This is a genomic window from Marinobacter sp. OP 3.4 (assembly GCF_036224885.1).
In the GTDB taxonomy this organism is placed as follows: Bacteria; Pseudomonadota; Gammaproteobacteria; order Pseudomonadales; family Oleiphilaceae; genus Marinobacter.
Map to the genome: position 1 here is coordinate 1 of NZ_JAVVLT010000087.1, position 43,518 is coordinate 43,518.

Genomic DNA, 43,518 nt, shown 5'->3' on the forward strand with positions numbered 1-43,518 from the left:
AAGGTGGGTCAATTTTATTGGCCAAAGGTGGGTCAAAATAAATGGCCATTGACAATCGACATGGAAAATGCGCTGATCGCACACCCACGCATCCGCGATGCTGCAGTTGTTGGCATTGAACATCCCAAGTGGCAGGAGCGCCCTGTCGCCCTGTTGGTTACCGACGACGGCACCGAGTTGCCGCTGGACGAGATCCACGAAGTTCTAAAACCCAGTTTCGCCAAGTGGCAGCTGCCAGATACTGCCTTGTTTCTCGAAACGTTGCCCCGCACCAGCGTCGGCAAGCTCGACAAGAAGTCGATCCGCGCCACATATAAAGATATTTATAAGGACATCTGATGGCTATTTTAAATATCCGCCGCAACGAATCCATCGTTATCCTCGAACTCAATCGGCCAGAAGCCCGCAATGCACTTAACGAAGAAGTTTTAAGCGCACTGGGACAGGCGCTGGTGACTTTTCAGTACGACGACAGTGTGCGTGCCGTGGTGATCCACGGTGCCGCCGGGAACTTCTGCTCGGGGGCCGACATCACTGCCTTTGACCGTATTCGTGAAGATGCGCTGATCGGCCCACACAAAGCCCTTGGTGGTACGTTCTGGGATGACTTGGCAGGCTTTCCCAAGCCCGTTATCGCGGCTATAGAGGGACTGGCCTTGGGCGGGGGCTGTGAGCTTGCCCTTGCCTGTGACATCGTCATCGCAGCTGAAACCGCGAAATTTGGGGTGCCCGAGGTGAAACTCGGCGTCATCCCCGGCGGCGGCGCCACGCAGCGTTTGGTAAGTGCGGTAGGAAAAGCCAAGGCAATGACCATGCTGCTGACTGGCAATTTCATCAGTGCGGCTGACGCATGCGCCGACGGCATCGTCGCCCGCGTGGTCCCAGAGGGTGAGGCTCTTGACCAAGCTCTAACAATGGCTGGACATATTGCCGCCAATTCGCCGCTGGCCGTAGCGCTAGCAAAAGACGCGGCGTTGCAGGCCTTTGAGACATCACTCAGCCAAGGACTCAAGTATGAAAAGCAGAACTTTCATTTGGCAATCCACTCAGCCGACAGCCACGAGGGTCAGGCCGCCTTTCTGGCGAAGCGTGCACCTCACTACACAGGAAAATAAACACCATGAGCGAATTGTTTCCCGATTATAAGGCACCTTGGGAGGCCGAGGACCACACGTTGCTGCGCGACCAAGCGGCCAAGTTCTTCGCCCGCGAAGTCACGCCTAACCAGGAGCGATGGGCTGAGCAGCACCAGGTTGACCGTGAGTTATGGAACAAAAGCGGCGCTGCTGGTTTGTTGTGTACTAGCTTGCCCGATGAGTACGGTGGTGGTGGTGGCAACTTCGGCCACGAGGCCGTGGTCCAAGAGGAGCTGGCGTTGGCCCGAGACACTGCGTTCGGATTCAGCGTACACTCGACCATCGTCGCCCATTACGTAGCGGCTTATGCAACAGAGGCGCAGAAGCAACGCTGGATTCCGGCAATGGCGAATGGTGAGAAGGTGATTGGCATCGCTATGACCGAGCCCGGCACGGGATCGGATCTTCAGGCAGTGCGTACGACCGCGATCCGCGACGGTGATCACTACGTGATCAATGGGTCAAAGACGTTCATCTCGAACGCCACCCACGCTGACCTGATGATTGTGGTAGCCAAGACTGACAAGTTAGAAGGCGCCCGTGGTATTTCATTATTCGTGGTCGAGGTGGACAAGGTCGAGGGCTATGAGCGCGGACGGGTGCTGCAGAAGGTTGGGCAGCACGGCCAGGACACGCGCGAGCTTACCTTCATCGACATGCGCGTACCCGCGGAGAATTTGCTCGGTGGCGAAGAAGGCCAGGGCTTCTTCCAGCTGATGGAGCAGCTACCCCGTGAGCGCTTGATTATCGGGATTGCCGGTGTCGCGATGGCCGAAGCCGCAGTCTTGGAGGCGATCAAGTATGCCAAGGTACGGACGGCGTTTGGCAAGCCAATCCTGGATTTCCAGAATACGCGCTTCGTGCTTGCCGAGTGCAAGACCGAGGTGTTGGCCGCGAAAACCTTTATGGATCACTGCGTCCAGCGCTACATGGACGGTGAGCTCGACCCTGCCACCGCTTCAATGGCTAAGTTGCTCGGTACCGACAAGCAGGTCGCCATTATCGACCGCTGTCTGCAAGTGTTCGGCGGCTATGGCTATCTGATGGAGTACCCCATCGCGCAGATGTACGCCGCTGCGCGGGTGCAAAAAATCTACGGTGGCACCAACGAGATCATGAAGGAGCTGATCGGACGATCACTTTGACGGAACCTGTTATCATCCTATCGGTGCGATGCAGACCGGGACATTGATAGCAATGTCCCGTAATAAAGGTAGCCAATGAATGGAGATGGAGCATCCTCTGGGCCACCATTAACGCTGCGGGCAGCTGCCTAGTGTTCCGTGCTGTCAATGGCCATCTGTTTTGACCCACCGATGTCATAATGGATTCGGCGCTTTTGTGCCACCGAAATGACTTGGCCAGTTTCTCATTGTGAACCTTGATGTACTTCTTAATTGCAGACTTCAATTCGCTGACGCTGGTGAAAATACCCCGATAAAGCGCTCGGCGTTCCAGTTGGCCGAACCAACCCTCTACCGCATTCAGCTAAGGCGCGTGAAATGCAGCTTGAACCGATCGTGCTTGGCCAGCCAGGCTTTAACCTCCGGAGTTTTATGCGTAGAGCTGTTATCCAGAATCAAGTGAAGATCCAGAGCCTTAGGGGTTTCCCGGTCGATCTGTCGCAAGAAGTCCAAAAACTTCTTGGCGCGGTGAGGCTGGGTAATGCGGCCAATCACCTTGCCTGTCAAAATATTGAAGGCAGCGTACAGGCTGGTCGTGCCATGGCGCTTGTAATCGTGTGTGACGCTCAACTTGCCCAGGCCTGAGCTGTCAACGGGGCGAGCGAGCCCCTCCAAATCCCGGTCGATTGTTCAGGTGCGTGAGCGCTCATAAGCTGGGCATCCGCAGATATATCGACATCGTCAGAGCAAGTACCTGTCTGCGGCTCTGGTTAACTAACCCCCCCGTTAACACGACCTGTATGCGGCCTCGTTCAGATTGGCCCTGAACATCTTCGATGACAGTGAATCCCGTAAGAGTGTCGCCCGGACGTACCGGGTGGAGGAACTTCAAGTCACGGATACCAGCGCCGCCTATCACATCCCAGTGCCGAAAGAGACTACCGACGGTGAGTCGTTGGTATACCGCCAGGGTTTGTACACCACTGGCGATCAAGCCTCCGAAGTATCCTTTGTTCGCAGCGCGACGCTCGTCGAGGTGGAAGAACTGCGGATCCCACTGGCTTGCAAACGTTACGATTTCTTCTTTGCTGAGCGTGTAGCTACCTAGCTCGACCCGGTAGCCGGAGCGTAGGTCCTCTCTATCTGTGACAAAGGTTAGAGTAACCGATTTCATCATTATCACCTGTCGAACGCATCAATACTATACGATCGTATAGCAGAATATGCCAAAGGGACAACATCAACGTTTCTGGTAACCTTGCACGTCCCGATCGATCGTGGCTTCTCAGCGTACAACGCCAGCTTGATAGTCCGGTCATGTTCGAGGAACTACACAGACTCAGCTATGCACAGGAGTTAGATAGTGAAGAAAACGGTGGGGGTATCCCCTAAAGTGAATAGCGACTTGACTGCGAAGGCACGCATCCGCAATGCGGCATTCGCCCTGTATGCGAACTACGGAGAGGACGCGACCTCGATGCGCGCCATTGCCGAGGCGGCGGGTGTTACGGTTGGTTTGGTGGTGCACCACTTTAGAACCAAGGACGGACTGCGCGAGGCCATCGAGCAACATATTGTTGATTTATTCTTCGGTGCGATCGAGCAAGTCCCCCTCGAAGGAACCACGGCGGAGATTGCAGCTGCTCGTGACGAAGCAGTCGCGGACATGCTCTCTGATAACCCAGCGGTAGTCGGTTACCTCAGGCGGGCTTTGCTCGATCCCATGGGGCACCGCGGCCGTATTCTGGAGATGCTCACCGATCTCGCTGCCAAACAAGTGGCGACTTTGCGCAATGTCGGCGTTGCGTCCAAGGCACATCGTGACTCCAGTCAAGTAATCGGCGTCATGATTCGCCAGCTCGGGCAGCTCTTTCTTCAACCCATGGTCGATTCCATGTGGAATCAATTGGCCGGACCGAACGCGGCTGAAGATGACAAGCCGCTCCTGGTAGTAAAGGTGCAGGAGTCCTGATCCGAAGGGACGTCCTGATATAGATCTAGTCGCTCCTTAGCATCGATTTGCAACGTTTAAGATCTCACGTGATCCGAAGTTTGTCGAAAAGCTGGAGTACATCGTCGGCTTGTACATGAATCCACCTGAAAATGCGCTGGTATTGTCGTGTGACGAAAAGAGTCAGGTGCAAGCTTTGGACCGGACTCAGCCGGGTCTCCCACTGAAGAAGGGGCGGGCACAAACCATGATTCATGATTACAAGCGTCATGGCACAACCACTTTGTTTGCCGCACTCAATGTGCTGGATGGGACAGTGATCGGGCAATGTCAGCAAAGGCACCGCCACATCGAGTGGCTCAAGTTCCTGCGCCAAATTAGCGCCCATCCAGAAACTAATAATTAACTGATTCACAGGAAATATTTTTGAGCTGGCATCTGACCTTCTCCGGATGGAAAGGATCAGAGTACCGTTAAGTTATCCCCCGCCGGACGATTTTGATGGAGCTTCAGGCAGCCTGCCGGGGTGGCAGCTTTCGCGTGGAATGGGTGGCAACCTTAGTCTGGAATACGCACATTAACCTGAAACCTGACCGGCGATTACGTTTGGCGACAGAGCCGCAAGCTGGAAGGCGGGAAGTTTAGGCCGCTACGGCGACTCGGACAACCTCAGCGTACGATTTTTTCCGAATTCTGCGGGCTGCCCAATGTACGCATGAGTCAAATGCACAGACTGGGTGAATGGATGTCATACCGTGTTATATCGCTCAATGGCTTGTTATTGCAGGCTTTAAGCGCAGTTTTAGCCGATTGAAGTCACTGATTCAGGGGTCAGTCTTAAAAGCCGTGCTTACTTGATCGCAGCGAGAGACAGTGCCAATCGCCGGAGCTCGGGAAGTTTGTACAGTGACAGTAATCCCCTGACACATGCCCCCAGCGGGCACCCTATTTAAGCAGCTTTTTCAGCCGCCTGCTTGTGCTCCTTTTTCGGTCGTTTGGGGAGCCCTTTCTTGAACACCGTATAGGGCACCTGACCTTTCATATTGCGGCCTTGGTGAGGGCGCCTGGTGTTGTACTGCATCAGGTACTCATCAAGGTCCTGCTGCATCTCTTTAATGCTCTCATACCACTTGGTTCGTCCCTGGATGCGGAAGTGCTCGTCCAGTAGCGTGCGGTGCAGCCGTTCGATAAAGCCGTTGCTTTGTGGGCGGCGCACTTTGGTGGTCCGGTGTTCGATCTCCTCCAGTTGTAGGAACAGTTCGTAGGGATGCCGGTCCTTGCGGCCACAGAACTCCCGACCGTTGTCGCTGAGAATAGTGGTGATCCTCGCGTCGTGGTCCTCGAAGAACGGCAGGACGTTGTTGTTGAGCACGTGGACGGCGGTTACTGGTAGCTTATTGGTGTACAGGCGCCCCCAGGCATAGCGGCTGTAGCAGTCGATCACTGATTGCAGGTAGACCTTGCCAACACCCTTGAGCGTGCCGACGAAGAAGGTGTCCACAGCCACCAGTTCTCCGGTGTGATGGACCTCAATGTGCCGTTCCCGGAACTCGGGACTGAAGCGCTCCAGCAGGCGTATTTGGTCCTCATTCAGGTCGATCTTCTGCTCCCGGGTAGTCCGCTCCAGACGCAGTAGGCGGTCGTGTCGTGTGAGCAGATCGTGACGGCTCCATACACCACGGACGCCGCCAGAACTCACCTGAATGCCTTTCAGAGCCAGCTCCTGTGCAACCCGAACCGGACCGTGGGTCGGGTATTCCAGGCTGTGAGCCAGAATGGCTTCTTCAATTTCTTCGCTGACCCGGTTGGGGTGAGGCCCACGAGGTCCGGGTAGCTTGTCCATCAAGCCCTCGGCTCCGAAGGTTTGGTAGTTCCGGCGGATCTCGTAGAACTGTTGACGGGAGTACCCCATCACTTGGCAGGCTTTGCTGACATTCTGCATATCCTTGGCCAGTTCTAGGAGGCTGAGCTTCCGTCGTGCTACTTTCTCATTGGTGGTCATAGTCGTTTCCTCGTGAAGTTACAGTCGAGCGTCAGACACTCGTTCTATAACCCACCGGGGGCACTATGACCACCTTCGTTTCAGTGGCCGACTGTCAGGTAAATACCGTCACACCACAGGAAGTTGCTGGGTGAACCGGTGATGGTGACGGCCTCACCGGATCGGGGTGCGGTAATGAGTTACTCGCAGAAGCAATGGGAGCACCTGGTGCCCAGGCTGTGGCAGTTGCCCAAGAATAACGAGCTGGCCCGCCGCTTCATGCGGATCTATTTCGGATACGCCTACCGGCTCGAGGCCGGTGAGGCCGGCGGCTTCCAGCGAAGAGCTTCGCGGTTCAGGTGCGGCCTGCGCCGGCTGCCCGGACTCAATGACCTGCCCCCTCCGCCAGAATGCCCGCCGCAACAGCGCGCCAGGGCTGCCAGGCCAGCGTGACACCGTCGTGCTCAGCAATGCCAAAGCGCCCGCCTCATCTGCAAGGGCCGGGCGTGATGCTGGTCATCCGTACCGAGCTGGACGAGTCGCTAACCATCTTGCATTTTATGGCAGCCGTGGTTTAAATTGGTCGCACAACCAAATACGAACAATAATAAAAATTCACAGGGGAAAAGAATGTTTATCACGCAAACACTCCGCCGGGCGGTCCAGACCAACGCAAAGGGGACCGCCACCATTTGCGGCGAACGGAATCAGACCTGGGCGCAGCTACAGGAACGCGTCGCGCGGCTGGCAGGGGCACTGCAGGAACTGGGTGTCGGCCGCGGAGACCGCGTTGCGATCCTGGCGCTGAACAGTGATCGCTTTGTTGAATACATCTACGGTGTCGCCTGGGCCGGCGCTGCGTCCAACCCGGTGAATATCCGTCTCGCGCCTGCGGAAATTGCCTACACGCTGGAAGATTCCGGAAGCTCCGTACTTTTTGTGGACGATACGTTTGCTCAGGTGCTGCCCGCCCTGCGGCCACTGCTCACGACTGTCAGACACGTGATTTTTATTGGCGACGGCCCCTGTCCGGAGGGTTGTCTCGACTACGAAAAGCTGCTCGCGGAGAGCGCCCCCGTGCCGGATGCCGACGCCGGCGGCAGTGATCTTGCCGGCCTGTTTTACACCGGTGGCACGACTGGCAAGTCCAAGGGTGTCATGCTCTCGCACGACAATATCGTCTACAACGCCCTGAATGTCCTCCCGACTCTCGGTTATGACGAGAGAGCGGTGTACCTGCACGCGGCGCCAATGTTCCACCTTGCGGACATGGCCAGCACCTTTGCGCTCACGAAAGTGGGCGGCACCCACGTCACCGTACCCAGCTTCGATGTGGACGCAGTACTGCAGGCGATCGCCACGCACCGGGTAACTCACTCGATGCTGGTGCCGACGATGGTCAATATGCTGATCAGCTCCGACCGTATTCATGATTACGATCTCTCCAGTCTGGAGCGATTTATGTATGGGGCCTCACCCATGTCCGAAGCGGTGCTGAAGAAGGCCATGGCCATGCTTCCCCACGTGGAGTTCAGCCAGGGCTACGGACAGACCGAAGCGGCGCCTCTCATCACGTTTCTGGACCCACGCTTCCATGTTGAGGGCGGAACCAAGCTCACCAGCGCCGGGCGCCCGGCCTACGGCGTCGAAGTGATGATCATGGACCCTGAAGACCGGGAGCTGCCCCGTGGCGAGGTCGGCGAGATCTGCGCCCGTGGCATGAACGTCATGCAGGGCTATTGGGGGCTCAGGGAAGAGACCGAGCAGGCCCTGCGTAATGGCTGGCTGCATACCGGTGATCTTGGCTACATGGACGAGGACGGTTTTGTCTATATCGTCGATCGCGCCAAGGACATGATCATCACCGGCGGGGAGAACGTGTTCAGCATCGAGGTCGAAGACGCGATCTACCAACACCCCGGAGTTCAGGAGTGTGCGGTTTTCGGTGTGCCCAGCGAGCAATGGGGCGAGGCGGTGCACACCGTGGTCGTGCCCAGGCCGGGTGTGTCGCTGACCGCTGAAGATATCATCGAGCATTGCCGGTCACGCATTGCCGGCTACAAGCTGCCCCGCAGTGTGTCTTTCCAGAGCGAACCACTGCCCATAAGCGGTGCCGGAAAGATTCTCAAGACCGAGCTGCGCAAGCCCTATTGGGAAGGCAGTCAGCGTCAGGTGGGCTAACGCGACTATCTGATCATCAGTTTTCAACTACCGTATGGAGAACAATCAATGAAAAATCCCGCCGTTGTTGCAGGCGTGGGTATGGTGCCCTTTGCCAAGCCTGGCGCTTCCGCGCCCTATTATGACATGGGCGCGGAAGCCGCGCGCCGCGCACTGGCCGACGCCGGCCTGGACTACGACAAGGTACAGCAGGCCTACGTGGGGTATGTGTACGGTGACTCCACCTGTGGCCAGCGTGCACTTTACCCGGTCGGAATGACCGGCATCCCCGTGGTCAATGTCAACAACAACTGCTCCACCGGCTCGACCGCCCTCTTTCTGGCACGCCAGGCGGTGGCCTCCGGCGCTGCGGACTGCGTAATCGCGCTGGGCTTCGAGCAGATGAAGCCCGGCGCGCTGGGCAGCTATTTCGACGACCGGCCCACGCCCTTCGAAGCATTTGATCAGGTATGTAACGAACTGGTGGGTCATCCGGACACTCCGATGGCGATCCGCTACTTCGGTGGCGCTGGCATGGCCCACATGGAGAAATACGGCACCCGTGCCGAGACGTTCGCAAAGATCCGCGCCAAGGCCAGCCGGCATGCCGTGAACAATCCCGTCGCCCTGTTCCGTAAGGAAGTGACGGTGGAGGATGTCATGGCATCTCCCGTACTTATCGGGCCCATGACGCGCCTTATGGCCTGTCCGCCCACCTGCGGCGCTGCTGCTGCGATTGTCTGCTCGGAGGCTTTTGCCAGGCAGCATGGTCTGGACGCGCGCGTGACCATCATTGCGCAGGCAATGACTACCGACACGCCGAGCACTTTCGAGGCGCGTAATATGATGCAGCTGGTTGGCAGCGACATGGCACGCGCCGCAGCCGACCAGGTTTACGAAGCCGCCGGCATTGGCCCCGGGGATGTGGATGTGGTGGAGTTGCATGACTGCTTTGCCACCAACGAACTGTTGACCTACGAAGCGCTTGGGCTTGCTCCGGAAGGGGGCGGCGAGAAAATGGTCGAGGACGGTGACAACACCTATGGCGGGCGTGTGGTTACCAACCCCTCCGGTGGCCTGCTGTCCAAGGGTCACCCGCTGGGTGCCACCGGTCTGGCGCAGTGCACCGAGCTGGTTCAGCAGTTGCGTGGCCAGGCTGAGGCGCGCCAGGTCGACGGTGCCCGTGTAGCCCTGCAGCACAATCTGGGCCTGGGCGGTGCCTGCGTGGTCACCATGTACCAGGCATCCTGGACTGGAGAGCGACATGATTGATACCCGACACATCGGCCTGCAACTGCCAGTCGTCACCTTCGAGGTCGAAAAGGGGCGCCTGCGTTTTTTTGCCGAGGCCATCGGCGAGACTCGCCCCGAGTATCTCGACGAGGAGGCCGCCAGGGCCGCAGGCTATCGCAGCCTGCCTGCACCTTCCACTTTTCTGATGGGCGCTGATTTCGACGCGGGCACGACCACAACGCTGCTTGAAACCCTTGGTGTGCCGATCGAACGCATCCTGCACGGCGAGCAGAGCTTTACCTACCACGCGCCGGTATGCGCCGGCGACGTTGTCAGCGTCGAGGCCAGGATCAGCGACATTTACAGCAAGAAAGGCGGTGCGCTGGAGTTCATCGTCAAGGATTCACTGATCAGGGATGCCCAGGGCAAGACCGTCGTCGAGGCTCGCGGCATCCTCGTGGTGCGCAACCCACAGGAACAGGAGAAGTCGGCATGAAGATCCCTCATCGTGACGAAGTCAGTGTTGGCCAGGAACTGCCACCGCTGAAGCTCCCGCCCATCACGCGCACCACGCTGGCGTTGTTTGCCGGAGCCTCGGGCGATCACAACCCGGTCCATATCGACATCGACTTCGCCAGGGCGGCCGGCATGCCGGACGTGTTCGCCCACGGCATGCTGTCGATGGCATATCTGGGCCGTTTTCTGACCCAGTGGGCCCCGCAGACACATCTGCGCCACTTTTCGGTGCGGTTTGCCGCCATCACCCCGGTCGGTGCCAGGCTGACCTGCACCGGCAAGATCGCCGAACTCACCGAGCACGGCAATGAAACGCTGGCCCGGCTGGAGATTGGCGTGATTGATGACAAGGGGGAGGTCAAGCTGGCCGGCGAGGCTCTCGTGGCACTGGCCTGAACCACCCCCTTCAGATTCCAATACAATAAAATCAAGGATTCAGCATCATGAAGTTGCAAGGAAAAGTAGCCATTGTCAGTGGCTCGGGACGCGGTATTGGTCGCGAAATCGCCCTCAAGCTCGCCTCTGAGGGTGCGAGCGTCGTCGTCAACGACCTCGATGCCGGTCCGGCGGAAGAAACCGTCGCGGCGATCACGGCAGCGGGCGGCAAGGCCGTAGCCTGCGCCGGCAGCGTGACGGAGGCCGGCTTTGCCGAGCGGTTCGTCAATACGGCAATTGAGCAGCTGGGCGGCCTCGACATCATTGTCAACAACGCAGGCTACACCTGGGACAATGTCATCCACAAGATGACTGACGAGCAGTGGCACGCCATTATGGACGTGCATGTGACCGCGCCGTTCCAGATCCTTCGTGCCGCTGCCGAGTATTTCCGTGTGCAGACCAAGAAGGAAGCAGGCGAAGGACGCGAAGTGTTCCGCAAGGTCGTCAACATCTCCTCGCTCGCCGGCACCGGCGGCAACGCCGGCCAGGCCAACTACTCGGCCGGCAAGGCGGCAGTCATCGGCCTGACCAAGGCGATGGCCAAGGAATGGGGGCGCTATAAGATCAACGTCAACTGCGTGGCCTTTGGCCTGATCAAGACACGGCTCACCGAGGCGACGGCCGGTTCGGACGAAAGCATTGACATCGAAGGTCGCAAGATCAAGGTCGGGGTCAACCCGGACCTGCTCAGGAATATGGAAGCCATGGTGCCTCTGGGTCGCGGCGGTACACCGGCTGAAGCAGCCGGAGCCGTGTACCTGTTCTGTACACCTGAGTCCAACTACGTTAGTGGTCAGACACTGATCTGCGGAGGCGGCTTATCGATGTAAGCGGCATGGAAAACATGAAGCGGAATCCGGATCTGTCATTCCGGATGAGCCAAGAGTTCGTGGTGTTTCGCGCCTGCGACTGAACATTCATTGCCACCGGATTCACGCCCTGCAAAAAAGAGTGGTGCCTGCGGGAGTTGGTGGACCACTCACTGTGGACCCAGGCCGGCATCGCCGGCCTGGTTTTTGCTGATTTTCTGAAGAGATCTTATGGACTATAGGCTACCGAATACCTCCCCGCTGCGCCCGCTGGAGTTCACCGGTGTCGGAGGCTTGCGTTTAGCGGCGGAGGCCGCCGGCGAGAGTGATGCTCCACCTGTCCTGTTACTGCATGGTGGCGGTCAGACACACCATGCCTGGGCCCAGCACTGCATTGCGGCTCGCTGAGGCCGGCTATCTGGCCATTGCCCTGGATGCCCGGGGTCACGGGGACAGTCAATGGGCAGCGGACGGCGATTACAGCGGCGATGCGCTGGTTGCCGATCTGACTTGCGTGTGCGCCTCGCTCCATTCGCCGCCGGCGCTGGTCGGAGCCTCAATGGGCGGCCTGACCTCCTTGCTGGCCATCGGCGAGGGCCCGCCTGATTTCGCGCGTGCCCTGGTGCTGGTCGACATCGCCACACGGCTTGAGCCGGAAGGGGTGGCACGGGTGCTCGATTTTATGAGCGCCCATACCCACGGCTTCGCAAGCCTCGAGGAGACTGCGGATGCCGTGGCTGCCTACAACCCGCACCGCAAGGTGCGTGGGACAGCCGGTTTGCGCAAGAACCTGCGGCAGCGGGACGACGGGCGCTGGTACTGGCATTGGGATCCGCGCTTTCTTGATCATGCTACGCGTTCTTCCGCCGGCGAGTCGCTGGTACAGCAGGAACGTCGCGAGCAGGCCGCGCAGGGCGTTCACATTCCGACCCTGCTGGTTCGCGGCGGATCAAGCGACGTGGTCAGTGCAGAAGGCGCGCGGGAGCTGCAGAAACTGATCCCGCACGCCGAGCTGTTCGATGTGCAGGATGCAGGCCACATGGTTGCCGGCGACCGCAACGATGTGTTCAGTAATGCCGTTATTGATTTTTTGCGCCGTAAGCTGCCCGCAGTAAGCGAAAGGGCCACGCTACTCACTCTGTAAAAAAGGAGTTTCCATGAACCTTGACTTTTCACCCGAAGACCAGGCATTTCGTGCCGAGGTCCGTGCCTGGATGCGCGACAACGTGCCGCAGCAGGTGGGCCCGTCCATCGGCATTCCCAGCCATAAGGAGACACAGTTTGCCTGGGAGCGCAAACTCGGAGCCAAGGGGTGGCTCGCCTACACCTGGCCCAAGGAATACGGCGGCCCCGGCTGGACCGCTACCCAGCAGTATATCTTTGACACGGAGAGAGCGCTGGCCGGCGCGCCGCCATGCGGTCCGTTTGGCCTGTCCATGCTCGGACCGGTGTTGATGCGCTATGGCAATGAAGCGCAGAAGCAACGCTATCTGCCGCCGATCGCGCGGGGCGAGGAATTCTGGTGCCAGGGCTATTCGGAGCCAGGGGCGGGGTCGGACCTAGCCTCTCTCAAAACCCGGGCCGTACGGGAAGAGGATCATTACATTGTCAACGGCCAGAAGATCTGGACGACCCAGGCACACTGGGCCGACTTTATATTCTGCCTGGTCCGCACCAATCCCGACGGGCCCAAGCAGCAGGGCATTTCGTTCCTGCTGATCGATATGGCCACACCGGGAATCGAGATCCGGCCGATTACCACTATCGATGGGCACCATCACCTTAACGAGGTTTTCCTCACCGACGTTCGCGTCCCGGTGGAAAACCTGGTGGGCGAGGAAGGGGAGGGCTGGACCATCGCCAAGTACCTGCTCACCCACGAGCGTACCAGCATCGCCGGCGTGGCCGACAGCTATTATCAGCTGGGGCGCCTGCATGAAGCCGTGGCCGATGATCCGGTGTTGAGCCAGGATCCTGTTGTGACGCGCCGCCTGGCTACGCTGGAAGTCGATCTGATGGCTCTTGAATACACCAACCTGCGTACACTTGACCGCGTTGCCAAGGGGCAGCCTCCCGGTAGCGAGTCCTCCGGGCTCAAGATCAAGGGTACCGAGCTGCAGCAGGCCATCTCCGAAGCGCAAATGGAGTTGGGCGGCCTCGGCGCTCTGCCCTGGCTCACCGCTGCTGAGGACGTGCATACGGTGTTTGCCGGTGCCACGCAGCGCTACAACTTCCTGCGTGCAAGCTCGATCTACGGCGGCACCAACGAAATTCAGAAGAACGTACTGGCAAAGCTGCTGCAGCTCTGAAGCGCACAATCGCAAGGACACCGTTATGGACTTTTCTTATTCCCAAGAACAGAAAATGCTACGAGAAAGTGCGGACAAGTTTGCCAACAAGGGCTATGGCTTCGAGCGCTACAAATCCACGCTCGAGCTTCCCGGCCATTGCGATTCCACGCTTTGGTCGCAGATGGCAGAGTTGGGATGGCTCGGCTTGCCACTGCCTGAAGAGGCCGGCGGCCTCGGCGGCAGCGCACTCGACGTGTCACAGATCTGTGAGCCATTGGGCAGCGGCATGGTGCTGGAACCCTATATTGCCAGTGCCGTGCTGCCAGGCCGCCTGCTGAGCCTGTGTGAAGCGGATACTGATCTGCTTGGCGAGCTGGCCGGAGGCGAGGCGCAGTTTGCCGTGGCCTGGGCGGAGCCTGATTCACGCGAGGATCCGGCCTGCTGCACCACGCGCGCGCAAGCCGATGGCGATGGCTATGTACTGAGCGGCCATAAGCAATGCGTGCTGAATGCGCCCAACGCTACCACCCTGATTGTCAGCGCCCGCACCTCCGGCGGCGACCATGACGCGGACGGGATCAGTCTTTTCGCCATTGATCCACAATCCGCCGGTCTCGCGCTCAGGCCCTACCCTGTGATGGGTGGCGGCTATGCAGCCGATATCCGGATCGATCAGCTTCGAGTCGGCGCTGATGCGATGATAGGCTCGGCTGGCAACGGCTTTGCGCCACTGGATGCAGCGCTCGATCATGCCACCGCTGCTGCCTGCGCTCAGGCTCTGGGGGCGATGAATGCGCTACTTGAGCGCACCCGGGAGTATCTGCGGATGCGTAAGCAGTTCGACAAGCCGATCGGCAGTTTCCAGGTACTGCAGCATCGCCTGGTGGATATGTTCATCGAAGTCGAGCAGTCACGTTCGATGGTGATGATGTCCAGTGTGCGCGTGGAAAGCGCTGAGCCCGCGGTAAGGCGGCGTGCCGTGTCCGCAGCCAAGGCCTATCTGGGGCAAGCCAGCAAGTTTGTCGCCCAGCAGGCTGTGCAGCTTCACGGCGGCATTGGTGTAACGGAAGAGCTCGACGTGGGCCATTACTTTCGCCAACTCTCCGCCTTCGGTTCGCTCTACGGCAGCCGCGAGTACCACCTGAGGCGCTTCGCTGCCACCCCATCGGAGTGACGGGCGAAAGGCCGGTCGACTATTGAAGGAACCTGCGGATGGGTGCATTTAACCTGTCTGCGGGGCCGGCTGGCTAGGGTGTAGTCTCTTGCTGGCGAAACAAACCAGATTCAGATATGGAGCAAATAAGGAAAGGTTATGAAGCTCGATTCGTCTGTCAATGCGGTGGTAACCGGCGGTGCGTCCGGCATTGGTGAGGCTGTGGCCCGTCGCTTTGCGGCCTCCGGTGTCAAGGTGGCGATTTTTGACTTCAACGAGGAACGTGGTAAAGCCATCGCTTCCGAGTTGGGGGGGCTTCTGCAAGGTGGACGTGACTTCCGACGAGGCCGTTGATGCCGGTCTTGAAAAATCCCGTGCGACCATCGGTCAGGAGCACATTCTGGTTAATTGCGCTGGTACCGGCAACACCCACAGGACCGCCAGTCGAGACAAGCAGACAGGCGAAATCAAGCATTTTCCCCTGTCTGAGTTCGAAAAGATCATTCAGATCAACCTGATCGGCAGTTTCCGCTGTGCCGCCAAAAGCGCTGCCGGAATGCTGACCCTGGGTGGCATGGAAGACGGTGAGCGTGGCGTCATCATCAACATCTCCTCCGTCGCAGCCCAGGATGGACAGATTGGCCAGGCAGCGTATTCTGCCTCCAAGGCGGGTGTGGTAGGCATGACTCTGCCCATGGCCCGGGACCTGATGAATGAAGGGGTCCGGGTCAATACCATCATGCCCGGTTTGATCAATACTCCCTTGATGCACGGACTGCCGGATAACGTAAAGGAGGCGCTTGCAGCGTCAGTGCCTTTCCCGAAAAGACTGGGTGAGCCGGATGAGATTGCCTCGGTTGTTGAGCTTATGGTGACCAACGGTTACTTCAACGGAGAAAGCGTTCGCCTGGATGGCGCCATCCGCATGGCAGCCCGCTGAGGCTACGGACGCGCATTTATCACAGGACACTCAAGGGCTGTCCCGATCCTCCGGGTAAGCCCCGGCTGTTAACCGGAGGTCCTGGTTCAGGCCGAAGCCTGATTACTGCCCTGACATTCAACTTGCTCCAGGAAGGCCTTTATGTCGTCAAAAGCCTCTTCGGCTTCCGGAAGTTGCGGCACGAATATCTGCCAGACATGCACCATGCCCGGCCAGATATGCAGGGTAACCGGAGAACCTGCCACTTTGGCCCGTGCCGCATAACGTCGGGCATCGTCCAGCAGCATCTCGGAATCACTGGCCTGGATGAGGGTTGGTGGCAGGTTCTCCAGGTTGCCGCGCAGTGGTGAGGCGACAGGGCTGGTTGGGGAGACCGGAATACCGCCAGGGTGGTCCACCACCAGATGACCGGCAGGGGAACTTTTGACAAGCCTCGGAAAACAGGTCCAAGCATGTGGTCGGTATCAGTGTCGCCGCAGTTGCTTAGTGCGGTGAGGGTCAGGTCGGTGGATGGTGAGAAAGCGATGGCCGCATCGGCCTGGCGCAGACCGTTATCCCGAATCCAGGCAATCAGTCCAACCGGGCCCAGAGTTTCGAGGTCACGACCAAGGCGCGGCTATGGATGATTCAGCGGACTATGGCACCGATAATGTCCGGGTCCTGGTGAGAGGCGAACATAAAGTCCATGTCGCTGATGTTCATGTGTCGTGATGCGGCCATCGACAGCGGGGTATAGGCCCATTCGCCGGATCTGGTCGAAATCATCCAACAGACCAAGTGGACGCTCGAAAATGGCGCCCTCTGATTTTCATCTGGCCGGACAGTGTAACGGTTTACCGTAAATATTTTGAGTTGGCCGTTTTGAATCTGGTGAAACAGGAACTGAAGTCTGCCGATCTGGCGGTTGTTCACGGGGGGCGCTTCGATGACCATCGCGATCAACTGGTGAGTTGGTCGGATTACGAGCAGGAAATTGATCAGTACGGGCTGGAAGTGGAGCTTCCCATCGAACCGAAGGCTCTCAATCGCCATCTCAAGGATTAATTGACTCAGGTGAGCCGCTCAGTGGACTCAGTCTTCCCGGATAACACACACGCCGCGATCGAAGACGGTCGCATCGTGATCAAACGCAACCAGAAGCAGGGACTACCGACGAATTGGCAGGCCCTCGATGACAATATTACACGCCGGCTTGGCACTTGCAGCCAAACCTCTCAGCCGGACAAAGCAAGTTGCTGGATTGCACCGCGAACGGTGTCGTTCTGCTCCATAGGCAGAAAATGGGTCGTTCCTGCAACAACCCTCACGTCAGCCGAAGGTAACAGGGTCTGCAGGCGTTTTTGGGACGTCGGCGAGAAGGTTGACCCGCGTTCTGCAGCCAGCGCAATAACCGGGCACCGCAACTGACGAATACCTGGCCACGGGTTGTGTTCGGTATGGGCAAAGGTAACGCTTTCCCACTCCGGGCTGCACGCCAGTTGAAGTTGATCTTCCTGCGGCACGAAGGCGTGCTGGACGTAGGCTTCCAGCCATGCTTCAGGCCAGGTCTTGAAACCACCGCGACCTCGATAGCTGTCCAGCGCGGCAGTGTGCGAATCAAATACCCTGCGCCGACGTGCCGCTCCGGCGGCCAGTGACAACCGATGTGACTGACGCAGCAGCTTGGCCAGCCCCAACTTCAGGCCCTGCACCGGATCCATGATCACCGGTTCCGCCAGAATCAGACCCAGCACTTTGTCAGGCCGGCGGGCAGCGGCCATGATGCTGGTGGTGGCACCGATGGAATGGCCGGCAAGCCAGACCGGCTCGTCCTGGTTATCCAGCAGAGCCGTCATGTCGCGATAATAGGTTTCCCAGCCCCGGAATGTCGAAACATTCGCCGCACCGGCGCTGGCCCCATGCCCCCGCATGTCCCAGGCCAGGACATTGACGTCCGTGGCAAGATCGTCAAGGAGGGGGTGGTACAGGCGGCCATGGAAACCCGTGGCATGTGCCCAGTGCAGCGTAGGGCGCGCTTTGGATTGCGGCCAGCGCCACAGTGCGATGTCTGCGCCATCCGTCGCCCGGAATTCGTCGCGTTCAGGTTTGTTGTGCTTAATGCCCATGACGGTCTTCTTGTTGGGCGACCATTGCCGGGAGCAACAACTGAACCTGACCGCTGGCGATCGGTTTGCTCTTTTCGCCTTGCCAACAGGTCACCTGGACCAGGCTGGTCCGCCTGCCTTGCCGGACAACGTCAGCCCTGGCGAACGTCGATCGGGCCTTCGCGGAGCGGAGGTAATTGATGTGGCTGTCGAGAATGCGCGGGCAACGTGTCTCTGCATCCTGGCTTTGCGCAGCCACCCGCGCGGTGAGTTCGATCAGGGCCCCAAGCACACCGCCATGGAGGGCAGGTAGCATGAAGTTGCCAATCAGTGCTTCACAACACGGCAAATGAACCAATACACCTGCATCACCGCGCTGAACCTCAAGCCCGAGGTGCCGTGCGTAGGGAATGCGCTCCAGCAGAGCCTGCCAGTCAGCAGATTCTTTCCCGCTTTCGGTAGGGCCTGAGATGGGTTGTGCCGAATCGCCAGTTGTGCTCATGCGCCCTCCTTTTTTCGTCCACCGGCCTGGAATTGCTGGCCCTGGGTGTTACGCATGAAGGTGGCGTTTGCCGTCGCCAGCAACTCACGATTGCCCTCGCTAAGGATGTCACAATGAATAAACGCGACCTCGTCCGTTAAATGTCGACAGGTAGCCACCGCTAACAGGGCCTGGTCGCCGCTGGCAGGGCGCAGATAATCCATGCGCAAATCTAGCGTGGCAATGGGCATCAACTCCAGGGCCCCCGCGAATACTGCCAGGCCTCCGGCGGAGTCTGCCAGCGAGTAAAGTACGCTGGTGCAGATTTCTTTCGTATCCTCTTGGGCGAACATCCATGACTGTGGCGTCAGACGCATACAGACCTGGCCCTGGTCTACCGAGACAACCTGCATACCCAGCTCCCTGCCGTGGGGAACCTGCTCGGTGAACTGCCACGCCGTCGTCACAGCGTTACTGTGCTGAGCTCTGTTCGGCTTGGTCATCAGATCTGCCCAGCCTGGCATACATTTCGTACAGGGGCGGAAGTGATGGGAAACCGCTGATTTTCATCGATCATCGCCATATTATTTTCTTCCGAATAGTATCGTTGCTAGATTTTGTTTGGTTAGACAGCCAAAAGTCAAGGCTATGTTTGCGGACAAATGGTATACCGCTTGGGTAATGGTGTACGATCAGTGCAACGAGTCTGGTAGTGGCCGCTCTGATGAATAATAAACGGGCTTGCTGAGGAGATACTTAAGCGATGGTTAACAGACAGATGACTCCTGCAAGCAAACTGGGCGATCAGGTCGACGTTTTGTCTAACGCAGCCAGGCTTTTTCGTGAGAAAGGTTTTGAAAGGACGTCGCTCAAGGAGATTGCCGAGGCCTGCAATATGCTGCCCGGAAGTCTGTATTATCGTTACAACAGCAAGGAAGCGCTGCTTGTCGAGCTGATGCGTCGGGGAGTCGACCTGGTGACCGCAGAGGTCGAGTCGGCTTACGCCAGCTCGGATGACCCGTTCGAGCAATTGCGTCTTTGTATCAACGCACATCTGCGCACCCTCTTGGTGGATTCGGACGCGGTTTACGTGCTGCTGTTTGAATGGCGAGCGCTGGGCCCGGAGGCTCGCGAGGAAATCATCGAACTGCGTGACCAGTACGAGTCCCTGTGGGCCGGTATCCTCGAAACAATGATTGCGCAGGGCGTGGTCCGCAAGAATGTTGACGGCCGTTTGCTTCGCCTGATCGGCCTTGGGGCGCTCAACTGGGTTGCAACCTGGTTCGACCGGAACGGAGTCCATTCACTCGACGCCATTGGTGATTTTATCTGGCAGATCGCCATCGACGGTGTCATCAATAAAGAAGTCAAGGCATAGGATAAACACTGCCCGAAAATGTCTCGATACTCAGAAGCGATACGCAGCCGACACAGTCCCAAAAGAAAGTGCATCTTTATTACTTTCATCCTGACTGGTCGTCGCTCTGAGTGTGAGGGCAATCCGGATTCCAGGCGAATGCTAACCAACGCCCACGCCGCCCAGACCGCCAAAAGGACGCTGGCGCAAGTTGCTGGTTCAGCGCCGGCATAGTGAGCGTGATCGGTGCGCCAAGCTGCTTTTGCCAATGCCGGTGAGCGCTTTATGAGCGGGCGAATGTGTTGCGGGACGAGATGCTGAAAGGCCTCGAAGACGAGGACCTGGAAGTCGCCCTGCGTGTTTTTGAGCAGGTTATGGAAAACGCGACCAGGAGGTGAAGCATGCTACCTAAGGATATCGTTGTCTTTCTTGAAGAGGCTCGACCCTATGACCGACGACTGGCGATCGCCACTGACATCGCCGCGTGCTGGAATGCCTGTCTGATAGCGGTGTTTGTAGCAACGCCACTGAGAGCGATGCCTCATACGCACGCTGTGGCCGGCTCTGCCATGCGCGCCTTGCTCGAACAGCATCGCGTGCGTGTTCGGGACGCAGAGGCTCAGGTCAGGGAGCGCTTTGAGGCAATGGTTCGCGCAAGGGGCATTAGCGCAGAGTGGCGCTTGTCCGAGAGCGAGTTAGCGGAGGAATTAATGCTACACGCGCGCTATGCAGGGCTGGCGTTGGTCCCTCCCTTCGAAAGCTCCCCCGAACCTTCCATGACGGTCAGGATGGCCGAGCACGTTATCTTCGGCTCGGGACGCCCGACTATACTCATTCCTGACGAATGGGCGGCCGGACGGATTGGACGACGTGTCGTTGTCGGCTGGAACGCTAGCCGGGAGGCAACACGAGCGGTCGGCGATGCGTTACCCTTTCTGGCCCAGGCCGAAGCAGTGAAGGTGGTTTGTGTCTGCGATGAACCGGAAGGCGAGCTGGAGTGTAGAGAGGATTTCGGCGCGGACCTGTGTCGCCACCTCGCGCGTTATGGCGTACAGGTAACACTGGAACAAGTCGACGGTGGTAAGGTCGGCCCGATGCTACTCGAACAGGCGCGGGCGTTCAATGCCGACATGCTGGTGATGGGCGCCTATGGCCATACGCGGCTCACCCGGTTAGTGCTCGGTAGCGCTACTCGAGCAGTACTCTGTCAAGCTGCAATTCCCGTGTTGGTGTCCCGTTAAACCAAAACGAGCGGACGGGGTATCGACGGAGCCTTTAGCTTGCGCGATGACTGGGAGGCAGTGTAGGGCTGCTGATGACCGTTCAGATGCTTCGATCAGTTAGCGGTTCAAGTCAATTCGATCCTTCGCGGACCTTCATCACGACGCGGCACGGAGGATGGTTCGAAAAGAATTTTGGGACCTTGGTGCAGCGCAGTTTCTTGTTGACGACCCGCCTACTCTCCGCGTTTAAACCGCAGGTGTGAACGGCCGACTTAGCCAGATCAACCCAGTACGTAACGATTTACATGCTGTTGGGTAGGATGAGTCTCTGTCTCACGTTTTGGAGAAAGGATCGGACCGTTCCATTAACTCTAGGCCGTCCGAGAAGCGCGAGTCAGTCCGCTTCCTGGTAGGCAGCATTGCCTCTCAGTCGTACGCAGTTGCTGTTGTGTGGGCAGGCCTGGGCGGAGAACCCATGGCACCCGAGATCGGGGATGCCGAGATTGTTACGGTTCTGAACGAGCTGGTTGAAGAGCGTCCTCGGCGCGGCTTCGAGTTATTGTCAAATCTGGTGTATGACCATCAGGCGGCATCTCTGCCGGATTGATCATCCACTCGCTCTCCATCCTGAAACTGAACGTTGCTCACGACCAGCTTCAGTTGGTTAAACCCCTTGATCCGTTTCCAGCGTTTCTGGGCGGATTGGAGCAATTTGAACACCATCGCTAACGTGGTGTCGCGGTTGCCACAGGACCGGCTTCGCTTGGTCCTTAGCCTGACTGTGGCGAAGGTGGACTCAATGGGATTCGTGGTCCTCAAGTGAATCCAGTGCGCTGCCGGGAAGTCGTAAAAGGCCAGCAGTTCATCCCGGTCCTTTTCAAGGTTTTCCATGGCCTTCGGGTACTTGTCCCGAAATCGCCTTAACGTGCTGTCAAAGGCTTTGTGAGCGCTATCACGGGTCTCCGCCAGATAGATCTCATGCAGGTCTCACTTCACCTTCGGCTGCACGGACTTGGGCAGCTTGTCCAGCACGTTGGCGGTCTTGTGAACCCAGCACCGCTGGTGCCGGGTATCCGGAAACACCTTGCTCAGCGCTTTCCAGAAGCCCAAAGCCCCGTCGCCTACGGCCCGCTTGGGCGCATTGTCCAGGCCACGTTCCCGCAAGCCGGTGAGCAGCTCTCTCCAGCTGGCTTCGGACTCGCGGTGGCCGTCCTCCACCGCGACCAGCTCCTTGTGCCCATGCTCTGTGACCCCGATGATCACCAGCAGGCACAGCCGATCATCCAGACGAACATTGCTGTAGACACCGTCTGCCCACCAGTAGACGTAGCGCTTCTGGCCCAGATCACGGCGACGCCAATCCTCGTGCTTCTTCAGCCAGCGCGCCTTGAGCCGTGACACCGTGTTGGCGGACAGGCCCTTGGCCTGCTCGCCGACCAGGGCACTCAGGGCCTCCTGGAAATCGCCAGAGGAGACACCGCGCAGGTAGAGCCAGGGGATGAGTTCATCCAGACTCTGGGCCCGCTTCAAATACGGTGGCAGGAGCTGACTATTGAAGCGAATGCCGGAGCCACTGCGGTCCCTGACCTTGGGAACCTGAACGTCAACATCCCCAACGCCTGTCTGGATCGTGCGCTTGGGCAGGTGTCCGTTGCGGACCACCGCCTTGCGACCATCGGGGGTCGACACATCGGCATACTGATCCAATAGTCCCTGAAGCTCGGACTCGACAGCCCGCGCAATCAGGTCACGGGCACCCTGTCGGATCAGGTCGTGCAACGGGTCATTGGTGGCTACTTCTGGCTGTGAAAGAGCATGCAGGTTAGACTTGGACATGGCGTATCCATCCTCTGTTGGTTGTGATCTTGGCGGAGATCAACCAACAGGATACGCCACCTCTTCAACCTGCTTCCATACACCAGAAATCACCATAACTCGCCCGACTACTACCCTGAATGGGTTAATATCATGAGGAGCAAACAATGAAAACAAGAAACCGCACCGCAATCCTTTCAATGGCGACGCTGGCTTCGGCAGTGTTGATGGCCTCTGTTGCTGACGCCCGTGAGCTCAACTATGCACTGGGCGCACCCCCCGGGACACCGGCCCATGAAGCCCTCGAGTTCTACGCTGACAAGGTGGGGGAGCTGTCCGGCGGCGACCTTACGGTAAAGGTCTTTCCATTGTCCCTGCTGAGTTTTGCGGAGATGTCATCCGGAATCCGGGACGGCATTGCTGATATGGGGCTCATTCTGACCCCATACCATGCCGGTGAGTTCCCCCCCATTAACCTGCTGGCGGAGTCTTCCATGCTGTTGACGCTGGAGGAAGAGCTGGAGGCCGGGAAAGAGGGCGTTGCGTTCGGAGCGGCCCTGTCAGAATTCATGATGTTTCGCTGCCCTGAGTGTATCGACCGGTTTGAACAGCAGAACCAGGTCTATCTGGGACATGCGGCAGGCACGGCCTATGGCCTGATGTGTGATGAGCCTGTTATGTCGCTGGAGGATGTCGGTGGCAAGCGGGTCCGGGTTGGGGCGGGTAACTTCGCACGTTGGTCGGAGGCTGTGGGCGCTACGCCTGTCACGATGTCTGCCAACGAAATGCGGGAAGCTATCTCTCAGGGCATCGTGGACTGTATTGCCCTCTCCAGTCCTGAAATCCAAAACTATGGATTGGTTGGCCTGGTAACAGACTTGACCATGGCCGTTCCCGGCGGGGTTTTCCCTTTCGCCTCGTTCCAGACCAATCAGGATCTCTGGCGATCGCTTTCTGATAAGGAACGGGAGACCTTGCTACGTGGTGCTGCGGAAGGAAATGCGGCCATCTCGTGGACCTATGTCGAAGCCGCTGAGGAAAGCTTCGAGCTGGTCCGAGAGGAAGGCGCGCGCTTTCATGAAGCTGACGAATCGCTGGTGAAAGCAACGAGTGACTTTATCGCCACGGATATGGAAACCCTGGTGAAACAGTATGAAGAACGCTACGGGCTCGACAATGCAGAAGCGATGCTGGACGCGTTTCGTCCGATCCTGTCGGACTGGGTAGCCAGGGTAGCTCAGGTGGATAGTCAGGAGGAACTGGCAAACCTCTACTGGGAGCATATTTTTTCGAAAATTGATGTTGCATCTCATGGTCTTTGACGACACCGAGGAACACCTAACTTCAAGGGCTGGATCCTTTGGCACCTGTTTCTTCCCGGAGTCATCGTTGTCGCGCTGGGCTGACTAGCTTGGAATAGGCGCCCGTGGCGGAGGAGGTGGGGCGGGTGGCGATCTGGTAGGTCCAGGGTGGCATTTGTGACCAATCGATTGCTCAAGTGCTGAATGTGAACTACTTTGCAGGAACAGACTTTCGTTTCGTGCGGGTTAGGCTTAAACAACAACAAGTGGTGGCGAAAAGATGAGAGGGTTTTTGCTCGTCGTCGACGGGGTCAATGAGGTCGTGGGTCGGGTTTTCTCTTGGGCAGTCGTACTGATCATGTTGATTACAGTGTATGACGTGGTCATGCGGTTTGCGTTCGGCCAGCCATCACTGTGGGCGTTTGACGTGGTTAAGCAGCTCTACGCGCTGGAGTTCATGATACTCGCCGGCTTCGGCCTGGTGCGTAACGCCCACGTTTCCGTGGACGTATTCACCGCCCGGCTGAGCCGGCGGAAACAGGCCGCCATGGAAGTGGTCTCGTACCTGGTCTTCTTTTTTCCGTTCATGGTCATGCTCATCTGGAAGAGCTACGAGTTCGCGGCTCGCTCCTGGGCCTACGGTGAGACCACCTGGGGAGTTGTTGCCCTCCCCGTGTACCCGATCAAGACGGTGATGGTGGTGGCTTCCGTGCTATTGCTGCTGCAGGGCATTGCCAAGGTCTTCCGCGAACTGGCCGTCCTGGCTGGGAGGGAGGAGGCATGCTGAGCCCGGAGGTTCTTGCCATTTCGATGTTCGCCGGTCTGCTGATCGGTCTGTTCATGGGTCATCCGCTGGCTTTCGTCCTTGGCGGTCTGGCGGTGATATTCGGTTTTCTCGGGCCGGGGCCCCAGGTATTCGGCACCATCATCAACCGCGTCTACGGGGCCATGGACAATTACGTCCTGGTGGCGGTGCCGCTTTTCATTTTCATGGCTCGACTGCTGAGCGACTCCGGAGTTACGGACCGCATGTTCGAGGTGCTCCGGCAACTACTCGGCCCTGTGCGGGGCGGACTCACCCTGGCGGTGATCGGCGTTTCGGTGCTACTGGCTGCCACCACCGGCATTATCGGCGCGTCAATGACCGTCATGGGGCTTCTGGCCCTGCCGGCGATGATGCAGCACAATTACCAGAAGGAGATCAGCTGCGGTGCCATTGCTGCCGGCGGCAGCCTGGGAATCCTTATTCCGCCGAGTATCATGCTTATTATCATGGGCAGTTATGCGTCGCTGTCCGTTGGACAGCTATTTGCCGCTGCGTTAATTCCCGGCGTGGTGCTGGCACTGCTCTACGGGCTCTACGTGGGATTGCGCAGCTTCATCCAGCCGCAGCTGGGTCCCCCCATGACGCGTGAAGAGCGAGACGCTGTCAGCACACGTTCGTTAATGGGCTTGGTTGCCCGGCTGGTGGTCCCACCCCTGCTGCTGGTGCTCGGGGTGCTCGGCTCGATATTCGCCGGTATCGCGACGGCGACAGAGGCAGCGTCCATCGGTGCATTTATCGCCCTGCTGCTGGTCATTGCCTATGGGCGGTTCACCTGGCGTGGCTTTCACGAGTCGGTGGTGGACGCCGGCAAGACCACCACCATGGTGCTGTTCGTGGTGGTTGGCGCCACCGCTTTCACGGGAGTGTTTATCGCTGGGGGCGGCATTGACGTGGCCAGCGAGTTCGTCACCGGTCTCGGTCTGGGCAAATGGGGCACCCTGGTGGTGATGCTGCTGATGGTCTTCGTCCTCGGTATGTTTCTGGACTGGCTGGGCATCATCCTGATCTGCTTCCCTTTGTTTCTGCCCCTGGCCGCCGAATTTGGTTTCGACAAGCTGTGGTTCGTCGTGATCATCGCGCTGGTGCTACAGACCTCGTTTCTGACCCCGCCGTTCGGCTACGCGCTGTTCTATCTCAAGGGCGTGGCGCCGCCCGGGGTGGAGACCGGGCATATCTACAGGGGCGTAATGCCGTTCATCGGCCTGATCCTGTTCGGCACCTTACTGTGCATCATTTATCCGCAACTCATATTGTGGTTACCCGAGCTTCTGTTTGAGTGACAGGGCCGGCCTGCGAAGCGTGACTGGAGGAGATTGAGATGAAATTACAAAAAAGTGTGCTGGCGGCCGGATGTGCCGCTCTGGCTCTGACGACGGCCCAGGGGCTGGCGGCGGAACCAATAAAGATACAGATGACTACGACCTGGCCCTCAGGTATCAGCCTGATTGATTCCGATAAGCACTTCGTGGAGACGGTGAACCAGCTCGCCGGTGACCGCCTGGAGATTGATTTCCACCCGGGTGGCACTCTGGTGCCCTCGACCCAGGTCTTCGATGCTGTCTCCTCGGGGTCTATTGATGCGTCCGTTGACTGGCCGGGTTATTGGGCCGGGAACGACTCGGCCTTCGCGCTACTCGGGTCGTTCCCCATGCTATTGACCGCTGGTGACTACATGCTCTGGCTTCAGCAGTGGGGAGGGTTCGAGGCGTTCCAGAAGGTCTATGGCAAGTTCGATATGGTCTATCTGCCCCATTCGGTGTTGTCCATGGAGTCTGGCCTGCGAACGAAGGAGGCACTGAAGTCGCTGGACGACATGGACGGCAAGCGCCTGCGCATGTCTGGCCGGCCGCAGGGCGAGATCCTCAAGGCTCTGGGCGCGGCCCAGGTACAGCTGCCCGGCGGCGAGGTCTACCAGGCGCTGGAGCGCGGTGTGGTCGCCGGTGCCGAGTTTTCGTCGCCGGGTGTCGACTGGGGGATGGGCTTCCAGGAAGTCACCAGTCACTGGACAGTGCCTGGCTGGCATCAGCCCGGCTCTGTGGGTGGGGTGATGATCAACCGCGAGGTCTGGGAAGAAATGGGACCGGATCTGCAGGCGGTGCTGAAAATCGCCGCCCGGGAAACGATGATGTGGTCGCTGGCTCATTTCGAGAAGACGGCACTTGAGGCGGTGAACAACTTTCTCGATGCCGGCGTCGAGGTCCACAAGCTCTCGGAAGAGGAACTGGAGCGTATCCAACAGATCGCCAATGAGGAGCTGGTCCGCGCCTCTTGCGACAATCCGTTGTACGCGGAAATCGCCTATTCCCAGGTGCGTTTTCTGGAGGATTACGCGACCTGGCGCGAGCTTCAGCAGCCATTCGGATTCGGTCGCAACCTGTCCAGCTTGCCGGATGCGGAGAAGATCAAGTCCTGCATGGACGAGTAAGAAAACTACGGAGTCCTCGGGGATGGTATGAGGCCGTTTCCGAAGGCCGGAGTCTAACGATGTCAAAGAGTCAGAGCGATGTTGCTATGATCGCCAGGGCGGCCTCGGTTACCGTTGGGGGGCTTTTTCGCCACCAGGCTCGCTACCAACCCCAGCGTGTAGCCCTGCAGGATGCCAGTGGTGAGTACACTTACGGGGAGCTCAACGAGCGTGTAAACCGCCTGGCTAACTGGCTGACTGGGCTCGGGCTGAGGCGTGGGGACCGGGTGGCGGTGCTATCCGAGAACCGTACCGAATACCTGGAAGCGATGCTGGCCGCGGCCAAGCTGGGCGCCATAGTCGCGGCTCAGAACTGGCGTCTGGCTGCAGGGGAGCTTGAGCACTGCATCCGGCTTACCGAGCCGCGGATAATGCTGGCCTCTGAGCGGCACGCGCCGGTGCTGGCGGATGTGAGCCACGACGTTACCACCGTTGTGCGTTTCGGCCAGGATTACGAGTCGGCGCTGGCAGGGGCGTCCACTGCAGAGCCGCCGAATGCCTCTCAGGGGGAGGACGGTCTGCTGATCCTGTACACCAGCGGAACCACCGGGTTGCCCAAGGGTGCGTTGATCAGTCACCGTGCCGAGATTGCCCGCGGCCAGACGTTCTACATTGATCACGAGATCGAACGGGAGGATGCTTTCGTCGCCTGGGCGCCGCTGTTCCACATGGTGTCTACTGACCTGTCATTGGCCGCACTGTGCCGCGGCAGCAAGGTAATCGTGCAGGATGGTTACGATCCGGACGCACTGGCCGCCGTGGTCGGTCGGGAACGAATCGGCTGGCTGGTGCTGATGCCGGGCATGATCGAGTCTTTCATAGAGGCCATGGGACGTGGCGGTATACAGCCGTCGGGTGTGAAGTCCTGCGGCTGTATGGCTGACCTGGTGCCGCTGCACCAGATCGCCGAAGTCACCCGGCTTCTGGATGCACCTTACGTTAACAGTTTTGGCTCCACAGAGACCGGCTCGGGGCCGGCCACCGCCGGGCTCATCGCCCCGGGCACGGTCGCGAAAAACTTGTCCAAGGTACAGAGCTCTTATTGTGAGGTCCGCCTGGTTGACGCCGATGACCAGGAGGTGCCGGATGGCGAACCCGGGGAACTGGCCATCCGCGGCCCTTCACTGTTCAGCGGTTACTGGCAAGCGCCGGAGGTGAACGCCAGGGATTTTCGCGGTGGCTGGTTCCACATGGGCGACATGTTCGTGCGCAATCCGGACGGGACGCTGGACTTCGTGGACCGACGCAAGTACCTGATCAAGTCCGGCGGTGAGAACATCTATCCGGCCGAAATTGAACGTGTTCTGCTCGCCGACGCCCGTATCGCCGAGGCGGTGGTGGTGCGCACGCCGGACGCCCGTTGGGGAGAGGTGCCGGTAGTGTTCGTCGTGCCAGCCGTCGACAACCTGCTGGAGGAAGACGTACTGGCGTGCTGCCGTGGCCGGATCGCTGGTTACAAGATGCCTAAAAACGTTCGTCTGGTAACCGACGCCGATCTGCCCCGCAGCACCACGGGAAAGATCAAGCGTCATGAGCTGGAGGCGAAACTGAAAAAGCCCGAGGCCGTCTGAGCGCCGTCCGGGGCGGGAGATTTACATGGATATCGGATTCATCACACGGCGCAGCCAGTGGCCATGTCGGCGCATCGGTGGCCATCGGCCGGCTGTGTCATTCGAGGACCGGGAGACTTGGACCCATGACCAGCTTCGCGAAAGGGTCAACGCCCGTGCCAACGCACTAATAGGGCGCGGAGTGCGTTCCGGGGACCGGGTTGGGATTCTGCTGTACAACGCCTTGGAGTACTGGGCACTGTACCTGGCAGTCACCCGTATCGGTGCCATTGCCGTGAGACTGAATTTCCGGCTCACTGCGGAGGAGCTGGAGTTCGCAATTACCGACTCCGGCTGCGGGACCCTATGTTTCCATGCCAGCCTGGCTGAAACCCTGGCGCCTGTTCGTCAGGGCCTGCCAGTGAGCGACTTCATCGCACTGGAGCAGGAAGATGCGCCGGTGCCCCACTGGGCAGCGTCCTGGTCCGTGCTCGACGGCGATACCGGCAACCCGCCGGGCCCGCGGCCGGCGCAGACGTACCCGGCCATGCTGATGTACACATCCGGAACCACCGGGCGGCCCAAGGGCGCATTGTGGAGCCACAGTAATGCCCTGTGGTTCGCTGCCATTCAGGCCCTGCAATGGGGGTTCGACCAGGACACGGTGGCCATGACCACCGGCCCCATGTACCACGTTGGCGCCGTGGAGGATCTGACCAGCTCGGCGCTGGCGGCCGGGGGGCACGCCGTAGTATTGAGAAGCGGGGGCTTTTCCATTTACAGGGTTCTGGCGACGGTCGAGCGACAGACTGTGACTGATCTGTTTCTCTTCCCGTTCATGATCTACGAGCTTGCCCAGCTGAACGTCGAGGAGGCGGAAAAATACGATCTGTCCAGTCTGAAACGTATTCTCTCCGGTGGCGACCCGCTGCTGCCGTGGGCCACGCAGGTGCTGCAGCGGCGCTATCCCTGGATTGAGATCTCGCAGGTCTACGGGCTCACCGAGGGCACGCCCATTGCCGCTTGTTCGACGGGCGAGGAAACCTTGAGTTGCCCGGACAGTGTGGGCCGGCCCATGCCGTTCACCGAGATTTCACTTCGGGACGATGAGGGGCAGCAAGTGGCCACCGGGGCCGAGGGTGAGATCTGGATCCGCAGCCCGGTGGTATGCGAACGTTACTGGCAGCGCCCGGATGCTAGCGCCGAGACCTTCGTGAATGGCTGGTGTCGCACCGGCGACCTGGGGCGGCTCACGGAGGACGGCCTGCTCTGTATATCCGGCCGGAAGAAGGATATGATTCGTACCGGCGGTGAGAATGTCTATCCAGCCGAGGTAGAGGACGTGTTGATGCGTCATCCGGACGTGCGCGAGGTTGCAGTAATCGCCGTGCCCGACGCCCGGTTTATTGAATCGGTCTGCGCGGTGGTGGTGCCGGGCAATGATGCGGCCATCGCCAAGGACATAATCGACCACTGCCGCAAACACCTGGCCGGATTCAAGTGCCCGAAGCACGTTGTGTTTGCCGATGAGCTGCCGCGAACGCCTTCGGGTAAGCTGATGAAGTATCGGCTGCGCGACGACTATCATCATTTGGGCACGGCACCGGACACCTTATTTTAGGGCGGGGTAGGTTTTTAGTATCCGTCTACCTTCTTGCGGTTTGGGGATGTTGATCCGGTGTATACTGCATCAAACTTTGGATTTATTCCGAAAAGTATCCCTCCATACCCTTTCGAATCAGGTGCTTCTGGATCTTGCCGGTGCCGGTACGGGGGAACTCATCCACCACCACAATAGCCTTGGGCACCTTGAAGCCCGCCAGGTGTTCCCGGCAGTGGGCGATCAGTTCGTCCTCGGTCACTTCTTCGCCCGGCATCAGGATCACGTTGGCGGTGATGGCCTCGCCCCAGCGTTCGTGGGGAATGCCTATGACCGCCGCCTCGGCGACCTTCGGGTGACCGATCAGGCAGCGTTCCACATCCAGTGAGGCGACATTCTCGCCGCCGGTCTTGATGATGTCTTTCTTGCGGTCGGTAAACCAGATTGCGCCATCCTCGTCGATGGACGCAATATCGCCACTGTGGAACCAGCCGTATTTGAAGGCTTCTTCGGTTTTTTCCGGCTGGTTCAGGTATTCGGTCATCACCTGCGGTCCCCGGTAGACGATCTCGCCGGATTCCCCCGGCGGCAGCAGGCGGCCGTGATCGTCCATAATGGCCACCCGGGTCATGGGGGTGGCGGTGCCCCAGGAGCCAGCCTTGCTCCACTGGTGTTCCGGGCGGATCAGGCAGGTGGCCGGGGTGAACTCGGTCTGGCCGGAGCCCAGCACCACATCGGCATTTGGGAAGGCATCATGAATGGCCTGCAGCTTTGATTCCGCCATCGGCGCCATGGCGTACAGCGCCCGCCTTACCGATGAGAAGTCCCGCTTGCTGGCTTCCGGGTCCGTCAGCATCTCGTTGTACATCATCGGCAGGCCCAGCAGCATGTATATGCGGTGCTTTTCGATCAGCCGGGCGCATTCCCGGGCATCAAAGCCCTTGGCCATCACCAGCTTGCCGCCCATCATGAACGTGGGCAGTGCCAGGCAGTTAACCGCGGTGCAGTGGAACAGTGGCAACTGACAGAGCATGGCGGCTTCCGGCGGAAGCTGATTGGCGATGACATTGGCCATGGCCGCCATGGTGACCGCCAGGTGGCTGGTGACCACGCCCTTGGGGTTGGCGGTGGTGCCGGAGGTGTAAAGCAGCTGCACCGGGTCCCGGTCGCCGACCACCACTTCGAGAGGGCTGTCGTTGCCGTTGTCGATCAGCTGCTGTACCGGCTTCCAGGTGTGCCCTCCGGCGCTATGGGTGCTGTCTCCGGTCCAGTAAAGGAACTCCAGGTCCGGCAACTGGTCGGGCAGCGCCTGCCCGGCTCCGGCCAGTGCCTCCTCGACGATCAGGACGCGGGTGCCGCAGTCCCTGAGGCAGTAGGCGATCTCATGGGGCTTCAGGCCCAGGTTGACCGGGGCAAACACCAGGTTGGCCCTGGCGCAGGCCATGTAACTCACCATCAGCTCGATGCAGTTGCGGGCCAGAATGCCCACGGGCTCGCCGGCTTTCAGGCCAAGGTCCAGCAGACTGTGGGCCATGCGGTTGGCCTGGTCCTCGAATTCCCGGTAGGTGAGGGTGCGGCCGTCGTCAACCATGGCGACGTTGTCGGGATAGAGGTCCGCTGCCCGGGTCAGCATGTCGCCGGCGCATACCCGGTCGATCATGTTCATGGTGGGGTCGGTTGCGTGTTGTGGTTGCCTGGCCATATGGGCCTCCGCCGTGTCGGGGTCTGTTGTTTTCATCAATCTAGCGGATAGCAAGGATTTGAGCAAGCGTTTGGTATTGTTGAGGTCGAAGGACCTTTGGGCCAATGCTGTGCATGCCTGTTTATTGGCTCGCCGTGATGGATTTGCTTTAGAATGCAGCGTGTTGATGGGACCGTACGGTTTCTTTGTTTAACCCCGTGAGAGAGCCGGAAACTTGGAATTCAGTGAAGAGATCGGCAAAGAACTGATTGAGAGCGGGAAAATCACCGACCCCAAAAGTCCCCGCGGGGTGGTGCTCAATACGGCTGCCCGCCTGTTCCGCCGCAAGGGTTATCTGCAGACAACGGTACGTGATATCGGGCGTGAGACGGGTATCCTGCCGGGCAGTATCTTTCACCATTACCGCAGCAAGGACGAAATTCTGCGCACGGTGATGGAAGAGAGCATCGTTCTCAACCTGGGCCGCCTGAAGCGGGCGCTGGAAAGTCGCCCGGCACTGGAGGATCGGCTACGCACCCTGATTTCTGTCGAGTTGTACGCCATGAATGGTGAAACCGGCGAAGCCTGGAGTGTCATGGTGGACGAGTGGCGCAATCTGTCCGAGGAGGGCAAGGCAACCATTCTCCGGCTGCGGGAAGAGTACGAAGGTATCTGGCTGGACGTGCTTCGAGAGGCTCACCAGGCCGGCGTGGTCACCATGGAGCCGGACATTCTTCGTAAGTTGCTGGCGGGTTCCCTGCACTGGACGCCGACCTGGTTCCGCCATGGCGGAGGTCTTTCCCTGGAGGATCTCACCGACCGGGTCTGGCAACTGGCCACGGGTCATCGTCCCTGACGACCCAGAGTCTTTCGCCCCGGTTTACTGGCCGCCGGGGTGGGTTCCCATGAACTTGGACAGAATGCCCAGCATGACTTCGTCGGCACCGCCGCCGATGGAAACCAGGCGCAGGTCCCGGTAGAAGCGGGTAATCAGGGTTTCGTTCATGAAGCCCATGCCACCGTAGTACTGCAGACAACTGTCAGTCACTTCCCGTGCAAGTCGTCCCGCTTTCAGCTTGGCCATGGAGGCCAGTCGGGTCATGTCCTCTCCGTTAATGTACCCTTCAGTGCACCGGTAAACCAGCGACCGCAGCAACTCCACTTCCGTCTGCAGTTCCGCCAGGCGGAAATGAATGCTCTGGTTGTGCAGTAGCGGCTTGCCGAAGGCGACGCGCTGGCGGGTATATTCAGCAACGTCTTCAATGCACTTCTCCAGGGAGCGAATGAGGCTGGCGGAACCCCACAGGCGTTCTTCCTGGAACTGCTGCATCTGGTAGATGAACCCCATACCTTCTTCACCGATGCGATAACGCTGGGGCACCCGCACGTCTTCAAAGAAGATCTGGGCAGTGTCGGAGCTGCGCATACCCAGCTTGTCCAGCTTGCGGGCGACGGTAACGCCCGGCGTATCCATGGGCAGAACGATCAGCGACTTGTTCTTGTGCACCGGGCCGTCGCCGGTGTTGGCCAGCAGGCACATGAAGTCGGCCTGGGTGCCGTTGGTGATCCACAGCTTGCCGCCATTGATGATGTAATCGTCACCGTCCTTGCGGGCGGTGGTCTTGATGGAGGCAACGTCAGAGCCGGCTCCCGGTTCGGATACGCCGATACAGGCGACGTAGTCACCGGAGATCGCGGGCGCCAGGAATTCCTTGCGCAGTTCATCGGAGCCTATCTTGGCCAGGGCGGGGGTGGCCATGTTGGTCTGAACCCCGACGGCCATGGGTATGGAGCCACAGTTGGTTTCACCCATGGCTTCGCAAAAGGCCAGGTCATAACTCCAGTCGAGTCCCATGCCGCCAAAGGCCTCGGGCTTGGTGATGCCGAGGAAGCCCTTGGCACCCATCTTCCGGAAAAGTTCGCGGGCCGGGAAGATGCCTTCTTTCTCCCACTCGTCCACGTAAGGGTTGATTTCCTCTGCAACGAATTTGCTGACGGAGTCGTAGAGGCTCTTGTGCTCGGTGGTGTAACGCATGCTGCTCTCCATTGGTCAAAGGCGGTGTATGGCCTTCTTTTCAGTTATTGTTACTGACACGGCTCGCTTGCGGATCAGGTTTCCGTGTGGGCAGGGAGCGGTGCCAGTTGATCGGTGGACAGGGTTATTCAGACATGAGACCAATCACTCGGTCAAATTATTCTAGTCCCAATCTTGAATTTGACCAAGTGTTAGGTCTAACCTTGGGGTGATGATAACCGAGAGGGTAACGCAATGAGTTTTACCCCCAGCCAAGAACAAGAAAACAGTCGGCTGATGTTGATTGGCCCGCACCGGGTTTTTTACTACGGTCTGCTGGGCAGACCCGGCGTCCGGAACTTCGGGTGTGCGACGCTGTATGTTTCCGACCTGGAACCTTTGCAGGTCAATATTGGCAATGGCTGGAGTGCCCGACACCTGGCGTGGGTGCCCCCCTATACCCCCCACCGTGTTCGCACGGCAGACCGGCACCTGGCTGTTGTCATGCTTGAGCCTGAGTACACGGATACGGTGATGGCCGGTGCCTGCATTCAACGGAAGTTGCAGGAGAACGCTTCGGCGGTAAGGGCGAGGATCCTCGAGGGTGTTATGCGCCTGCAGCAGGTAACCACCAGCGCCCGGCTTTCGGATGCGGAGTTTGATGACCTGCTGTTCGGCCAGCCCTTGCCGAGAAGGCTGCTAGACCCGAGGGTAAGCCACGTGGTGGACCACATCTGTGAAAATACGGCTGACCCCTGCAGTGCTTCTTGCCTTGCCGACAGTCAGGGGTTGTCCCTCTCCCGGTTCCTCCACCTTTTTAAGGCGGAAACCGGGATCTGTCTGCGCAAATACCGGGCCTGGCGCCGTGCGCGGACGTTGCTGTACCACGTGCGTTCTCCGTCTACGCTGACAGATATTGCGCTGGAAACCGGCTATCCAGATTCCACGCATTTCAGCCATTCCATACGGCGCATCTATGGTCTTCCGCCAAGGGATATTGTCAGTGGTTCACGCCGCCTGAGGATCCGTGTGCAGGTGACCGCCAGTAAGGGGCCGCCGAGCGCCTCCACAGCCAGTTCACGCAAGTTTGCACAGCCGGCCGCTGCTATGGTTCAGAGTTCAGCGTCTCCATGGGCAACCCGATGATCAGAGGTTCATTATGACTCAACAACAAACACAACAGACCGACCCCAGCCTCAGCTCCCACTACATCGGCGGCATTGGCGACTGGCTGCGTTACCATGCTTGGCACAGACCGGATACCGAGGCCGTTGTCTGTAACGATGATCGTGTGACCTACGGCGAATTCGACCAGCGTGTGAACCGTGCCGCCAACATGCTGGCGGCGCACGGAGCAACCCGGGGCAGCCGTGTGTGCCTGCTGATGCTCAACAGCACGGCATTCCTGGAAACCTTCTTTGCCTGCGCCAAGCTTGGGGCCATTGCGGTGCCGCTGAATTTCCGCCTCAGTGCCAAGGAGCTGGAATTCATTATCAACGATGCGGAAGCCTCGGTGATTGTCTACCATGCCCGCTTTCTGCCGTTACTGGAGCCCATCCGCAACGAGACCACCCTGCAGCATGCGGTGGCGGTAAACGGCGAATGCGGTGAAGGCATGCTCGGGGCGGACGGCGATCCGGACTACCGGGAAAGCCTGGCCGCTGCCGATGCCACCGACCGCAATGTGTTGGTCGGGCAGGACGATCCGTTGATGATGATGTATACCTCCGGCACCACCGGCAAGCCCAAGGGCGCCCTGCTGACCCACGCCAACCCCACGTGGGTGGCGATCAATACCCAGATGAGCCCCCTGGCTCTTAATACCTCAGATAGTACTTTGACAGTGGCGCCACTGTTCCACATCGGTGGCCTGGCGATTTACACCCTGCCGGTGCTTTATTGCGGGGGGCGCATACTTTTACAAGCCCAGTTTGAGCCAGAAAAGTTGTTAAAGATGCTCGAGAAAGAGCGGGTTAGCACGCTTTTCCTGCTGCCGGCCATGTGGCTGATGCTCAGCCAGCGACCGGATTTCGACGACTATGACCTGTCATCCCTCAAGGTGCTTCTGTCCGGTGGGGCACCGTGCCCGATCCCGGTGATCGAATTCTTCCAGAAGCGGGGCTTCCAGTTCCTGGAAGGCTTCGGTATGACAGAGACCTGTGCGTCCGCCTGTTTTCTCGATAATGAAAACGCCGTGCGCAAGAACGGCTCGGTGGGCAAGCCCCTGATCCATGTGCAGATGCGCATTGTGGACGAGAACGACAACGACGTGGCCCCCGGTGAAACCGGCGAGCTGGTGCTGCGTGGCCCCAGCATGTTCCGGGAGTACTGGAACCGTCCCGACGCCACGGCCGAGGAATGGCGTAACGGCTGGTTTCACAGTGGCGACCTGGCCCGACAGGATGACGAAGGCTTCTATTACATCGTCGATCGCAAGAAAGACATGCTGATTTCCGGTGGTGAGAACGTCTATCCCACCCAGGTGGAGCAGGTGCTCTACCGTCACCCGAAAGTGCGGGATGTGGCGGTGATCGGTGTGCCCGACGACAAATGGGGCGAAGTGCCCATGGCGCTGGTGGTGCCGGAAGAGGGCGAAGAGCCCACCCTGGAGGACATCCAGACTTACTGCAGCGAACACCTGGCCCGGTTCAAAGTGCCCAAGCACCTGGCAGTGGTGGAAGAGCTGCCTCGCACCGCCACCGGCAAGGTACTCAAGCGCGAGCTGCGCAAGCAATACCAGTAATTCGCCTGAACTGACATAACCGAGGAAGATTCATGACCACCAGTAGTCCGTTCTACACCGCCGAACACGAGGCCTTCCGGGATTCGGCGCGTGCCTTTGTCCGCAAGGAGATTGAGCCCTTCGTCACCGAATGGGATGAGGCCGGCACTTTCCCCCGAGAACTCTACAAGAAAGCCGCTGACATTGGTCTGATCCCCCTGGGCTATCCGGAGGAGTACGGTGGCATCGAAGCGGACCTGTTCTATATGATCATTTCCGCTCAGGAGCTGGCCAGGGCTGGTTGTGGTGGCCTGTCCGCCAGTCTGATGAGTCATGGCATCGGTTCGCCACCAATCGTGAAGTACGGCTCCGAAGACCTCAAGCAGCGTGTGCTGCCACCGATCTTTGCCGGAGAGGCCATCAGTGCCCTGGCCATTACCGAACCCGGTGGCGGCTCGGACGTGGCTGCACTGAAGACCACCGCGAAACGGGATGGCGACCATTACATCGTTAACGGCTCCAAGACCTTCATCACTTCCGGTATGCGCGCGGACACCTACACCGTGGCTGTACGTACCGGTGAGGCTGGCCACAAGGGCATTTCCCTGCTGGTGATCGACCGGGGCACCCCGGGCTTCACCCGCACACCCCTGGACCGGAAGATGGGCTGGTGGTGTTCCGATACCGCCACCCTGTATTTCGATGACTGTCGTGTGCCGGTGGGCAACCTGCTGGGGGAGGAGAACCAGGGTTCGAAGATGATCATGAACAATTTCAACTATGAGCGTATATTCATGGCTGCCAGTTGCATCGGCTTCGCCCGCGCTTGTTACGAAGAAACCGTAGATTATGCCCGCCAACGCCAGACCTTTGGCAAGTCGCTGATCGAGCACCAGGTGGTTCGCCACAAGCTGGCGGATATGTACATGAAGATCGAGGCCAGCCAGGCCTACCTGGAAAAACTCGCCTGGCGGATCGATCACGGGGAGAACCCGGTAGCCGATGTGTGCCTGCTCAAGAACCAGAGCACCCTGACCATGGAGTACTGCGCCCGGGAAGCGGTACAGACCCTCGGTGGTGCCGGCTTCCTGCGTGGACCCAAGTCGGAGCGCATCTATCGTGAAGTCCGGGTCAACGCCATCGGCGGTGGTGCCGAAGAAATCATGCGGGACCTGGCGTCCCGTCAGCTTGGCCTTTAACGGCCCGGCCATTTCATCAAGTCATTCGAGGTTGAGATGTCAGACAAGGTTATCAAGATCGGTGGTGCCTCCGGGTACTGGGGCGACACAGCACTGGGGCCGAAACAGCTGATCAGCCATGGTGGGGTGGACTACCTGATCCTGGACTACCTGGCGGAAATCACCATGTCGATTCTCGCCAAGGCCCGCTCCCGCGACCCGGAAGCCGGCTACGCCACGGACTTTATCGAACGGGTGATGAAGCCCTGGGTCAGGGAAATTGCCGACAAGCGGATCAAGGTCATCGCCAATGCCGGTGGGGTCAACCTGGAGGCCTGCCGCCGGGCCCTGGAGGCGGTGGCGGAAGAGGCCGGCGTCACCCTGAAGATCGGCACCGTGGAAGGGGACAACCTGCTGGAGCGGGCCGACGAACTCCGGCAAAAGGACCTGCGGGAAATGGAAACCGGTGCCCCCATGCCCGACAGGGTCATGAGCGTGAACGCCTATCTGGGCGCCTTCCCCATAGCCGCGGCCCTGGATGCCGGGGCCGATATTGTGGTGACCGGCCGCTGCGTTGACAGTGCGCTCGCCGTAGGGCCGCTGGTCCATGAATTTGGCTGGCAGCCCGAGGATTACGACCGCCTGGCGGCCGGCGGCCTGGTGGGTCATCTGATCGAGTGTGGCGCACAGACCAGCGGTGGCAATTTTACTGACTGGGAAGAGACCCAGGCAGGCTGGGAGAACACCGGTTTTCCCATTGCTGAAGTGTCCGCCGATGGCAGCTTCGTGCTGACCAAGCCACCGGAGACGGGTGGCCTGGTCTCGGTACTGACCGCCGGCGAGCAGATGCTGTATGAAATCGGCGATGCCCACAGCTATGTGCTGCCGGATGTGATCTGCGACTTCACCAGCGTCACCATGGAGCAGGTGGGTGATGACCGGGTTCTTATCAAGGGGGCCCGGGGCCGTGAGCCCACCGCCACCTACAAGGTCAGCGCCACCCATATGGGCGGCTTTACCTGTATCGGCAGTTTCGTGATCGTCGGCCGGGATGCTGCGGCCAAGGCCCGTCGTATGGGCGAGGCAATCCGCAATCGAACCTCCTCAATGCTGGAAGAGGAGGGCTTGCCGGCGTTTACCAAGAGCGACCTGCAGGTGATTGGGGCCGAGGCCATGTTCGGCGACCAGGCCAGGCCGGAAGCGCGTCAGGTCCGTGAAGTCGTTCTGCGCCTGGGTGTCCATCACCCACGCAAGGAAGGTGTGGAGCTTTTCTCCAAGGAGTTCGTCGGCGCTGCGTTATCCATGTCGCCAGCGGTGACCGGCGTCACCCCCGGGCGGCCGCGGCCCAGCCCGGTCGTCAGTCTGTTCTCGGGACTGATCGACAAGGACCAGGTGCCGGTAACCGTGAAGGTCGGCGGCGAGCCCGTTGCCCTGAAGGTGGCCAGTCTGCGAGGCCAGGGTCAGCCACAACCGGCCGCGCCGGTGGAGTCGCCCCGGGTGTCGGAGGGCCGCACAACCACCTTGCCATTAATCGATCTTGCCGTCGCCCGCAGTGGCGACAAGGGCAACTACGCCAATATTGGCGTGATCGCTCGCGACTCCCGTTATTTCGATGTGATTCGCGCTGCCCTGACCCCTGAGCGTGTCAAAGCCTGTTTCAGCGGGCTGACACGGGGCGAAGTGACGGCGTATCCTTTGCCGGGTATTCACGGCATCAACTTCCTGTTGGCGGAGTCCCTGGATGGTGGGGGTGTCAGCTCCCTCCATCTCGATCCACAGGGGAAAACCTACTCCCAAGTACTGCTGGAACTGGAGATTCCGGTGCCGGAACAGGATGCCTGTAACTGGGGACTGGTCTGACTCAGACGGGACACGCGAACTGCAACAGTCCCCGTTGTGTAGTAGTCGCAAAACTATCTGGCATTTTTGACGGTAATTAAGGCTTCATCATGACTTTGATAGCAAGCGCTCGATAAGCTTGCGATGACTGATCCCCTGCCATGTCACGGGTGGGGGCGTAACACCGGAGAAATTCTATGGAACGCATCTATCTCAATGGCGCATCGGGTCTGAAACTGGCTGCTGATGTGGCAGGTCACCCGGAGCATCAGCCTGTGGTCATGCTCCACGGTGGTGGCCAGACCCGTCACTCCTGGGGCGCGCTGACCCGTACCCTGGCCGGTAACGGCTACCGGGCCATGACTGTGGATATGCGTGGCCATGGGGAAAGCGACTGGTGCCCAGAAGGGGACTACACCCTCGACCGCTTCGTGGAGGATGTGCACGCCATTCTGGCGGAACTGAAGCGGCCTCCCGTGCTGATCGGTGCCTCACTCGGTGGCATCAGTTCCCTGCTGGCGGCTGGAGAGGGTTCACACCTGCCCCTCCATGGCCTGGTGCTGGTAGACATTGTGCCCAGGGTCGAGCCGGAGGGGGTGCAGCGTATCCGTCAGTTCATGTCGGCCCATGTCGGCGGCTTCGATTCCTATGAAGAAGTGGTGGCGGCCGTCAACGGCTATATGCCTCACCGCAAGGCCAGACCCCGCTCCCGGGAGGGGCTGCGCAAGAACCTGCGGGTCGGGGAGGACGACCGTCTTTACTGGCATTGGGATCCGGCCTTTATCAGTGGTGATCGCACACCGGGGTCCGTCCGCAATGTGGAGCGGTTGCGGGATGCTGCGCGGCGCATCGACGTGCCCACACTCCTGGTACGGGGCAAGATGAGTGACGTGGTCAGCGAGGAAGGGGTAAGGGACTTCCTGCAACTGATTCCCGGTGCCCGCGCGGTTGATGTGAGCGGGGCAGGGCATATGGTGTCCGGCGACCAGAATGATGTCTTCAACGATGCCATCCTGGAGTTCCTGGCGGAAGTCCAGGATGCCGGCCGCTGCGGCACCACAGCCTGATTCTCTCCGTTACATCGTTGACTGACGGGAAACCATCCGGGAGGGCTTCTGACCCTCCCTGTCCTGAACGGGGTTCAGGAAATACCTTGGGGCGTGGCCGCCTCTTCCTGGCTCTCCAGTGCCCGTTTGAAGGCGTCACGATGCTGGACCCTCTGCCAGTAAGCCAGGGTGTTGGGGCCAAACTCGTTTTCCATGTTCAGATTCTCTGCCAGCATCAGTGCATAGGCTACGGAGATATCCGCTGTGGTGAAGGTGTCGCCAAGGATCCACGGCGAGGTTTTCTCCAGTGAGGCTTCCACGCCCCGCAGCCTTCCGAGGAACCACTTCTTATAGTCTTCCGCGACCTGGGGTACTCGGCGCTCTTCTGGTTCAAGGCGGGTGTAGCGCAGCACCAGGGTCTGTGGGAAGGTGAGGGTGGCCTCACCGAAGTGCAGCCAGTTCAGGTAAGCACCGTAACGGGGGTCGTCCACCGGAATGTTCAGCTTGCCCTGACCATACCGTTCCGCCAGGTACTGGGCAATGGCGGATGACTCCGTCATGAAGGTGTCACCGTCAAAGAAGGCCGGGATGGTACCCAGGGGGTTGATGCCCAGGTACTCCTTTTTGAACATCCGGGGCGGGAACGGCAGCATCATCAGTTCGTAGTCCAGGCCCAGTTCTTCCAGTGCCCATAACGCCCGGAACGAACGGGCACTCATGCAGTGGTACAGCTTGATCATAGGTTTCTTTCCGTTTGTTGGTTTTTTGTGATTCTAGTATTGACCAATCGCTTGATCAAATTTATTTTGAAGAAAAGGGCAGCCCCGGAACCGCGCCAGCCAGTTCACACAAGACGGGCGCAAAGGATTCTTTCAGCATAGCCCGATAACAGGCACTGGTTTTGATGCCAGTGAGGAATTCACGAACCTGGAATACCAAACCTATGGCAGTCATCGAGTCCAAACTATCGGTTGGCAGCGACACGTTTCGCGAGAATCAACAGGGTATGCTCTCTCTGCTGGAACGCATCCGCGAACTGGAAAACCGCACCCGGACCAAGTCCGAGGCTTCCAAGGAGCGCTTCGAGAAGCGGGGCCAGTTGCTGCCAAGAGAGCGTATCGCCCTGGTGCTGGATCCGGGTGCGCCCTTCCTGGAGCTGTCTACCCTGGCCGGTTATGGGCTGGATACCCCGGACCCGGACCAGAGTGTGCCCGGTGGTGGCGTGGTGGCCGGAATCGGCTACGTTTCCGGCGTAAGGGTGATGATTGCCGCCAACGACTCGGGCATTGATGCCGGCGCTATGCAAGCTATGGGTCTGGAAAAACAGCTGCGGGTCCAGGAACTGGCCCTCAAGAACAAACTGCCCTACGTCCAGCTGGTGGAGAGTGCGGGCGCCAACCTGCTGAAATACAAGGTGGACCAGTTTATACACGGCGGTACCCTGTTTGCCAACCTGACCCGCCTGTCGGCGGCCGGGCTGCCCGTGGTCACGGTCACCCACGGCTCGTCCACCGCAGGCGGTGCCTACCAGACCGGTCTGTCCGATTACATCATCATGGTTCGTGACCGCTCCAGGGCTTTCCTGGCCGGGCCTCCCCTGCTCAAGGCGGCCACCGGTGAAATCGCCACCGAGGAAGAACTCGGTGGCGCCGAGATGCACACCAGCATCTCCGGACTGGGGGATTACCTGGCAGAAGACGACCGCGACGCCCTGCGCATGGTGCGCGAGATTGTCGCCCAGCTGGACTGGGATGGTGAGCTGCCGGAAGACAAGCCACGCTCCTTCCAGCCACCTCGCTATGACCGGGAAGAACTGCTGGGCGTTATGCCTATGGACTACAAACGGCCGGTGGACATGAAAGAGGTGATTGCCCGCATCGTGGATGACTCCTACTTCCTGGAGTTCGGCGCCAACTATGGCTCTTCCACGGTTTGTGGCCATGCCAAGGTTGAGGGCCTGCCGGTGGGCATTATCACCAATAACGGTCCTATCGACCCGGCCGGTGCCACCAAGGCTACCCACTTTATCCAGGCTTGCTGCCAGTCGCAGACGCCGATTCTGTACCTGAACAACACCACCGGCTTCATGGTTGGCAAGGAATACGAACAGGCTGGCATCATCAAGCATGGCTCCAAGATGATCCAGGCGGTGACCAACGCCACTGTGCCCCAGATCACCATCTACTGCGGCGCCTCTTTCGGGGCAGGTAACTACGGGATGTGCGGACGAGGCTTTGCGCCCCGGTTCTGTTTCTCCTGGCCCAATGCCAAGACTGCCGTTATGGGCGCCGAACAGGCCGCCAAGACCATGACCAACGTCACCGAGGCGGCCATGAAGCGCAAGACCGGCGAGGTGGACCACGACAAGCTCGCCGCCATGGAAAAGAAGATCGTAGACACCTTCGAGAGCCAGATGGATGTGTTCACCACCAGCGCCCGGCTCCTGGATGATGGCGTGATCGACCCCCGTGAGACCCGCTCGGTACTGTCCTACGTGCTGTCGGTCTGTCGTGACGCAGAGCGGCGTGAGCCCCACAAGATGCAGTTTGGTGTGGCGCGTCCCTGACCCTGATGGAATCCCGGAACCCGGCCGGCATTGCCGGCC

Annotated in this window: 39 protein-coding genes and 5 pseudogenes; 32 read left to right on the plus strand and 12 right to left on the minus strand. The window is 59.3% G+C overall.

The annotated features are described in order from the left end of the window. From RO069_RS14310 to RO069_RS14320, 3 genes are all read left to right on the plus strand, one after another. Positions 1-339: AMP-binding enzyme (locus tag RO069_RS14310; protein ID WP_442915375.1), on the plus strand; the 339-nt coding region annotated here is incomplete at its 5' end. Beyond that, the gene (locus RO069_RS14315) at positions 339-1,115 is read left to right on the plus strand and encodes an enoyl-CoA hydratase/isomerase family protein (protein ID WP_091849389.1); all 777 of its coding nucleotides are present in this window, start codon (positions 339-341) and stop codon (positions 1,113-1,115) included. The genes RO069_RS14310 and RO069_RS14315, both read left to right, overlap by 1 nt. 5 nt (positions 1,116-1,120) lie before the next feature. Continuing rightward, positions 1,121-2,281: an acyl-CoA dehydrogenase family protein gene (locus RO069_RS14320; RefSeq protein ID WP_328188431.1), complete on the plus strand. Its 1,161-nt coding sequence runs from the start codon at positions 1,121-1,123 to the stop codon at positions 2,279-2,281. A 166-nt stretch (positions 2,282-2,447) separates the two neighbouring features. Here the strand turns inward: RO069_RS14320 and RO069_RS14325 are convergent. Together RO069_RS14325 and RO069_RS14330 are read right to left on the minus strand one after the other, a co-directional pair. Beyond that, positions 2,448-2,906, minus strand: a pseudogene (locus RO069_RS14325) (IS630 family transposase); the annotation flags it as partial. Positions 2,907-2,966: 60 nt separating this feature from the next. Continuing rightward, positions 2,967-3,434: a MaoC/PaaZ C-terminal domain-containing protein gene (locus RO069_RS14330; RefSeq protein WP_091854691.1), complete on the minus strand. Its 468-nt coding sequence runs from the start codon at positions 3,432-3,434 to the stop codon at positions 2,967-2,969. A gap of 189 nt (positions 3,435-3,623) precedes the next feature. On the opposite strand from RO069_RS14330, the gene RO069_RS14335 reads away from it, so the two are divergent. Both RO069_RS14335 and RO069_RS14340 read left to right on the plus strand, forming a co-directional pair. Next, positions 3,624-4,232 (plus strand): TetR/AcrR family transcriptional regulator, encoded by a 609-nt coding sequence (locus tag RO069_RS14335; protein WP_218144835.1) that lies wholly within the window; start codon positions 3,624-3,626, stop codon positions 4,230-4,232. A gap of 40 nt (positions 4,233-4,272) precedes the next feature. Continuing rightward, positions 4,273-4,593, plus strand: a pseudogene (locus RO069_RS14340) (IS630 family transposase); the annotation flags it as partial. A 567-nt stretch (positions 4,594-5,160) separates the two neighbouring features. Here the strand turns inward: RO069_RS14340 and RO069_RS14345 are convergent. Further along, entirely contained in the window at positions 5,161-6,213 is a 1,053-nt protein-coding gene (locus RO069_RS14345; protein WP_091854687.1) for an IS481 family transposase, read from the minus strand. Positions 6,214-6,387: 174 nt separating this feature from the next. Between RO069_RS14345 and RO069_RS14350 the strand changes: the two genes are divergently transcribed. From RO069_RS14350 to RO069_RS14395, 10 genes and pseudogenes are all read left to right on the plus strand, one after another. Further along, a complete protein-coding gene (locus tag RO069_RS14350) occupies positions 6,388-6,645 on the plus strand; it encodes a hypothetical protein (RefSeq protein WP_143066642.1) in 258 nt (85 codons plus the stop codon). Between the two features lie 177 nt (positions 6,646-6,822). Next, positions 6,823-8,373, plus strand: coding sequence for a long-chain-fatty-acid--CoA ligase (locus RO069_RS14355; protein WP_091854683.1), 1,551 nt, complete (start codon positions 6,823-6,825; stop codon positions 8,371-8,373). 48 nt (positions 8,374-8,421) lie between these two features. Then, positions 8,422-9,624, plus strand: a complete 1,203-nt coding sequence (locus RO069_RS14360) for a lipid-transfer protein (RefSeq protein ID WP_091854681.1) — start codon at positions 8,422-8,424, stop codon at positions 9,622-9,624. Continuing rightward, complete coding sequence (locus tag RO069_RS14365; RefSeq protein ID WP_091854679.1) at positions 9,617-10,081, plus strand: MaoC family dehydratase N-terminal domain-containing protein; 465 nt, start codon at positions 9,617-9,619, stop codon at positions 10,079-10,081. The genes RO069_RS14360 and RO069_RS14365 overlap by 8 nt, the downstream gene beginning before the upstream one ends. Next, positions 10,078-10,497 carry a MaoC family dehydratase gene (locus RO069_RS14370; RefSeq protein WP_091854677.1) on the plus strand — a complete coding sequence of 140 codons (420 nt, stop codon included), beginning with the start codon at positions 10,078-10,080 and terminating at the stop codon, positions 10,495-10,497. Before RO069_RS14365 ends, RO069_RS14370 begins: the two co-directional genes overlap by 4 nt. A gap of 44 nt (positions 10,498-10,541) precedes the next feature. Further along, positions 10,542-11,369 carry an SDR family NAD(P)-dependent oxidoreductase gene (locus tag RO069_RS14375; RefSeq protein WP_245742708.1) on the plus strand — a complete coding sequence of 276 codons (828 nt, stop codon included), beginning with the start codon at positions 10,542-10,544 and terminating at the stop codon, positions 11,367-11,369. A gap of 307 nt (positions 11,370-11,676) precedes the next feature. Beyond that, a complete protein-coding gene (locus RO069_RS14380) occupies positions 11,677-12,492 on the plus strand; it encodes an alpha/beta fold hydrolase (protein WP_218144834.1) in 816 nt (271 codons plus the stop codon). A gap of 13 nt (positions 12,493-12,505) precedes the next feature. Continuing rightward, positions 12,506-13,657, plus strand: a complete 1,152-nt coding sequence (locus RO069_RS14385; RefSeq protein ID WP_091854672.1) for an acyl-CoA dehydrogenase family protein — start codon at positions 12,506-12,508, stop codon at positions 13,655-13,657. Positions 13,658-13,682: 25 nt separating this feature from the next. Next, positions 13,683-14,813, plus strand: coding sequence for an acyl-CoA dehydrogenase family protein (locus tag RO069_RS14390; RefSeq protein WP_091854670.1), 1,131 nt, complete (start codon positions 13,683-13,685; stop codon positions 14,811-14,813). A gap of 138 nt (positions 14,814-14,951) precedes the next feature. Further along, positions 14,952-15,732: pseudogene (locus RO069_RS14395) on the plus strand (SDR family NAD(P)-dependent oxidoreductase). 86 nt (positions 15,733-15,818) lie between these two features. Here the strand turns inward: RO069_RS14395 and RO069_RS14400 are convergent. Both RO069_RS14400 and RO069_RS14405 read right to left on the minus strand, forming a co-directional pair. After that, positions 15,819-16,312, minus strand: a pseudogene (locus RO069_RS14400) (alpha/beta hydrolase); the annotation flags it as partial. A 47-nt stretch (positions 16,313-16,359) separates the two neighbouring features. Beyond that, positions 16,360-16,497, minus strand: coding sequence for a hypothetical protein (locus tag RO069_RS14405; RefSeq protein ID WP_425434107.1), 138 nt, complete (start codon positions 16,495-16,497; stop codon positions 16,360-16,362). A gap of 12 nt (positions 16,498-16,509) precedes the next feature. Here RO069_RS14405 and RO069_RS14410 point away from each other — a divergent pair, with 12 nt between their 5' ends. After that, complete coding sequence (locus RO069_RS14410; protein ID WP_143066641.1) at positions 16,510-16,776, plus strand: hypothetical protein; 267 nt, start codon at positions 16,510-16,512, stop codon at positions 16,774-16,776. Between the two features lie 170 nt (positions 16,777-16,946). Here RO069_RS14410 and RO069_RS14415 read toward each other — a convergent pair whose 3' ends face one another. The 3 genes from RO069_RS14415 to RO069_RS14425 are packed head-to-tail and all read right to left on the minus strand — an operon-like array spanning position 16,947 to position 18,800. After that, positions 16,947-17,837: an alpha/beta fold hydrolase gene (locus RO069_RS14415; protein ID WP_091854666.1), complete on the minus strand. Its 891-nt coding sequence runs from the start codon at positions 17,835-17,837 to the stop codon at positions 16,947-16,949. Further along, positions 17,827-18,318, minus strand: a complete 492-nt coding sequence (locus RO069_RS14420; RefSeq protein WP_091854664.1) for a PaaI family thioesterase — start codon at positions 18,316-18,318, stop codon at positions 17,827-17,829. The genes RO069_RS14415 and RO069_RS14420 overlap by 11 nt, the downstream gene beginning before the upstream one ends. Further along, positions 18,315-18,800, minus strand: a complete 486-nt coding sequence (locus RO069_RS14425; protein ID WP_091854662.1) for a PaaI family thioesterase — start codon at positions 18,798-18,800, stop codon at positions 18,315-18,317. Before RO069_RS14425 ends, RO069_RS14420 begins: the two co-directional genes overlap by 4 nt. A gap of 260 nt (positions 18,801-19,060) precedes the next feature. On the opposite strand from RO069_RS14425, the gene RO069_RS14430 reads away from it, so the two are divergent. The 3 genes from RO069_RS14430 to RO069_RS14440 all read left to right on the plus strand — a co-directional run bounded on the left by RO069_RS14430 (position 19,061) and on the right by RO069_RS14440 (position 21,484). Next, positions 19,061-19,675, plus strand: a complete 615-nt coding sequence (locus RO069_RS14430; RefSeq protein WP_091854660.1) for a TetR/AcrR family transcriptional regulator — start codon at positions 19,061-19,063, stop codon at positions 19,673-19,675. Positions 19,676-20,055: 380 nt separating this feature from the next. Next, complete coding sequence (locus tag RO069_RS14435; protein ID WP_091854658.1) at positions 20,056-20,895, plus strand: universal stress protein; 840 nt, start codon at positions 20,056-20,058, stop codon at positions 20,893-20,895. A 457-nt stretch (positions 20,896-21,352) separates the two neighbouring features. Continuing rightward, complete coding sequence (locus RO069_RS14440) at positions 21,353-21,484, plus strand: hypothetical protein (RefSeq protein ID WP_281247036.1); 132 nt, start codon at positions 21,353-21,355, stop codon at positions 21,482-21,484. Here RO069_RS14440 and RO069_RS14445 read toward each other — a convergent pair. Beyond that, a pseudogene (locus tag RO069_RS14445) lies at positions 21,460-22,713 on the minus strand (IS256 family transposase). The gene RO069_RS14440 and the pseudogene RO069_RS14445 overlap by 25 nt on opposite strands. 146 nt (positions 22,714-22,859) lie before the next feature. Between RO069_RS14445 and RO069_RS14450 the strand changes: the two are divergent. The 6 genes from RO069_RS14450 to RO069_RS14475 all read left to right on the plus strand — a co-directional run bounded on the left by RO069_RS14450 (position 22,860) and on the right by RO069_RS14475 (position 30,454). Then, the gene (locus RO069_RS14450) at positions 22,860-24,014 is read left to right on the plus strand and encodes a C4-dicarboxylate TRAP transporter substrate-binding protein (RefSeq protein WP_091854656.1); all 1,155 of its coding nucleotides are present in this window, start codon (positions 22,860-22,862) and stop codon (positions 24,012-24,014) included. Positions 24,015-24,351: 337 nt separating this feature from the next. After that, positions 24,352-24,780, plus strand: coding sequence for a TRAP transporter small permease subunit (locus RO069_RS14455; protein ID WP_218144833.1), 429 nt, complete (start codon positions 24,352-24,354; stop codon positions 24,778-24,780). Further along, on the plus strand, positions 24,774-26,099 hold the full coding sequence (locus tag RO069_RS14460; protein WP_091854652.1) for a TRAP transporter large permease: 1,326 nt from the start codon (positions 24,774-24,776) through the stop codon (positions 26,097-26,099). The genes RO069_RS14455 and RO069_RS14460 overlap by 7 nt, the downstream gene beginning before the upstream one ends. Before the next feature lie 38 nt (positions 26,100-26,137). After that, positions 26,138-27,244 carry a TRAP transporter substrate-binding protein DctP gene (gene dctP, locus RO069_RS14465; protein WP_091854650.1) on the plus strand — a complete coding sequence of 369 codons (1,107 nt, stop codon included), beginning with the start codon at positions 26,138-26,140 and terminating at the stop codon, positions 27,242-27,244. A 59-nt stretch (positions 27,245-27,303) separates the two neighbouring features. Continuing rightward, positions 27,304-28,854 (plus strand): class I adenylate-forming enzyme family protein, encoded by a 1,551-nt coding sequence (locus RO069_RS14470; protein WP_328188433.1) that lies wholly within the window; start codon positions 27,304-27,306, stop codon positions 28,852-28,854. Between the two features lie 25 nt (positions 28,855-28,879). Further along, positions 28,880-30,454: a class I adenylate-forming enzyme family protein gene (locus RO069_RS14475; protein ID WP_091855274.1), complete on the plus strand. Its 1,575-nt coding sequence runs from the start codon at positions 28,880-28,882 to the stop codon at positions 30,452-30,454. Positions 30,455-30,536: 82 nt separating this feature from the next. Here the strand turns inward: RO069_RS14475 and RO069_RS14480 are convergent, their stop codons facing one another. After that, the gene (locus RO069_RS14480) at positions 30,537-32,135 is read right to left on the minus strand and encodes a class I adenylate-forming enzyme family protein (protein ID WP_091855275.1); all 1,599 of its coding nucleotides are present in this window, start codon (positions 32,133-32,135) and stop codon (positions 30,537-30,539) included. A 214-nt stretch (positions 32,136-32,349) separates the two neighbouring features. Here RO069_RS14480 and RO069_RS14485 point away from each other — a divergent pair, with 214 nt between their 5' ends. Beyond that, positions 32,350-32,970 carry a TetR/AcrR family transcriptional regulator gene (locus RO069_RS14485; protein ID WP_091855276.1) on the plus strand — a complete coding sequence of 207 codons (621 nt, stop codon included), beginning with the start codon at positions 32,350-32,352 and terminating at the stop codon, positions 32,968-32,970. A 24-nt stretch (positions 32,971-32,994) separates the two neighbouring features. Here the strand turns inward: RO069_RS14485 and RO069_RS14490 are convergent, their stop codons facing one another. Beyond that, entirely contained in the window at positions 32,995-34,149 is a 1,155-nt protein-coding gene (locus tag RO069_RS14490) for an acyl-CoA dehydrogenase family protein (RefSeq protein ID WP_264994534.1), read from the minus strand. A 234-nt stretch (positions 34,150-34,383) separates the two neighbouring features. On the opposite strand from RO069_RS14490, the gene RO069_RS14495 reads away from it, so the two are divergent. The 5 genes from RO069_RS14495 (at position 34,384) to RO069_RS14515 (ending at position 40,934) form a co-directional block, all read left to right on the plus strand. After that, positions 34,384-35,274 carry a helix-turn-helix transcriptional regulator gene (locus RO069_RS14495; RefSeq protein ID WP_091855279.1) on the plus strand — a complete coding sequence of 297 codons (891 nt, stop codon included), beginning with the start codon at positions 34,384-34,386 and terminating at the stop codon, positions 35,272-35,274. 13 nt (positions 35,275-35,287) lie between these two features. Further along, the gene (menE, locus tag RO069_RS14500; protein WP_091855278.1) at positions 35,288-36,871 is read left to right on the plus strand and encodes an o-succinylbenzoate--CoA ligase; all 1,584 of its coding nucleotides are present in this window, start codon (positions 35,288-35,290) and stop codon (positions 36,869-36,871) included. 32 nt (positions 36,872-36,903) lie between these two features. After that, positions 36,904-38,049, plus strand: coding sequence for an acyl-CoA dehydrogenase family protein (locus RO069_RS14505; RefSeq protein ID WP_091855277.1), 1,146 nt, complete (start codon positions 36,904-36,906; stop codon positions 38,047-38,049). A gap of 36 nt (positions 38,050-38,085) precedes the next feature. Continuing rightward, positions 38,086-39,888: an acyclic terpene utilization AtuA family protein gene (locus RO069_RS14510; RefSeq protein WP_328188435.1), complete on the plus strand. Its 1,803-nt coding sequence runs from the start codon at positions 38,086-38,088 to the stop codon at positions 39,886-39,888. A gap of 176 nt (positions 39,889-40,064) precedes the next feature. After that, positions 40,065-40,934, plus strand: a complete 870-nt coding sequence (locus tag RO069_RS14515) for an alpha/beta fold hydrolase (RefSeq protein ID WP_328188436.1) — start codon at positions 40,065-40,067, stop codon at positions 40,932-40,934. 74 nt (positions 40,935-41,008) lie between these two features. On the opposite strand, the gene RO069_RS14520 is transcribed toward RO069_RS14515, so the two are convergent. Further along, the gene (locus RO069_RS14520; protein WP_328188438.1) at positions 41,009-41,653 is read right to left on the minus strand and encodes a glutathione S-transferase family protein; all 645 of its coding nucleotides are present in this window, start codon (positions 41,651-41,653) and stop codon (positions 41,009-41,011) included. A 203-nt stretch (positions 41,654-41,856) separates the two neighbouring features. Here RO069_RS14520 and RO069_RS14525 point away from each other — a divergent pair, with 203 nt between their 5' ends. Continuing rightward, positions 41,857-43,479 carry an acyl-CoA carboxylase subunit beta gene (locus RO069_RS14525; RefSeq protein ID WP_328188440.1) on the plus strand — a complete coding sequence of 541 codons (1,623 nt, stop codon included), beginning with the start codon at positions 41,857-41,859 and terminating at the stop codon, positions 43,477-43,479. The last annotated feature ends 39 nt before the right edge of the window (positions 43,480-43,518 follow it).

Excerpts from the sequence above, each read along its gene's own strand:
- RO069_RS14315 (WP_091849389.1), top strand. The coding sequence starts at position 339 with ATGGCTATTTTAAATATCCGCCGCAACGAATCCATCGTTATCCTCGAA.
- RO069_RS14320 (WP_328188431.1), top strand. The coding sequence starts at position 1,121 with ATGAGCGAATTGTTTCCCGATTATAAGGCACCTTGGGAGGCCGAGGAC.
- RO069_RS14330 (WP_091854691.1), bottom strand. The coding sequence starts at position 3,434 with ATGAAATCGGTTACTCTAACCTTTGTCACAGATAGAGAGGACCTACGC.
- RO069_RS14345 (WP_091854687.1), bottom strand. The coding sequence starts at position 6,213 with ATGACCACCAATGAGAAAGTAGCACGACGGAAGCTCAGCCTCCTAGAA.
- RO069_RS14350 (WP_143066642.1), top strand. The coding sequence starts at position 6,388 with ATGAGTTACTCGCAGAAGCAATGGGAGCACCTGGTGCCCAGGCTGTGG.
- RO069_RS14355 (WP_091854683.1), top strand. The coding sequence starts at position 6,823 with ATGTTTATCACGCAAACACTCCGCCGGGCGGTCCAGACCAACGCAAAG.
- RO069_RS14360 (WP_091854681.1), top strand. The coding sequence starts at position 8,422 with ATGAAAAATCCCGCCGTTGTTGCAGGCGTGGGTATGGTGCCCTTTGCC.
- RO069_RS14365 (WP_091854679.1), top strand. The coding sequence starts at position 9,617 with ATGATTGATACCCGACACATCGGCCTGCAACTGCCAGTCGTCACCTTC.
- RO069_RS14370 (WP_091854677.1), top strand. The coding sequence starts at position 10,078 with ATGAAGATCCCTCATCGTGACGAAGTCAGTGTTGGCCAGGAACTGCCA.
- RO069_RS14380 (WP_218144834.1), top strand. The coding sequence starts at position 11,677 with ATGCTCCACCTGTCCTGTTACTGCATGGTGGCGGTCAGACACACCATG.
- RO069_RS14385 (WP_091854672.1), top strand. The coding sequence starts at position 12,506 with ATGAACCTTGACTTTTCACCCGAAGACCAGGCATTTCGTGCCGAGGTC.
- RO069_RS14390 (WP_091854670.1), top strand. The coding sequence starts at position 13,683 with ATGGACTTTTCTTATTCCCAAGAACAGAAAATGCTACGAGAAAGTGCG.
- RO069_RS14405 (WP_425434107.1), bottom strand. The coding sequence starts at position 16,497 with ATGATTTCGACCAGATCCGGCGAATGGGCCTATACCCCGCTGTCGATG.
- RO069_RS14415 (WP_091854666.1), bottom strand. The coding sequence starts at position 17,837 with ATGGGCATTAAGCACAACAAACCTGAACGCGACGAATTCCGGGCGACG.
- RO069_RS14420 (WP_091854664.1), bottom strand. The coding sequence starts at position 18,318 with ATGAGCACAACTGGCGATTCGGCACAACCCATCTCAGGCCCTACCGAA.
- RO069_RS14425 (WP_091854662.1), bottom strand. The coding sequence starts at position 18,800 with ATGACCAAGCCGAACAGAGCTCAGCACAGTAACGCTGTGACGACGGCG.
- RO069_RS14430 (WP_091854660.1), top strand. The coding sequence starts at position 19,061 with ATGGTTAACAGACAGATGACTCCTGCAAGCAAACTGGGCGATCAGGTC.
- RO069_RS14435 (WP_091854658.1), top strand. The coding sequence starts at position 20,056 with ATGCTACCTAAGGATATCGTTGTCTTTCTTGAAGAGGCTCGACCCTAT.
- RO069_RS14440 (WP_281247036.1), top strand. The coding sequence starts at position 21,353 with ATGGCACCCGAGATCGGGGATGCCGAGATTGTTACGGTTCTGAACGAG.
- RO069_RS14450 (WP_091854656.1), top strand. The coding sequence starts at position 22,860 with ATGAAAACAAGAAACCGCACCGCAATCCTTTCAATGGCGACGCTGGCT.
- RO069_RS14455 (WP_218144833.1), top strand. The coding sequence starts at position 24,352 with ATGTTGATTACAGTGTATGACGTGGTCATGCGGTTTGCGTTCGGCCAG.
- RO069_RS14460 (WP_091854652.1), top strand. The coding sequence starts at position 24,774 with ATGCTGAGCCCGGAGGTTCTTGCCATTTCGATGTTCGCCGGTCTGCTG.
- dctP (WP_091854650.1), top strand. The coding sequence starts at position 26,138 with ATGAAATTACAAAAAAGTGTGCTGGCGGCCGGATGTGCCGCTCTGGCT.
- RO069_RS14470 (WP_328188433.1), top strand. The coding sequence starts at position 27,304 with ATGTCAAAGAGTCAGAGCGATGTTGCTATGATCGCCAGGGCGGCCTCG.
- RO069_RS14475 (WP_091855274.1), top strand. The coding sequence starts at position 28,880 with ATGGATATCGGATTCATCACACGGCGCAGCCAGTGGCCATGTCGGCGC.
- RO069_RS14480 (WP_091855275.1), bottom strand. The coding sequence starts at position 32,135 with ATGGCCAGGCAACCACAACACGCAACCGACCCCACCATGAACATGATC.
- RO069_RS14490 (WP_264994534.1), bottom strand. The coding sequence starts at position 34,149 with ATGCGTTACACCACCGAGCACAAGAGCCTCTACGACTCCGTCAGCAAA.
- RO069_RS14495 (WP_091855279.1), top strand. The coding sequence starts at position 34,384 with ATGAGTTTTACCCCCAGCCAAGAACAAGAAAACAGTCGGCTGATGTTG.
- menE (WP_091855278.1), top strand. The coding sequence starts at position 35,288 with ATGACTCAACAACAAACACAACAGACCGACCCCAGCCTCAGCTCCCAC.
- RO069_RS14505 (WP_091855277.1), top strand. The coding sequence starts at position 36,904 with ATGACCACCAGTAGTCCGTTCTACACCGCCGAACACGAGGCCTTCCGG.
- RO069_RS14510 (WP_328188435.1), top strand. The coding sequence starts at position 38,086 with ATGTCAGACAAGGTTATCAAGATCGGTGGTGCCTCCGGGTACTGGGGC.
- RO069_RS14515 (WP_328188436.1), top strand. The coding sequence starts at position 40,065 with ATGGAACGCATCTATCTCAATGGCGCATCGGGTCTGAAACTGGCTGCT.
- RO069_RS14520 (WP_328188438.1), bottom strand. The coding sequence starts at position 41,653 with ATGATCAAGCTGTACCACTGCATGAGTGCCCGTTCGTTCCGGGCGTTA.
- RO069_RS14525 (WP_328188440.1), top strand. The coding sequence starts at position 41,857 with ATGGCAGTCATCGAGTCCAAACTATCGGTTGGCAGCGACACGTTTCGC.